This window comes from Blautia sp. MSK.18.38 (genome assembly GCF_024460535.1).
Taxonomy (GTDB): Bacteria; Bacillota; Clostridia; order Lachnospirales; family Lachnospiraceae; genus Blautia_A; species Blautia_A fusiformis.
Genome location: NZ_JANFYP010000023.1, coordinates 1 through 57,671, shown reverse-complemented (window position 1 = coordinate 57,671; position 57,671 = coordinate 1). Strand labels below are relative to the sequence as shown.

At 46.4% G+C, this 57,671-nt stretch carries 51 protein-coding genes, 1 tRNA gene and 1 pseudogene (1 of these 53 running past the window's edge); 47 read left to right on the top strand and 6 right to left on the bottom strand.

The window, feature by feature from the left end; genetic code table 11:
* Nucleotides 1-825 carry the 3' portion of a DUF362 domain-containing protein gene (locus NE638_RS13780; RefSeq protein ID WP_173746419.1) on the top strand. Its footprint begins 282 nt before the window's first position, so the window shows 825 of its 1,107 coding nt (coding positions 283-1,107); the start codon falls outside the window, past its left edge; its stop codon occupies nucleotides 823-825.
* Between the two features lie 587 nt (nucleotides 826-1,412).
* On the opposite strand, the gene NE638_RS13775 is transcribed toward NE638_RS13780, so the two are convergent.
* Nucleotides 1,413-2,000: a cytidylate kinase-like family protein gene (locus tag NE638_RS13775; RefSeq protein ID WP_059085584.1), complete on the bottom strand. Its 588-nt coding sequence runs from the start codon at nucleotides 1,998-2,000 to the stop codon at nucleotides 1,413-1,415.
* 311 nt (nucleotides 2,001-2,311) lie between these two features.
* Between NE638_RS13775 and NE638_RS13770 the strand changes: the two genes are divergently transcribed.
* The 11 genes from NE638_RS13770 to NE638_RS13720 all read left to right on the top strand — a co-directional run bounded on the left by NE638_RS13770 (nucleotide 2,312) and on the right by NE638_RS13720 (nucleotide 14,026).
* On the top strand, nucleotides 2,312-2,686 hold the full coding sequence (locus NE638_RS13770) for a hypothetical protein (RefSeq protein ID WP_173746417.1): 375 nt from the start codon (nucleotides 2,312-2,314) through the stop codon (nucleotides 2,684-2,686).
* A 69-nt stretch (nucleotides 2,687-2,755) separates the two neighbouring features.
* Entirely contained in the window at nucleotides 2,756-4,801 is a 2,046-nt protein-coding gene (locus NE638_RS13765) for a M28 family peptidase (protein ID WP_244094850.1), read from the top strand.
* Nucleotides 4,802-4,821: 20 nt separating this feature from the next.
* Nucleotides 4,822-5,457, top strand: a complete 636-nt coding sequence (locus tag NE638_RS13760) for a GNAT family N-acetyltransferase (protein ID WP_015524714.1) — start codon at nucleotides 4,822-4,824, stop codon at nucleotides 5,455-5,457.
* A gap of 11 nt (nucleotides 5,458-5,468) precedes the next feature.
* Nucleotides 5,469-7,145, top strand: coding sequence for an alpha-glucosidase (locus NE638_RS13755; protein WP_022426070.1), 1,677 nt, complete (start codon nucleotides 5,469-5,471; stop codon nucleotides 7,143-7,145).
* A gap of 122 nt (nucleotides 7,146-7,267) precedes the next feature.
* A complete protein-coding gene (locus NE638_RS13750) occupies nucleotides 7,268-8,080 on the top strand; it encodes an FAD binding domain-containing protein (RefSeq protein ID WP_022426069.1) in 813 nt (270 codons plus the stop codon).
* Complete coding sequence (locus tag NE638_RS13745; protein WP_015524717.1) at nucleotides 8,077-8,547, top strand: (2Fe-2S)-binding protein; 471 nt, start codon at nucleotides 8,077-8,079, stop codon at nucleotides 8,545-8,547. Before NE638_RS13750 ends, NE638_RS13745 begins: the two co-directional genes overlap by 4 nt.
* Nucleotides 8,544-10,838 (top strand): xanthine dehydrogenase family protein molybdopterin-binding subunit, encoded by a 2,295-nt coding sequence (locus NE638_RS13740; RefSeq protein WP_110102172.1) that lies wholly within the window; start codon nucleotides 8,544-8,546, stop codon nucleotides 10,836-10,838. Before NE638_RS13745 ends, NE638_RS13740 begins: the two co-directional genes overlap by 4 nt.
* 1 nt (nucleotide 10,839) lies before the next feature.
* Nucleotides 10,840-11,904: a DUF6077 domain-containing protein gene (locus tag NE638_RS13735; protein WP_173746415.1), complete on the top strand. Its 1,065-nt coding sequence runs from the start codon at nucleotides 10,840-10,842 to the stop codon at nucleotides 11,902-11,904.
* Between the two features lie 34 nt (nucleotides 11,905-11,938).
* Nucleotides 11,939-12,769: a hypothetical protein gene (locus tag NE638_RS13730; RefSeq protein ID WP_021650909.1), complete on the top strand. Its 831-nt coding sequence runs from the start codon at nucleotides 11,939-11,941 to the stop codon at nucleotides 12,767-12,769.
* Between the two features lie 207 nt (nucleotides 12,770-12,976).
* Nucleotides 12,977-13,048: transfer RNA gene (locus NE638_RS13725), tRNA-Arg, on the top strand.
* 57 nt (nucleotides 13,049-13,105) lie between these two features.
* Entirely contained in the window at nucleotides 13,106-14,026 is a 921-nt protein-coding gene (locus tag NE638_RS13720) for an SH3 domain-containing protein (RefSeq protein ID WP_022426066.1), read from the top strand.
* A gap of 65 nt (nucleotides 14,027-14,091) precedes the next feature.
* Here the strand turns inward: NE638_RS13720 and NE638_RS13715 are convergent, their stop codons facing one another.
* Complete coding sequence (locus tag NE638_RS13715; RefSeq protein WP_173740488.1) at nucleotides 14,092-14,628, bottom strand: N-acetylmuramoyl-L-alanine amidase family protein; 537 nt, start codon at nucleotides 14,626-14,628, stop codon at nucleotides 14,092-14,094.
* Between the two features lie 112 nt (nucleotides 14,629-14,740).
* Between NE638_RS13715 and NE638_RS13710 the strand changes: the two are divergent.
* The 8 genes and pseudogenes from NE638_RS13710 to NE638_RS13675 form a co-directional block, all read left to right on the top strand.
* Nucleotides 14,741-15,391: pseudogene (locus NE638_RS13710) on the top strand (pseudouridine synthase); the annotation flags it as partial.
* Nucleotides 15,392-15,476: 85 nt separating this feature from the next.
* Nucleotides 15,477-17,438 carry an NAD-dependent DNA ligase LigA gene (ligA, locus tag NE638_RS13705; protein WP_110102176.1) on the top strand — a complete coding sequence of 654 codons (1,962 nt, stop codon included), beginning with the start codon at nucleotides 15,477-15,479 and terminating at the stop codon, nucleotides 17,436-17,438.
* Between the two features lie 91 nt (nucleotides 17,439-17,529).
* On the top strand, nucleotides 17,530-18,462 hold the full coding sequence (gene metA, locus NE638_RS13700) for a homoserine O-acetyltransferase MetA (protein WP_118752962.1): 933 nt from the start codon (nucleotides 17,530-17,532) through the stop codon (nucleotides 18,460-18,462).
* A gap of 326 nt (nucleotides 18,463-18,788) precedes the next feature.
* A complete protein-coding gene (locus NE638_RS13695) occupies nucleotides 18,789-19,604 on the top strand; it encodes a methyltetrahydrofolate cobalamin methyltransferase (protein ID WP_021650848.1) in 816 nt (271 codons plus the stop codon).
* Nucleotides 19,605-19,651: 47 nt separating this feature from the next.
* Nucleotides 19,652-20,284 carry a corrinoid protein gene (locus NE638_RS13690; protein WP_015524728.1) on the top strand — a complete coding sequence of 211 codons (633 nt, stop codon included), beginning with the start codon at nucleotides 19,652-19,654 and terminating at the stop codon, nucleotides 20,282-20,284.
* Nucleotides 20,285-20,375: 91 nt separating this feature from the next.
* A complete protein-coding gene (locus NE638_RS13685; protein WP_237971280.1) occupies nucleotides 20,376-22,076 on the top strand; it encodes an ASKHA domain-containing protein in 1,701 nt (566 codons plus the stop codon).
* Nucleotides 22,077-22,092: 16 nt separating this feature from the next.
* Nucleotides 22,093-22,632, top strand: a complete 540-nt coding sequence (locus NE638_RS13680; RefSeq protein WP_049946982.1) for a DUF2284 domain-containing protein — start codon at nucleotides 22,093-22,095, stop codon at nucleotides 22,630-22,632.
* 15 nt (nucleotides 22,633-22,647) lie between these two features.
* The gene (locus NE638_RS13675; RefSeq protein ID WP_021650844.1) at nucleotides 22,648-23,430 is read left to right on the top strand and encodes an arylamine N-acetyltransferase family protein; all 783 of its coding nucleotides are present in this window, start codon (nucleotides 22,648-22,650) and stop codon (nucleotides 23,428-23,430) included.
* Between the two features lie 21 nt (nucleotides 23,431-23,451).
* On the opposite strand, the gene NE638_RS13670 is transcribed toward NE638_RS13675, so the two are convergent.
* Nucleotides 23,452-25,032, bottom strand: coding sequence for a PucR family transcriptional regulator (locus tag NE638_RS13670; protein WP_022426480.1), 1,581 nt, complete (start codon nucleotides 25,030-25,032; stop codon nucleotides 23,452-23,454).
* Between the two features lie 261 nt (nucleotides 25,033-25,293).
* Here NE638_RS13670 and NE638_RS13665 point away from each other — a divergent pair, with 261 nt between their 5' ends.
* From NE638_RS13665 to ybaK, 8 genes are all read left to right on the top strand, one after another.
* Nucleotides 25,294-26,694, top strand: coding sequence for an MFS transporter (locus NE638_RS13665; protein WP_022426479.1), 1,401 nt, complete (start codon nucleotides 25,294-25,296; stop codon nucleotides 26,692-26,694).
* Nucleotides 26,695-26,748: 54 nt separating this feature from the next.
* Nucleotides 26,749-27,759, top strand: a complete 1,011-nt coding sequence (locus tag NE638_RS13660; RefSeq protein WP_138277409.1) for a uroporphyrinogen decarboxylase family protein — start codon at nucleotides 26,749-26,751, stop codon at nucleotides 27,757-27,759.
* A 191-nt stretch (nucleotides 27,760-27,950) separates the two neighbouring features.
* Entirely contained in the window at nucleotides 27,951-28,265 is a 315-nt protein-coding gene (locus NE638_RS13655) for a hypothetical protein (RefSeq protein ID WP_173733748.1), read from the top strand.
* Between the two features lie 159 nt (nucleotides 28,266-28,424).
* Nucleotides 28,425-29,021, top strand: coding sequence for a zinc dependent phospholipase C family protein (locus NE638_RS13650; RefSeq protein WP_022426477.1), 597 nt, complete (start codon nucleotides 28,425-28,427; stop codon nucleotides 29,019-29,021).
* A 263-nt stretch (nucleotides 29,022-29,284) separates the two neighbouring features.
* Nucleotides 29,285-31,297 (top strand): NlpC/P60 family protein, encoded by a 2,013-nt coding sequence (locus NE638_RS13645; RefSeq protein WP_173746413.1) that lies wholly within the window; start codon nucleotides 29,285-29,287, stop codon nucleotides 31,295-31,297.
* Nucleotides 31,298-31,382: 85 nt separating this feature from the next.
* A complete protein-coding gene (locus tag NE638_RS13640) occupies nucleotides 31,383-32,591 on the top strand; it encodes a transglutaminase domain-containing protein (RefSeq protein ID WP_021650408.1) in 1,209 nt (402 codons plus the stop codon).
* A gap of 49 nt (nucleotides 32,592-32,640) precedes the next feature.
* Complete coding sequence (locus tag NE638_RS13635; RefSeq protein ID WP_059085598.1) at nucleotides 32,641-33,900, top strand: DUF4203 domain-containing protein; 1,260 nt, start codon at nucleotides 32,641-32,643, stop codon at nucleotides 33,898-33,900.
* Between the two features lie 23 nt (nucleotides 33,901-33,923).
* Nucleotides 33,924-34,403, top strand: coding sequence for a Cys-tRNA(Pro) deacylase (gene ybaK / locus NE638_RS13630; RefSeq protein ID WP_022426473.1), 480 nt, complete (start codon nucleotides 33,924-33,926; stop codon nucleotides 34,401-34,403).
* 85 nt (nucleotides 34,404-34,488) lie between these two features.
* Here the strand turns inward: ybaK and NE638_RS13625 are convergent, their stop codons facing one another.
* Nucleotides 34,489-36,129 carry an ABC-F family ATP-binding cassette domain-containing protein gene (locus tag NE638_RS13625; RefSeq protein WP_021650411.1) on the bottom strand — a complete coding sequence of 547 codons (1,641 nt, stop codon included), beginning with the start codon at nucleotides 36,127-36,129 and terminating at the stop codon, nucleotides 34,489-34,491.
* 341 nt (nucleotides 36,130-36,470) lie between these two features.
* Between NE638_RS13625 and NE638_RS13620 the strand changes: the two genes are divergently transcribed.
* The 14 genes from NE638_RS13620 (at nucleotide 36,471) to NE638_RS13555 (ending at nucleotide 51,441) form a co-directional block, all read left to right on the top strand.
* Nucleotides 36,471-36,884 (top strand): RrF2 family transcriptional regulator, encoded by a 414-nt coding sequence (locus NE638_RS13620; protein ID WP_015524747.1) that lies wholly within the window; start codon nucleotides 36,471-36,473, stop codon nucleotides 36,882-36,884.
* A 244-nt stretch (nucleotides 36,885-37,128) separates the two neighbouring features.
* Nucleotides 37,129-40,674: a pyruvate:ferredoxin (flavodoxin) oxidoreductase gene (nifJ, locus tag NE638_RS13615; protein WP_092069003.1), complete on the top strand. Its 3,546-nt coding sequence runs from the start codon at nucleotides 37,129-37,131 to the stop codon at nucleotides 40,672-40,674.
* A gap of 113 nt (nucleotides 40,675-40,787) precedes the next feature.
* Nucleotides 40,788-43,562, top strand: a complete 2,775-nt coding sequence (locus NE638_RS13610) for a YfhO family protein (protein ID WP_173746411.1) — start codon at nucleotides 40,788-40,790, stop codon at nucleotides 43,560-43,562.
* Nucleotides 43,559-44,506: a glycosyltransferase family 2 protein gene (locus NE638_RS13605; protein WP_173746409.1), complete on the top strand. Its 948-nt coding sequence runs from the start codon at nucleotides 43,559-43,561 to the stop codon at nucleotides 44,504-44,506. Before NE638_RS13610 ends, NE638_RS13605 begins: the two co-directional genes overlap by 4 nt.
* The gene (locus NE638_RS13600) at nucleotides 44,487-44,915 is read left to right on the top strand and encodes a GtrA family protein (protein ID WP_015524752.1); all 429 of its coding nucleotides are present in this window, start codon (nucleotides 44,487-44,489) and stop codon (nucleotides 44,913-44,915) included. The genes NE638_RS13605 and NE638_RS13600 overlap by 20 nt, the downstream gene beginning before the upstream one ends.
* Nucleotides 44,915-45,967: a nicotinate-nucleotide--dimethylbenzimidazole phosphoribosyltransferase gene (gene cobT / locus NE638_RS13595; RefSeq protein WP_173746423.1), complete on the top strand. Its 1,053-nt coding sequence runs from the start codon at nucleotides 44,915-44,917 to the stop codon at nucleotides 45,965-45,967. The genes NE638_RS13600 and cobT overlap by 1 nt, the downstream gene beginning before the upstream one ends.
* 1 nt (nucleotide 45,968) lies before the next feature.
* A complete protein-coding gene (locus NE638_RS13590) occupies nucleotides 45,969-46,496 on the top strand; it encodes a bifunctional adenosylcobinamide kinase/adenosylcobinamide-phosphate guanylyltransferase (protein WP_173746407.1) in 528 nt (175 codons plus the stop codon).
* The gene (gene cobS, locus NE638_RS13585; protein WP_118368371.1) at nucleotides 46,493-47,269 is read left to right on the top strand and encodes an adenosylcobinamide-GDP ribazoletransferase; all 777 of its coding nucleotides are present in this window, start codon (nucleotides 46,493-46,495) and stop codon (nucleotides 47,267-47,269) included. Before NE638_RS13590 ends, cobS begins: the two co-directional genes overlap by 4 nt.
* Nucleotides 47,270-47,296: 27 nt before the next feature.
* Nucleotides 47,297-47,677: a bifunctional adenosylcobinamide kinase/adenosylcobinamide-phosphate guanylyltransferase gene (locus tag NE638_RS13580; protein WP_161208472.1), complete on the top strand. Its 381-nt coding sequence runs from the start codon at nucleotides 47,297-47,299 to the stop codon at nucleotides 47,675-47,677.
* Complete coding sequence (locus NE638_RS13575) at nucleotides 47,670-48,269, top strand: histidine phosphatase family protein (RefSeq protein ID WP_147603031.1); 600 nt, start codon at nucleotides 47,670-47,672, stop codon at nucleotides 48,267-48,269. Before NE638_RS13580 ends, NE638_RS13575 begins: the two co-directional genes overlap by 8 nt.
* Nucleotides 48,270-48,272: 3 nt before the next feature.
* Entirely contained in the window at nucleotides 48,273-49,091 is an 819-nt protein-coding gene (locus tag NE638_RS13570) for a DUF975 family protein (protein ID WP_110102201.1), read from the top strand.
* Nucleotides 49,060-49,923, top strand: coding sequence for a selenium-dependent molybdenum cofactor biosynthesis protein YqeB (gene yqeB / locus NE638_RS13565; RefSeq protein WP_330382996.1), 864 nt, complete (start codon nucleotides 49,060-49,062; stop codon nucleotides 49,921-49,923). The genes NE638_RS13570 and yqeB overlap by 32 nt, the downstream gene beginning before the upstream one ends.
* A 54-nt stretch (nucleotides 49,924-49,977) precedes the next feature.
* Nucleotides 49,978-50,670 carry a selenium cofactor biosynthesis protein YqeC gene (gene yqeC / locus NE638_RS13560; protein ID WP_173746405.1) on the top strand — a complete coding sequence of 231 codons (693 nt, stop codon included), beginning with the start codon at nucleotides 49,978-49,980 and terminating at the stop codon, nucleotides 50,668-50,670.
* A gap of 78 nt (nucleotides 50,671-50,748) precedes the next feature.
* The gene (locus NE638_RS13555) at nucleotides 50,749-51,441 is read left to right on the top strand and encodes a nucleotidyltransferase family protein (RefSeq protein WP_202031306.1); all 693 of its coding nucleotides are present in this window, start codon (nucleotides 50,749-50,751) and stop codon (nucleotides 51,439-51,441) included.
* 561 nt (nucleotides 51,442-52,002) lie between these two features.
* Here NE638_RS13555 and NE638_RS13550 read toward each other — a convergent pair.
* Both NE638_RS13550 and NE638_RS13545 read right to left on the bottom strand, forming a co-directional pair.
* Nucleotides 52,003-52,293: a BMC domain-containing protein gene (locus NE638_RS13550; RefSeq protein WP_118608796.1), complete on the bottom strand. Its 291-nt coding sequence runs from the start codon at nucleotides 52,291-52,293 to the stop codon at nucleotides 52,003-52,005.
* Nucleotides 52,294-52,309: 16 nt separating this feature from the next.
* Nucleotides 52,310-52,609, bottom strand: a complete 300-nt coding sequence (locus tag NE638_RS13545; RefSeq protein ID WP_015524766.1) for a BMC domain-containing protein — start codon at nucleotides 52,607-52,609, stop codon at nucleotides 52,310-52,312.
* Nucleotides 52,610-52,995: 386 nt separating this feature from the next.
* On the opposite strand from NE638_RS13545, the gene NE638_RS13540 reads away from it, so the two are divergent.
* The 5 genes from NE638_RS13540 (at nucleotide 52,996) to yedF (ending at nucleotide 57,394) form a co-directional block, all read left to right on the top strand.
* Complete coding sequence (locus tag NE638_RS13540; protein ID WP_173746401.1) at nucleotides 52,996-54,357, top strand: MATE family efflux transporter; 1,362 nt, start codon at nucleotides 52,996-52,998, stop codon at nucleotides 54,355-54,357.
* Between the two features lie 130 nt (nucleotides 54,358-54,487).
* Nucleotides 54,488-55,735: a DUF1015 domain-containing protein gene (locus NE638_RS13535; RefSeq protein ID WP_173746399.1), complete on the top strand. Its 1,248-nt coding sequence runs from the start codon at nucleotides 54,488-54,490 to the stop codon at nucleotides 55,733-55,735.
* 124 nt (nucleotides 55,736-55,859) lie between these two features.
* Nucleotides 55,860-56,504 (top strand): GTP pyrophosphokinase, encoded by a 645-nt coding sequence (locus tag NE638_RS13530; protein ID WP_015524770.1) that lies wholly within the window; start codon nucleotides 55,860-55,862, stop codon nucleotides 56,502-56,504.
* A 2-nt stretch (nucleotides 56,505-56,506) separates the two neighbouring features.
* Entirely contained in the window at nucleotides 56,507-56,698 is a 192-nt protein-coding gene (locus NE638_RS13525) for a hypothetical protein (RefSeq protein ID WP_015524771.1), read from the top strand.
* Between the two features lie 84 nt (nucleotides 56,699-56,782).
* Nucleotides 56,783-57,394 carry a sulfurtransferase-like selenium metabolism protein YedF gene (gene yedF / locus NE638_RS13520; RefSeq protein WP_015524772.1) on the top strand — a complete coding sequence of 204 codons (612 nt, stop codon included), beginning with the start codon at nucleotides 56,783-56,785 and terminating at the stop codon, nucleotides 57,392-57,394.
* Nucleotides 57,395-57,671: the final 277 nt, after the last annotated feature.

The following is a 57,671-nucleotide window of genomic DNA, read 5'->3' as shown; positions in this document are numbered from 1 at the left end:
TGTGGCTTTGACAGGCTTGAGGAAGAGTATCAGGTGCCGTTCTGGGATATGCAGAAGGATAAGGGGATTTCTGTGGACTGCGGTGGAATGGAGCTGAATGTCTGTGAGCGGGTAAAGGAGATTGATTTTCTGATCAATGTGCCGGTTTTGAAAGGCCATTGTCAGACAAAGATCACCTGTGCCCTTAAGAATATGAAGGGGTTGATCCCAAATAAGGAAAAGAGACGGTTTCATTCTCTGGGGCTTCATAAACCCATTGCTCATCTGAATATGGGGATACAGCAGGACTTTATTGTTGTGGATAATATCTGCGGGGATCTGGATTTTGAGGATGGCGGAAATCCTGTTGTGATGAACCGGGTGATGGCTGCCTGTGATCCGGTTCTTGTGGATGCATATGTGTGTCAGATGATGCATTATGAGGTAGCTGAGGTTCCTTATGTGAAGCTGGCAGGTGAGCTTGGCGTGGGCTGCTCAGATATTTCCAAAGCAGATGTCAGATTTCTGGAGGATGGTGCGGATCAGAGGATGCCGATATCCAGAAAGGTTGTGGAGCTTGCGGATGCCGTAGAGGAAGTGGAATCCTGCAGTGCCTGCTACGGGTATCTGATCCCGGCATTGGAGATGCTGAAGGAAGAGGGGCTTTTTGAGAAGCTGGATGAGAAGATCTGCATCGGACAGGGGTATCGTGGTAAGAAGGGAGTGCTTGGTGTGGGACACTGTACCTGTAAGTTTCAGAATTATGTGGAGGGGTGTCCGCCGTTGGAGGGGGATATATATGAGTTTTTGAAGGGGTATATTGGCGAACGGACGCCGGGGAAGTGACAGTCCTCCGGGCCGGACTCCGTCGGGGGATGCTGCTAAGGTTCCGTGAGCCGGCTAAAACCATTGCGGAAGGGCCCAGAACTTGCCTTCGGCTCAAACAGCTGGGCCCTTCCGCAATAACGCCGTCTCCCGCAACCTAACCCATCATCACCCCTCCTCCGTAGCAGCCCGGAAGACTGTCACTTCCCCGGCTGACGTTTCAGCCGGAGAGGTAGAAGCGGACGCGTGGTGTCCTGTCCTTACGTTTTGATGAGTTGAGCGTCCGCAGTTGGAGGTGTGGGAAGGATAGCGTCTGGTCAATAAATGTTTTGGTGTTGCTCAATGTGTTGGAATGGTGGGAAGGGTACGTCTTCTTGTTGAAAGGTGTTATGCCGATGAGATCGGCACAGCCTGGCGTTTTAAACAAACGCAGAATCCATCGCCCTGTCAGTAACGTAACATGACCAAAACGTACGATTTCTAGCGGGGCCTGAGGGAAGGGGTGCAGGGGAGGGGAAACGGCCTTTCGCAACTACGAGTGCTTCCCCTCCCCTGCGGTTTCACTTACGCTTCCAAAGCGTAAAAACATTTTTCAGAAAAAAAGAATCCTAAAGACATCTCTTTACAATCTCAATAATCTGCTCCATAGAAAACCGGCTGCTGTCAATACAGAGATCATACTGTGTCATATCCAGCCATTTGCTGTCTGTAAAGTATTCATAGTAAGCCTTTCTCTCTTTATCCATTTTTTTGACCAGTTTCCGTGCGCTGGCTTCTTCTCTGCCGGTACGGCGTATCACATTCTGAATTCTTTCCTCAAAAGGTGCATGGATAAAAAGTTTAAGAGATTTATCCTTCAGGATATTGGTCGCACAGCGGCCGACAATTACGCAGTCCTCTCTCTGCGGAAGAGACAGGATGATCTTTCTCTGGAGATCATAGAGCACATCGTTCATTGGTACAAAAGAGAAATTATCTGTAAACTGCAGCTCACTGTCAACGGGAAATACCCACTGACTGGCTTTTTTCTCGTCTACCTTTGCCAGGGTGTCGAAGGGGATATTGTTTTTTTTGGCAGCCATGTCGATCAGTTCTTTATCATAAAAACCGATGTCCAGGTTTTCAGCCAGAGTCTTGCCGATAAGGCGTCCGTTGCTTCCAAACATACGATTGATGGTGATAATACGTTTTGCCATAAAGATACCTCCTTTATTTCGGACCGGAAGCAGGAATATCTGATTTCCGGTAGTTTTTCTTACTTCTTTTATAACATATTTCAGTAAAAAATACCAGAAAATAATATATAATTTTTAAAATAATATTTAATATATACAAAAAATAATGACAGCAGACAGAAAATATAATTAATTATTTGTATTTGTATATGAAAAACAGGATGCCTTTTTCACCGGGTTTTCACAGATCACACAAAGTCTTTATGCATTTTTCTTTTAAAGTATTTTTAAAACAGAGAGAACATACACAGCATATTTTGAGGTTAAGGAAAATGAAACGACGGCGTAAAAGGCTTATGGTGATCATCCCGGTGGCGGCTGTCTGTGTGGCAGGTGCGGGAACTGTGGGATATTTTAAAGTGGCGTATACGAAGCCGGCGCAGAAAACAGCAGCGAAAACACAATCGGCGGAGGCGAAAAAAGGGAACCTTTCCAAGACAATTGTGAGTACCGGTAATCTGGACCTGGCAGAAAATGCGCTTACAGAGCTCCTGATGGAACGCTTTGAGCAGGACGAAGACGCTTTTTCCATTGTGGATCAGTCAGAGATCATGGAAGCCATGTCCGGTGTCACCAACACCATGTCTCTGATGATCAGAACAAATCGCGTTTTTTTATCTGGAAATCCGCACATTGATAAGGTATAATCTATAACAGTTAGAGGAATATCTCTGCCGGGAGGACGGAACTGCCGGCAGGGAACTGCCGAGAAAGGGATGACAGTAAATTTGAACATCGTGGAGAAATGTGTTTCATGCCTGAATATAAAAGAATCTTATGATCTGGCCAGGCGCATGGAACAGGAAAAAACAAATCCGGTTCTGGGATACCGTACAGCAGGCTCCCTGGCAGAGCGAAAAACCGGAGAAATGCTTTTGGAAGAAATGAAAAAAGCCGGTCTCACACAGGTAGATAAAGACAAGATCCGTGTGGATGCATGGGAATTTAAAAAAGCTGTGATGCGCTGCCATGACAGAGAGGGAACCTGCCGGGAGATCCAGCTTGGCGCATATCAGACGGATTTTAAGACCAATGGCTTTCAGAGGTTTGATCTTGTATATCTTGGAAAGGGTACAGCTGACGAATATAAGGATATCGATGTGAAAGGAAAGCTGGTTCTTATCGAGATCAATCAGAGAGAAGAATGGTGGATCAACTACCCGGTGTATCAGGCACACCTGAAGGGTGCAGCAGCTCTGATCGCCGTACAGAGCAGAGGATACGCACAGATCGATGATACGGCTTTGAATGCACAGGATATCGCAGGACCTTCCTGTGCGCCTGCATTTTCCATGTCACGGGCAGACTTTCTTATGATCCGTCGGCTGATGGAGGAAAAAAATGAGAATGGGAATCGTGTTCCGGAGCTTTCCGTGGAATTTGATGCGGACACAGAGGTGATCAGAGACCAGTATACCTACAATATCGTTGGCAAAATCCCGGGAACCGATTCGGATTCCATGATCCTGTTAAGTGCTCACTATGATTCCTATTTTGAGGGATTTCAGGATGATAATGCGGCAGTGGCCATGATCATTGGAATTGCCAGGGCGCTGCTCCGTGGTGGCTATAAACCTCGCCATACTATTGTGGTATGTGCTCTTGCAGCAGAAGAATGGGGGATTTCCGACACAAAATATGACTGGTCCACAGGTGCTTACCGCCAGGTATTTGAGGCGAGACCGGAGTGGCAGGGGCACGTGATCGCAGATCTGAATTTTGAGCTTCCGGCTCATGCACACAGTACCAGAGATGCAGTACGATGTACCTATGAGTATGCGGATTTTGTGCGCAGCTTCGTGGATGCTGTGCAGATGCCGGAGGGGATTTATCCGGAGGGCATGACCACGTTGTATCCCATTGAAACCTGGTCTGATGATTTTACCATGGCTATTTCCGGGATCCCGTCCATGGTCAATGATTTCAGCGGTGGTCCCTTTATGGAAAATTATTATCATTCCCAATACGATAACCAGGATGTTTATGAGGAAGAGGTATACAGATTCCATCATGAATTTTATCTGAAACTTCTTCTGGCTATTGACAGCCTTGCTCTGCCGCCAATGGATTTCGGGCGGGTACTGGACCAAAGTATTAAGACCCTGGATACGGATCTGTGTATGCAGACCGGCGCCGACAGTACACTCCTTCTGAAAAAAACAGAAGAGGCAAAAAAAGCGGCTGCCATCCTTGCAGAGCAGGTACGGCGCTTCAACAGCCTTCCGGAAGAAAAACGTGACTGGAAAAAAGCCGATGCCATTACCGAAAAGCTTCTCGGTGTATTCCGAAAATCCCAGGATTATCTGGTACGTCTGGACTGGGATGACAATGTGATCTTTCCGCAGCAGGCAGTGCAGAACAATCTTTATGCACTGAAGAAAGCGATGGGATATCTGGAAAAAAGAGAGATCGCACCTGCGCTGGAGGCTTTTTACAGTATTGACAACAACTGTTATGCCTTTCAGTTTGAGCGGGAAGTCTTTTATCATTTTACGGAATATATCTTGAAGCAGTCCCCGGATCGCCTGATGTGGGGAAAGGGCAGGATCATCCACCATGAGAACCTTTATGATCTTGTGGAAAGCCTGAAGGAAAAGAAGCCGGGTGACAGCCTGGAGGCAGAAAAGCAGAGCCTCAAGGAAGCCTGGGAAAGACAGAAGCGTTATTATGCGGATGATATTGAATATCTGATCCGTGCAGTGGAAAAGCTCAGGAATCTGATCTGCGAGGTCAGTGATATGTTTGAAAAAGGAACAGAATAAAACCATACCTGGAGGAAAGAATGGAAAGCCATAATTTATACCGAGTGAAAGAAGAAGATCTGGATAAGCTGATCCGGATATTGACCGTATGTTTTTCGGAGGATCCTCTGTATCATGCACTGATCCCGGACAGGGATACCAGAGAACGGCTGATGCCGGAGCTTTTTACCTGTGATCTTACGGAGTTTTTTGAGACCTGCGAGATCTATGCAGACAGCAGTGAGCTGAACAGTATCCTGGTAGTATCCGACGGAACGGAGCATGAAGCAGCCTTACATAATCTGATGGTGGATTTTTTTGCCCTTCTGAAAACAGATGGCTATCTGATCAAAGAGGATCCAAGTCTTGCGACCCTGCGGAAATTCATCCAGGGAAAAGACTATCTGAATTCCAGCTGGACTTCCCAGCTTCATACAGCAGAAAGGCTTCATGTGATCTATCTGGCAGTGGCGCCGAAGATGCAGCATCACGGTCTTGCTGAAAAGCTGATGGATGAGGTGATCGATTATGCGGACAGGCATAAGCTGATGATCTCTCTGGAAACCCATAATCCGGCAAATGTTTCCATGTATGAGAAATTCGGATTTAAATTATACGGCATTGTACAGAAAAAAGGATTTGATCTGAAGCAGTACTGCATGATCAAACAGGCATAGGAGGAATTACGATGAAACGAAAATGGTGGCATGACAAAGTGGTATATCAGATATACCCCAAGAGCTTTTATGATTCCAACGGAGACGGAATCGGAGACATCCCAGGAATCATCAGCAAGCTTGATTATCTTAAGGAACTGGGAGCAGATATCCTCTGGCTTTCCCCAATCTATAAATCTCCCCTTGCAGACCAGGGATATGACATTGCAGATTATTATGCGATTGATCCGAGGTTTGGGACCATGGAGGATATGGATCGTCTGATCGCAGAAGCAAAAAAAAGAGAAATGTACATCCTTATGGATCTGGTGGTAAATCACTGCTCCGATGAGCATGAGTGGTTTCAGCAGGCCATTAAGGATCCGGACGGAAAGTATGGAAATTTCTTTTATATCCGGGACAAAAAGGATGATAAAGCTCCCTGCAACTGGAGAAGCTATTTCGGTGGTCCGGTATGGGAAGAGCTTCCGGGACATCCGGATAAACAGTATCTCCATGTATTCCACAAGAAGCAGCCGGATCTCAACTGGGAGAATCCTGAAGTAAGAGAGGAAGTCTACAAAAACATCCGCTGGTGGATGGAAAAAGGGCTTGGCGGATTCCGTATTGATGCCATTATCAATATCAAGAAGAAGCTTCCGTTTTCCGATTATCCTGCCGATCGTGCAGATGGGCTCTGCAGCGTCGGGAGGATGCTGGAGGAGGCAGAAGGGATTGGAGAATTTCTGGGAGAGATGGCTGAGAAGTGCTTTCATCCCTATGATGCTTTTACTGTAGGAGAGGTCTTCAATGAAAAGGAAGATGAGATCAAAGATTTTATCGGAGAAAACGGATATTTTTCATCCATGTTTGATTTTGAAGAAACCTGTTACGGAAAGAGCGAGGATGGCTGGTATGCATCCAAACCGTACCTGACTCCGGAAGAGTACAAGAAGTGTATTTTCCATACGCAGAAAAAGATTGGGGATACCGGCATGATCTCCAACATTATTGAGAATCATGATGAGCCAAGAGGTGTCTGTCACTATATTTCTCCGGAAGACCGCTGTCCGGATTCAAGGAAGCTCCTGGCAGGTGTTTATTTTCTGCTGAAGGGAATTCCGTTTATTTATCAGGGTCAGGAGATCGGTATGGAAAATATGGAGTTTACTTCTATGGATCAGATCGATGACATCAGTACCATCGATGAATACCAGGTAGCGCTCCGTGCCGGATGCAGTGAAAAAGAAGCGCTTGATGCTGCTTCCGCATTTTCCAGAGACAATGCCAGAACTCCGGTACAGTGGAGCGCAGAGAAAAATGCGGGATTTTCAGAAGGAGAGCCGTGGCTTGGGGTCAATCCCAATTATAAGGAGATCAATGTAAAGTCCCAGTTAACGGACAGTGATTCCCTCCTTTCTTTCTACAAAAAGCTGACTGCACTGAGAAAAGCTCCGGAATATAAAGAAACGCTTGTATACGGAACATTCGCTCCATATCAGGAAGAACAGAAGAATCTGATCGCATATACAAGAAACGGTGAGAAAAATCTTCTGATCCTGGGAAATATGCAGGCACAGTCACAGAAGGTATCTTTGCCGGGAGAAGTAAAAGAGGTGCTTCTGAATAATCAGAAAGCTGTGGAGATCACAGAAAAAGAGATCATTTTGAAACCGTATCAGTTTATCGTTCTGGAGACCGCTGTCTAATGCGGCGTCAGAACAGCAGAGAAAAAAACAATAGCTATTTAGCTGACAGTCTGTTAAAATAAATGTTCGGCTGAAAAAACAGCCGTAAAGAAAGAGAATGAGAATTCAGAAGGGAATAAAGTATGCTGAAGATAAAGAATTACGTAAAGGCAGAAAGCCTTGAACAGGCATATGAACTGAACCAGAAAAGAACAGCCTGTGTGCTGGGCGGTATGGTCTGGCTGAAAATGGGAAACCGGAACATCATGACAGCCATTGATCTGTCAGGTCTTGGGCTGGATACTATTACAGAAACAGAAGAAGCATTTGTGATCGGCTGTATGACACCACTTCATGCGCTGGAAACCCACAAAGAGCTGAATGCCTATACAAACAGTGCTATCCGTGAAAGTGTACGGCACATTGTGGGTGTGCAGTTTCGAAACTGTGCCACAGTGGGCGGAAGTATTTTCGGAAGATTCGGATTTTCCGATGTACTGACCATGTTTCTGGCACTGGATACCTGGGTGGAGCTGTACAATGGCGGAACCATTCCGCTGGCACAGTTTGCATCCATGGAAAAGGATAACGATATCCTGGTAAATATCATTGTAAAAAAACAGCCGCTGAACAGTGTGTACTTAAGTCAGCGGAACAATTCCACAGATTTTCCTGTGCTCACCTGTGCGGCCGCTCTTATTGACGGAAAAGCAAGAACTGTCATTGGGGCCAGACCCGGAAAAGCAATGATCGTGGAAGATGAAGAGGAAATCTTAAAAGATTTTGTACAGATGAATGCACAGCAGAAAAAGGATGCAGCAGCATCTTTTGCCGCATATGCAGCGGAACATGTTTCTACAGACAAGAACATGCGTGCTTCAAAAGAATACAGAAGTCTTCTTGTGAAAGTCCTTACAAGAAGAGCCTGGGAAGAGATCGGAGGGAGAGCAGAATGAATATCACTTTCTGGCTGAATGGTGTAAAACGGCAGGCAGAGGTACGTCCGGATGAACTGCTTCTGGATTTCCTGCGGAAAAACAGCTGTTACAGCGTAAAACGTGGCTGTGAGACTGCAAACTGTGGTCTCTGTACTGTGCTGATGGATGAACGTCCGGTACTGTCCTGCTCCATGCTGGCTGCCCGCGCAGACGGGAAACGGATCGTGACTCTGGAGGGAATGCAGGAGGAAGCAAAGGAATTCGGCGCTTTTATGGCAAATGAGGGAGCAGAGCAGTGCGGATTCTGCAATCCGGGATTTATCATGAATGTATTTGCCATGTTAAAGGAACTGGAAGATCCCACAGAAGAGGATATCCTGGAGTATCTTTCCGGAAATCTGTGCCGTTGTTCGGGATTTGTGGGACAGACCAGAAGTATCCTGAAATTTCTCGACTATAAAAAAGGACAGGAGGAAGGAAAATGAAATACGTAAACAAGCCGGTGCCAAAAACAGATGCAATGTCGCTGGTAACCGGAAAACCGGTCTATACCGATGATCTTGCACCTTCTGACTGTCTGATCGTCAAGCTCTTAAGAAGTCCTCATGCCAATGCCTGGGTGGAAGAGATCAAGACAGATGCTGCAAAGAAGATCGAGGGGATTGCCTGTGTTCTGACCTATGAGGATGTTTCCCACAAAAGATTTACCCTGGCCGGGCAGACAGCGCCGGAGATCAGTCCATGGGATCGCTATATCATAGATAAGCATGTGCGTTTTGTAGGGGATCCGGTTGCCATCGTAGCCGGTGAGACAGAAGAGGCAGTAGATAAAGCCCTGAAACGCATTAAGGTAAAATATCGTGTGGAGGAAGCAGTTCTGGATATCCACACAGCCAAGGATAATCCCATTCTGGTGCACCCGGAGGATGACTGGTATATGCCGATCCCGGCCGGCGGAGATAATAAGCGTAATCTCTGTTCCTCCAATGTAGAAGAAGTGGGTGATGTGGATGCCATGCTGGAAAAATGTGCGTATACAGTAGATCAGGTTTACCACACAAAGGCAAATCAGCAGACCATGATGGAGACCTTCCGTACCTACTGTTATATGGACCATTTTCAGAGACTGACGGTGGTTTCTTCCACTCAGATCCCGTTCCATATCCGAAGGATCGTAGGAAATGCGCTGAACATTCCGTCTTCCAAAGTTCGTGTGATCAAGCCTCGTATCGGCGGGGGCTTTGGTGCAAAACAGTCTTCTGTCAGTGAGGTTTTCCCGGCACTGGTAACATGGGTTACCGGGCGTCCGTCCAAGATCGTTTTTTCCAGAAAGGAATCTATGATCGCGTCTTCTCCGCGTCATGAGATGGAAGTCCATATCCGTATGGGTGCAGACGAAAACGGTATTGTAAAGGCAATCGATCTTTATACTCTTTCCAACACCGGTGCCTATGGAGAGCATGGGCCTACAACCGTAGGACTTTCAGGCCATAAATCCATTGCGCTGTATCGTCATACGGAAGCCTACCGTTTTGCCTATGATGTTGTTTACACCAATATGCAGGCAGCTGGCGCTTATCGTGGCTATGGTGCCACACAGGGTATTTTTGCTGTGGAGTCCGCAGCAGATGAGCTGGCTCATAAGATGGGGATGGATCCGGTAAAATTCCGCGAGCTGAACATGCCTATGGAGGGAGAGGCACTTCCGGGATATCCGGATGTACCGATCAACGGCAGCTGTACCATGGATAAATGCCTCGCCCGTGCAAAGGAAATGATCGGATGGGATGAGAAATATCCGTTCCGTGATATGGGTAACGGCAAAGTACGGGGTGTCGGTATCGCTATGGCCATGCAGGGCTCATCTATTGCAGGGATCGATGTCGGCGGAGCAGACATTAAATTAAATGAGGATGGTTCCTATACCCTGGCACTTGGATGTTCTGATATGGGAACCGGCTGTGATACCATTCTTGCTCAGATGGCAGCAGACTGTCTGGATACAGATATGAAAAATATCGTGGTATTCAGTGTGGATACAGATATTTCTCCCTATGATTCCGGTTCTTATGCATCTTCCACAACCTATGCAACTGGAAATGCCGTGATCCAGGCCTGCGGAGAACTCAGAAAGAGAATCCACGCTTTTGGCGCACAGATGCTTGGAGTATCTGCAGAGGATTCTGATTTTGACGGAGAAAAAGTCCGCACAGAAGACGGAAAAGAGGTAACGCTGCAGCAGATCGCAGGAAAAGCGACCTGTGGAGTCTGCAGTGAGCTTCAGGTTGTAAAAGAATATTCTTCTCCGATCTCTCCGCCACCGTTTATGGTAGGTGCCGCTGAAGTGGAGGTCGATAAAGAGACCGGACAGATCGATGTCATTGATTATGTGGGCGTGATCGACTGTGGAACTCCGATCAATCCAAATCTTGCCAGAGTGCAGGCAGAAGGCGGTATCGGTCAGGGAATCGGAATGGTTCTGTATGAGGATGTGCAGTATACAGATAAGGGAAAGATCCGTAACAATTCTTTTATGCAGTATAAGATCCCCAACCGTATGGATATTCCGAAGGTGCGGATCGAGTTTGAGAGCAGCTACGAGAAGACAGGTCCTTTCGGTGCAAAATCCATTGGTGAACTTGTGATCGATACACCTTGTCCGGCTATTGCCAATGCGGTTTATAATGCAACAGGTGTACGTGTCAGAGAGCTCCCGATCACTCCGGAGAAGGTTGCAATGGGAATCCTTGCCAGAGAAGCCGGAGAGAAGGTGTGAAATGCAGGAGCTGATACTGGCAATTGCCGGACTGATCCTGGAGCTGCTGGTATTTTTCTGTGCAGGAAGTCTGCTGACACGGATACTGAAAATGAAGACGGAAGTAACCATGGAACTGGTCTTGGGATATCTTTTGTATTTTGCGGTTTTTGAGATACTTGCAGTTCCTATGACACTGAAATGGGTAAAACTGAGTACCTTTTCGTATCTGTGGATGGTGATCATGGCAGCTTGTGTACTGGCAGCATGTCTGTTTTCGCATAAACTTTGGAAGGGACAGCTGGACCGGATAGGAGAAACATTTCGGAAGCATTCACTGCTGCTGCTTTTGACCGCTGCGGCAGTGATCCTGCAGTGTTTTCTGGTGGCTGCATATCAGGACGTTACTGCAGATGCAACACATTATATTGGTGCAGTAAGCACTTCCGTGTATACAGACACTCTTGCCCGATACAGTCCGCTTACCGGTGTTATCCAGAGAAATTTTAATCTCCGCTATGATCTTTCTGCATATCCGATGAACAATGCGGTGTGGTGTGTCCTTCTGGGCATCCACCCGATCGTTCAGTCCAAGGTCGTGATGTCTGTGATCAACATGCTGATGATCAATCTTCTGATCTACCAGATCGGAAAAAGCTTTTTTCGTGGAGATGAAAAAAAAGCAGACCTGATGGTTCTTTTTGTGTGTCTGATGCAATTGTTTTCTTTTTCTATCTATACAACAGGAACCTTTGCGTTTATGCGGGTTTATGAAGGGAAGGCCCTGCTGGCAAATATTTCTATTCCGGCAGCGCTTCTGGTAAGTATACGGCTCTGGCTCAACAAAGATGGCAGAAATAAAGAGAGCTGGGTGCTGCTTTTCATTGCTGCAGTCAGTGCGCTGACGTTTTCAGGATCCTCCCTTATTTATCCTGCGGTAGTCAGTACGGCGATCCTTCCGGTGATGGTGCTGAAGAAAAAGCTTTCCTACGCGATTCCCTATGTGCTTTGTATGCTGCCGGGATTTTTGTATGCCCTGGTTTATTTTTCGGCGAAGCTTGGATGGATCGCATTTCCGGCATCATAGGAAACTGGGAAGATACTATGGATAGGAGAAGAAAATGGCGGGAGTAACGATCGAAGAACTGGGACTGCGTTTTGTGCAGATCTGTATGGAAAATTACTGGAGTGGCTGTATGCTGCCTGTATTTTTTCTGGCAGGTATACTCTGGGATATTTTTTACCGCAGGAGAAAAGAATCTAGAGTATTCCTGTATTATCTAGTCTTTCTGGCACTTACGGTATATAATCCGGTTCTTGTAAAATATGTGATACCAAAGGTACATTTTGAAAGTGAATATTATCGCTTTATCTGGATCCTTCCGGTGATCCCGGGTGCTGCCTATTATGCTGTACGGATCGTAGAAGCGGTAAGGTTTCGATGGCTGAAGGCTGTAACAGCGCTGATCCTTGCGGCAGTGATCGTCACTACGGGGACACCTGTTCCCGGCATTGCAAAAGATTATGTGATGGCGGAAAACATCTATAAAGTCCCGAATGAGCTGCGCTCAGTATGCGATGTGATCCATCAGGACTGCGATAAAGAACAACCCAAGGTTGTTTTTGACAATGAGCTGAATCTGGTGGCTAGACAGTATGATCCGTCACTGATTCTTGTTCTGGATCGTAATTTTATCCTGTATCGTGCAGGAAGTACTGTGGTAGGAAACTACGAAAACAGCAAGGCCTACCAGATCCAGAAAGTGATCATGGATGTGATCAGTTATCAGATGGATGTAGGGATCGATAAGTTCCGGCAGGTATTGAAAAGAACGGAAACCGATTATCTCGTTCTTCCGGTAGATCTTACAAATCATGACTATATCCGTCAGGCAGGATGTACCCCTATTGCACAGACAGAAAAATATGTGGTATACAGGTTTGAAGGGTGAATGTGTTCGCCCTTCTGGCCTGGAAAAATGACTAAAGTGCGTAAAATGATACGGAGAACGGAGTGAACAGCAACCATAAAATGTGTGATGAATATGTACTGTTTAAAAAAATCTTTACAATTTCATGGATTTGTGTTAAAATCATAAACAGTGTAAACCTACTTTGATAATTTCATACCTGAATTTAGAAGTTATGTTTTTCATTATGCACCTGTAGCTCAGTGGATAGAGCAGTGGTTTCCGGTACCATGTGCGGGGGTTCGATTCCCTTCAGGTGTGTTACCCGGAACAGTGGGAATTGTTCCGGCGTGTTGTTATGATAAGGAGGACAAGAACTTGGATGATTTCAGAGAATGGTTATCAGATAACCTTCGCTATTTTATGTTAGGCGGAGCCATTCTGGTGATCGTGCTTGTTCTGATCTTTGGCGTCCGCGCCTGTGTTGGAGGTAAGAAGGGGAATTCCAATAAAGATCAGACAACAGCCCAAAGTAACCAGGAAAATGATCCTTCTTCTCCGGCAAATGATGGGGAGACAGACGAGAAGAAAGACGCCAGTTCCGCGGCAGATACGGATGCGGAGACAACCATGGAAAAAGCCAGCACGGAAGTAACCGAGCTGATTCAGAGCTATTATAAAGCTTTTGGGGAAAAAGACATTGCAACACTTAAGACGATTGAGGACGGATTTACGCCGGCTGACGAGTCGCAGATTAATTCAAGGGATTATATTGATGGGTATGAAGTACAGAATGTTTACGCTAAGAAGGGACTGACGGACGATTCGTATGTCGTTTATGTAGTCTTTAATTATATCTGTACTGGAATTGAGACTCCGGTTCCGGCACTGAGCCAGTTTTATGTGGAGACGGGCAGTGACGGCAATCTGAAGATCAAAGGTGGTGCTGATGACGATGCAGATATCAGTGCCTATGTGAAAAAACTGGAATCTGAGAAGGATGTGCAGGAGCTTATCACAAAGGTAAAGACGGACTATGAAGCTGCGCAGGAGAGTGATCCCTCTCTGGCAGAATTCCTTCAGGGCCTTGGTGAAGATGCCAGTGCTTCCGCAGATGCAGGAACAATGCTTACAGTTACAGAGGATTGTAATGTTCGTGCTTCCGCAGATTCAGAGGGTGAGGTTATCGGTGGTTTTTCTGCAGGAACGGAAGTTGAAAAGAAAGGGCAGGAAGGCGACTGGATACAGGTTGATTATGATGGACAGACCGGTTATGTCTATAGTGGTCTGTTAGAATAATAAGGGTTAATAAAATGCAGGTTCCGGAAGAACCTGCATTTTTGTTGCCCTGATATAACGAAAGATCATTTTTTGAGTGAACCGTCTGCTGCCAATGTATATTTTTTTCCATTTACGGTGATGGTTCCGGTCTGCATGATTCCGTCTTCGTCCAGATAATAACGTTTTTTGCCTAGGGTGATCCAGCCGGTCTGCATGATTCCGTCCTTATTGAAATAATATCGATGACTATCTGTGTCGGTAAGCCATCCGGTATAGGCGGTTCCGTCAACCATAAATTTCCAGTTGGTGCCATCCGGTGTCCAGACTCCGTTTTCTGCCTCCGGCGAAACCTTTTCTGTTTCGGGAATCTCTGTGGGAACAGGAGACGGTGTGGCGGAAGGTGAGGGAGCGCCGGAAAATATCGATGCATCTGTATGGTGATCGCGATCTGAACTTGGTTCAATAGTCGAAATATCGCTGGTATTTATGGAAACTACGGAAGTACTGCTGCTTTCAAAAGGACCGGCCGATGACTGGGTAAAGAGAATACCGCAGATCAGACACAGGAAAACAGCGACAAAGATCAGCAGCCGGTTCATACGTGGAGTATGCTCTGACATGATTTTCCTCCTGATATTTAAGTATATTTCTGTTTATCATACAATAATGAGCAAGAAAATACAAGAAAAATAACCGGTTGCGAACACGTGGGAAAAAATATATAATAGAACAATGGACGAAAAAATCAGAATCAATAAATATTTAAGCGATATAGGAGTCTGCTCAAGAAGAGAGGCAGACCGCCTGACAGAAGCGGGGAGGGTTACTGTCAATGGAGAACTGGTTTCCACAGGAATGAAGATCCTTCCGGATGCGGAGATCTGTATTGACGGAAAGCCTGTAAAAAAACAGGAAAAAAAGATCCTGCTTCTTTTTCATAAACCAAAAGGGATTGTCTGCAGTACCAAGCAGCAGCGGAATGAGATGACAGTAACAGAATATCTGGATTATCCGGTGCGGATCTATCCCATAGGACGGCTGGATAAAGATTCCGAAGGACTGCTTCTCCTTACCAATGAAGGAGATCTGGTGAACCGTATCATGAAGGCGGGGAACTACCATGAAAAGGAATATCAGGTGACCGTGAATAAACCGGTGACAGAAGAATTTATCCGTGGTATGGGCGGCGGAGTGCCGATCCTTGATACGGTCACACGTCCCTGCAAGGTTACAAAAACAGGGAAAAACAGTTTTCGTATCATCCTTACCCAGGGTCTGAACCGCCAGATCCGTCGTATGTGTGAATATTTCGGATATAAAGTCGTAACACTGAAACGTGTTCGGATCATGAATCTGTATATTGATGGCCTGGAAGAGGGGAAATATCGTGAGATCCGACCGGAAGAACGAAAAGAACTGGAGGAGATGCTTTCCTCCGAAAAATCAGAAAAAAGGACGGGAGGAAGCCATGAACGAATCATCCATAAAAAAAATGAAAGAGCTGGGAGAAAAGCTCCGGGAAGCGTCCAGGGCCTATTATCAGGAAGACAGGGAGATCATGTCCAACGTGGAGTACGACGCCCTGTACGACACTCTGAGCGCACTGGAGAAAGAAACAGGGATCGTTCTGGCAGACAGTCCAACCGTTAATGTAGGATATGAGGCAGTGGAGCAGCTCCCCAAGGAAGAACATGAGAGACCGATGCTGTCTCTGGATAAGACTAAAGAGAGAGAAGCTTTGAGAGAGTTTATCGGGGAACATCCTACACTTTTATCCTGGAAGCTGGATGGCTTAACGATCGTGCTTACCTATGAAAACGGAGAGCTTATAAAGGCAGTTACCAGAGGAAATGGTATTGTGGGAGAGGTTATTACCAATAATGCCAGAGTATTTAAGAACATACCTTTGAAAATTTCTTTTAAAGGGAGACTGGTACTTCGCGGAGAAGCCATCATTACCTATTCGGATTTTGAAAAGATCAACGAAACCATCGGAGATGCAGATGCCAAATACAAAAATCCCAGAAATCTCTGCAGTGGTTCTGTCCGCCAGCTGAATAACGAAATTACAGCGAAGAGAAACGTACGGTTTTATGCTTTTTCTTTAGTGAGTGCGGAAGGCGTGGATTTCCGGAATTCCAGGGAGGTGCAGTTTCGGTGGCTGAATGAACAGGGCTTTGAAGTTGTGGAATATCGAAAAGTCACAGCGGAAACTCTGGATGAAGCGATGGATTACTTTGCGGAAGCAGTTACGACCAATGATTTTCCGTCAGATGGGCTTGTGGCATTGTATGATGATATTGCTTACGGAGAATCTCTGGGAACTACGGCCAAGTTTCCAAGGAACGCCATGGCATTTAAATGGGCCGATGAGATGCGTGATACGAGACTTCTGGAGATTGAGTGGAGCCCGTCCAGGACCGGACTGATCAATCCGGTAGCAATTTTTGAGCCGGTGGAACTGGAAGGAACCACAGTGAGCAGGGCCAGTGTGCATAACATCAGTATCATGAAGGAACTGAAGCTGGGGATCGGAGATACCATTCGTGTATACAAAGCAAATATGATCATTCCTCAGATCGCGGAAAATCTGACCGGAAGCGGTAATGCACCGATCCCGCATACCTGCCCGGCCTGCGGACAGGAAACGGTAGTGAAGAAAGAAAACGATGTGGAATGTCTTTTCTGCGTCAATCCGGGGTGCCCGGCCAAGAAGATCAAATCCTTTGGGCTTTTTACAAGCAGGGATGCCATGAATATCGACGGACTTTCCGAGGCAACACTGGAGAAATTTATTGCCAGGGGATTTATCCATGATTTTGGCGATATTTTTGAGATCAGCCGGTATAAAGATGAGATCGTGGAAATGGAAGGCTTTGGGCAGAAATCCTATGATAATCTTATGGAAAGTCTGGAACGGGCGAAAGAGACTACACTTCCAAGGGTGATCTACAGTCTTGGGATCGCAAATATCGGTTTGGCTAATGCAAAGGTGATCTGCCGTCATTTTGACAATGATCTGGACAGGATACGTCATGCCAGTCTGGAAGAGGTCAGTGATATTGATACCATCGGGCCGGTCATTGCCGGAAATCTGGTAGCTTATTTTAGGGATGAGGATAATAATCGCCGCCTGGATCATCTGATGAGATTTCTTCATATTCAGGAGGACAGTCCCAAACAGGAACAGATCTTTGAAGGAATGAATTTTGTGATCACAGGAAGTCTGGTGCACTTTGGAAATCGAAGTGAGGCCAAAGAGCTGATCGAATCCCTGGGAGGCAAGGTTACCGGTTCAGTTACCAAAAAGACCAATTATCTGATCAATAACGACATCCAGTCCAATTCATCCAAAAACAAAAAGGCAAGAGAACTGGGGATTCCGATCCTTTCAGAAGAAGATTTTCGGAAACTTGCCGGAGTGCAGTAAAGGCCGTACAGACTGGAGATACTTTTTATCTGAAGAAAAAAGCCGAGCGGCTCCTTTATAAGAGACGCTTCATATATAAGGAGGGCAAACAATGCCAATCAAAACACAGGGGGATCTTCCGGTAAAGGAGATCCTGGAGAGAGAAAATATATTTGTAATGGACGAAAAACGTGCCATGCACCAGGATATCCGTCCGATCCAGATTCTGATCCTGAATCTGATGCCGCTGAAAGAAGAAACAGAGTTGCAGCTTCTGCGTTCTCTTTCCAATACACCGCTGCAGGTGGATGTGACATTTATGGCTGTGGAGAGCCATGAAGCCAAGAATACATCTCTCAGCCATCTGAACAAGTTTTATGAAACATTCACCGATATAAAGAAAAGTAAATTTGATGGAATGATCATCACAGGAGCACCGGTAGAGCAGATGCCTTTTGAGGAAGTGGATTACTGGAATGAGCTGACTGAGATCATGGATTGGACTGAGAAGCATGTGACTTCCACGATCTTTCTCTGTTGGGCAGCGCAGGCCAGTCTTTATCATTTTTATGGCCTGGAGAAAAAACCTCTGGATAAGAAAATGTTCGGACTTTTCCAGCACAGGGTACTGAACCGTAAGATCCCGCTGGTCCGGGGCTTTGATGATGTATTTCTTGCGCCGCATTCCAGACACACAGAAGTTCCTATTGCAGATATCCATGCATGCAAAGACCTTACGGTCCTGGCGGAAAGCGAAGAGGCTGGTCTGTTCCTTGCAATGGCAGAGGGAGGACGTAAAATCTTTGTTATGGGACATCCGGAATACGACCGCGTGACTTTGGATGGCGAATATAAGAGAGACCTTGCCAAGGGTCTGCCTATTGAAATCCCGAAGAACTATTACAAAGATGACGATCCAAACAACAAACCACTCCTCACCTGGAGGGCCCATGCCAACAACCTGTATACGAACTGGTTGAATTATTACGTATACCAGAGTACTCCGTATGATCTGTACGGGACACCGGATTTCAGGGAAATTTAAGGAATATGAAATAAGTGTTAGCATAAGCTCATAAATCGTAGACAAAGCTATGATTTATGGGCTTATTTTAGATTGCTGCTTACGAAGGTCTTTCCTAAAAAACATTCCTACAAAATGTAGGAATAAATGCAATGTTTATGGTATGAAATGCGGCTGGTTTTTTGCATTTATTTTGATACAATCATTATATAAAAGACATGGAACTGAAATAAGAATTCTTGGTTACTGTTCATTGGTAATATTCTGCGTAGCGTGTTACTGAGAACGGAATGGACAGTAACAATTCTTGATGCAGGCCAGAATATGTTAACGGGAGGATAAATAGTATGATAATCATAGGTGAAAAAATCAATGGATCCATCCCCTCTGTGGCGGAGGCGATCGCAAACAGAGATGCAGAATTCATCAAGCAGCGGGCACTTGCTCAGGCAAACTCAGGAGCAAGCTATATCGATTGTTGCGCATCTGTTCCGGAAGCAGAAGAAGTAGAAACCTTGAAATGGATGATCGACTGTATTCAGGAAGTGACAGATCTTCCGATTTCCGTAGACAGTCCCAGCGCAGATGTTCTTACAGAAGCTTACAAATTCTGCAGAAAACCGGGTATTTTTAACTCTGTATCCGGTGAAGGGGATAAGATCGATAAGATTTTTCCTCTTATGGCACAGCCTGAAAATAAAGGGTGGCAGGTTATCGCACTTCTAAGCGATGATACAGGTATCCCCAAAAGTGCGGAAGACAGGCTGAAGGTATTTGACAAGATCATGGCAAAAGCGAAAGAGTACGGAATTTCACCGGATCGTATCCATATTGATCCATTGGTTGAGATGCTCTGTACATCTGAAGATGGTATTGCGATGAACGTGGAAGTAATTTCAAGTGTCCGTAAACAGTATCCAATGATCCACATTACAGCGGCGATCAGCAACATTTCCTTCAATCTGCCGGTACGTAAGCTTATCAATTTCGGATTTGTGGTACTTGCAATGAATGCCGGCCTTGACAGTGCGATCATGGATCCTACAAACAGAGATATGCTTGGACTTGTATATGCAACAGAGGCATTGCTTGGTCTGGATGATTACTGTATGGAATACATCGGAGCATACAGAGAAGGTCTGATCGGACCTGTAAAAAAATAAATAAAACGCATATGCGGAATGCGGATAAAAAGCGGAGGTGTTTGATTATGTCAAAAATCACAGAAGTAGCAGAATTGGTAGAAAAAGGAAAAGCAAAACTTGTAGGTGCAGCTGTACAGTCAGCTCTTGATGAAGGCTGTGAGGCAACAGAGATTCTTAACAGCATGATCGATGCAATGGCTGTTGTAGGTGAAAGATTTAAGAACGGAGAAATCTTTGTTCCGGAAATGCTGGTAGCAGCCCGTGCAATGAAAAAGGGTGTTGAGGTTCTGAAACCACATCTTGCATCCGGCGCTACAGGAAGTATGGGAAAACTTATCATCGCTACTGTAGCAGGAGATCTTCATGATATCGGAAAGAATCTTGTTGCGATGATGATCGAAAGTGCCGGCTTTGAAGTTATTGATCTCGGTGTTGATGTACCTGCATCGAAGGTTATTGAATGTTACAAAGAAAATCCGGATGTTAAGGTAATTGCACTTTCAGCGCTGCTCACAACTACAATGCCGGCTCTGAAAGATACAGTTGCAGCACTTAATGCGGAAGATTTCAGAAGCAATGTTAAGATCATGGTTGGAGGAGCACCGATCACGAAGGAGTTTGCAGATGAGATCGGCGCAGATGGATATTCAGAAGATGCAGCAAGCGCAGCAGTTCTTGCAAAAGCTTTGGCAGCATAAGGGAAAATAAAACGGGCCGCTCTGTATTGTCTGTGCATGGCATAGACGGCAGAGCGGCTTTTGCTTTACAGTGACCATCGGAGGGATGAAAATGTACCGAATAAAATTTATCAGGGAGGAAAAGGAGATCCTGGTGGAACCGGGTACCAGGATCCTTGAGGCGGAAAGAAAAGCAAAGCTGGTTCCTGATGCACCCTGCGGAGGCCGGGGAAAGTGCGGGAAATGTCGTGTTAAAATAGAAGATCACATGGTGCTTGCATGTCAGACGGAAATCCATAGTGACCTTGAAGTAGATACATTGTCCGGATGCCAGGAAGAGGAGATCCTTACAGAAGGAATGCAGAGACCGGTTGCGTTCAGGCCTGATCTGAAACAGAAAAAAGTGATTCTTAAGAAACCGGAGACAGGAGACAACCGCTCTGAATGGGAGCGGCTGACAGAACAGCTGGATGTGGAAAAACCTGTTCTGCCTGATACTGAAATTGCATCGAAGCTTTACGGCTGCAGAAAAGAAGCAGAAGAATGGTATGTGATCTGTGCAGGAAATGAGATCCTGGATATCAGCAGAGAAGAGAAAAAAATCTGTTTTGCGGCTTTTGATATAGGTACCACGACGGTGGTCGGCTATCTTATGGATGCATTGACCGGGAAGCAGCTGGCTCTCAAGAGCAGAATGAACCCACAGACTCAGTATGGCGCAGATGTGATCATGCGGGCGGATCATGCTCTGGAGCATGGCGTAGAGCAGCTGACCGGCTGCATACGGAATGCGGTTGATGAAATGCTCCAGGAACTGGCAGAGGAAGCAGGAAGAAGCACATTAGATATCTGTCAGGTATCTGTGGTAGGAAATACCTGCATGCATCATCTTTTTCTTGGGATTTCTCCGGCATCGCTGGTCCATGCACCGTATAATCCGGCGATCAGTCAGGGGCTTACACTGAATGCAGAGCAATATGGGCTCCATATCCACAGAAAGGGGCAGCTGCTTATGCTGCCTGATATAGCCGGGTATGTAGGGGCAGATACCTGTGGCTGCATTTTGGCGCTCAGACAGGATCAGCAGAACGAGATCAGCCTTATGATCGATATTGGAACGAACGGGGAGATGGTCCTTGGAAATAAAACGAGATTAGCCTGCTGTTCAACAGCTGCCGGTCCGGCATTTGAAGGTGCAAAGATCGAGTGCGGGATGCGCGGAGGAGCAGGAGCAGTAGATCATGTAGTATACAAAGATGGAAAATGGGAATACACGACTATAGGAAATAAGGCTCCGGCAGGCTTATGCGGTTCAGGTCTGATCGATCTTGTGGCACAGCTGTACCTGGCTGGCTTTATTGATGAAAGTGGTCATCTGGAAAGCGGCCAGGAAAAGGCGGGAGTGTTTGTGCTGGTACCTCCGGAAAAGTCGGGAAATGACAGGGGCGTTTATCTGACACAGAAGGATATCGGAGAGGTGCAGCTGGCAAAAGCGGCTATCGCAGCAGGAATTTTTCTTCTTATGAAAAGACTGGAGATCACAGAAAAGGATATTAAACGGGTCTATCTTGCCGGTGCATTCGGCAATTACATGAATCCGGAAAGTGCGGCGGCGATCGGGATGTTCCCGGCTGAGCTGCTGCCCAGGATACAGCCGGTGGGAAATGCGGCAGGCGAAGGTGCCAGGATCGCACTCCTGAATGAAGAGGAAAGAAAAGAAATGGATCGAACTGTCAAAAATATGGATTTTGTGGAGCTGGCAGCTTCGCCGGAGTTCCAGGACTGTTTTGTGGATGGCTTATGCTTTCCGTAATGCGAGGAGAATGGATATGCTTAATATAAAAGAACTGGAAGAGATGGGAAAAAAGGCAGGATTTTCTCATGTAGCACTTCTGAAGAGCGATTCGATCCAGCTTATGCCGGAGGTAAGGGAAATGTGCAAAAATAATACCTGCCATATGTATGCAAAACGCTGGAGCTGTCCTCCCGGATGCGGAGATCTTGAAGTATGCAGAAAAAAGATAGAAAAGTACAGGGAAGGCATTATTGTCCAGACAGTGGGGAAACTGGAGGATCCTTTGGACGGAGAGACGATGATGGAGACCGAAGCGGTTCATAAACAGAATTTTTATGAATTTGAAAAAATGCTCAGAGAAAGATGGCCGGGCATGCTCCCCATAGGGGCCGGGTGCTGTACAAAATGTAAAACGTGTACATATCCGGATGCTCCATGCCGTTTCCCCGAACAGGCATTTTCTTCGATGGAAGCCTATGGAATGCTGGTAACACAGGTATGCCAGGCAAATGGTCTGGAATACTATTATGGTCCCTGTACGATCGCCTATACCAGCTGTTATCTTCTTGAATAGAACAGGAGTGAAAAAATGAATGACAGAGAACGGGAGGCATATCTGAACAGGATCGGATATGAGGGTGAATTAAGAACAGATAAAAAATGTCTGGAAAAGATAATGGACCTTCATCTTTGCAGTATTCCCTTTGAAAATCTGGAAGTTTTTGACGAGGGAAGGATTCCTTCTCTGAGGTCGGAAGATATTTATGAGAAGATCATTGTCAGAAAACGAGGCGGATATTGCTTCGAGCTGAATAAATTGTTTTATGAGCTTCTGAAAGCTTTGGATTTCCGTGTGATCCCTGTGGCGGTAAGGATATTGTGGAACCGGGAAGAGCTTCCGCCGGTCCTGCACCGGGCAACCCTTGTTATTTTTGAGGAAGGAAGCTATTACTGTGATGTAGGATACGGAGGTCCCGGACCCAAGAAGCCGGTTCTTATGAAGGATGGTATCCACAGAGAAAAAAACGGATGGTACCGTGTTAACATGAAGCCGGGAAATACAAACGGAGAGATACTTGTTGAACGAAGGAAAGAAGAAAAATATCTGCCAATACTCAGATTTTCACAGACTCCTACAGTAGAAGCAGATTTTGAACTGCTGAATTTCTATTGTGCAAAATCTCCAGATGTATTAATTACCAGAAAAAGAGTGGTGAGCATCTGCAGACCGGAAGGAAGTGTTGCGCTGACCGGGGATGTTCTTACAATCCAGAAGGAAGATGGATCCATTGAAACGAAAATAAGCGATTCGGAAGAAACCATCAGGCTATGGATGGAACATTATTTCGGATTGGAGTTTTTACAGATATAAGCAGAAAAAAGGACCAGGTTGTCAGGTGACAGTCTGGTCCTTTTCCTGCAGAAGAAAGCAGAGCTGCAGAAGAAGCCGGTCTTTCGGATTATCCAGATCAACCTTTGTGAGTTTCTGGATGCGCTCCAGACGGTAGGTCAGGGAACTTCTATGTATAAAAAGCTCACGGGCTGTCTGAAGAGAATTGCGTTCATGCTCCAGATAGACCTTGAGTGTGTGATACAGCTCAGTATTGTTTTTTCGGTCATAATTCTGCAGTGCATCCAGCCGTGAAGAGACCAGAAGCTCGGGACTGATCTGATGGCTGATCTGGGAAAGCATATATTCCAGAAGATAAGCATCAAAATGATAGCACCAGGCCATGCTCTGACTTTTTTTGCCCAGGCGCAAGGCGGAAACAGCCTGAATATATCCCTGAGGGATCAGGAGAAAATCACGAAATTCAGAGCTTACTCCCATTTTAAAAAGCCCTTCGCGCAGGATGATCGCAAGTGAACTGATAACATCGGAAGATACAGAGTGCTTAAAGGACAGATTAACGATCACAACGATTCCCTGCTGATAGGTAAAGGCCAGACCTTCCGGGATCTGGGCTTCAATGTGTCCCAGTGTGGCGATGGAAGAGTGCATACGGTCATCCTGCTGCTGGGTTTCCAGACGAAGTACAAGATACCGGTCATGGCGATTCCAGTTCAGATACTGGATCTGATCGGTAACTGCCTGTAGTTCTGTGAGCTTTCCGGAAAGATACTCCGTGAAAAACTGCCGGGAGTCATTTCCCATTGAAATTTGGAACAGATTGTGCCGACGGATGCACAGCTCGATAAAGGAGCCAAGATACTCAAGAGCAGAAAAATGTCCGGGCTGTATCTCCGTCTGGAGCTCATCCACACAAAGCCGGCCCTGATAATTGCCGCTGACCCAGAGATTCATGTAGAGGATACGGTAACCGCGGAGCTCTTCGGAATAAATATTGGCGCCGTGGGTGATAAGTGTGCGCTGGTATTCGGCGTCAAGCTTGAAATCCTGAATCAGGCTTAAAGGTGCGATGAGTCTTCCTGTACGCTGGTCATGGACCCATTCGGACATACCGGTTACGTGCCGGGGAGAAGAAAGGATATAAAAGTTGGTGTCGTGGGCAAAAACCGGATTATGAAATATATCCAGACTGGCTTCCAGCATCTCATTCAGCGGATCGATACTTCCAAGTGCAAGCTGGAGTTTACTGTCCCAGTCAGAATATCTGTCAAAGGTCTGCTGTATTTGGTTGAAGACCTCAGAAAAAGAAAGGGTTCCCTTAATGTGAAGGATCCTGCAGCTTTCGGAAAAGCATGAAAGATCACCGGAGCCCACCACTACAAATGCGATGTTCTGGTATCGCAGGAAGCTTTCGGAAAGAGAATTGCCGAAGACAAGATAAAGGTAGCATGGCTTCAGCAGGGCTCCTGCCTGATATATGCGAAGACCATCCAGCGTCAGGGGGTCTTCACGGCAGAGGATGGAAACATCCTCTTTTTTCTCCGCAAAATCGTCAGCAATGATCTGGAGATTAAGATGGAAGCCTGTATGCGGGCTATTCACGAAATGCTCTCTTTTGTTCAAAATATTTCCTCCAATTCATAAAAGCCTTGTATTTATAGGAAATTATAACATATTAGACGGAAAATAAAAAGAAAACGGAGAGGGAATTATTTGTGCATATTTACAATAATAACTGTACAAAAAGTATGAAGCATTGGAGAAAGAATGAAGAAGTGTGCGGATTTACGAACAAGAAAAAAACAACTATACTATAACCATCAAAGGTAACGTGAAGTTGTGGAAATGGCCGGTCCCACAAAAAACAGCGAAGGGGGAAAGAAAATGAGTAAAAATGAAATACCGAAACAAGATCCGAAACAGAAAAAGGGTCTTACAAATGCCCTGAAATATTTCTTTGGTGTTGGTGATGCCGGATTTGTTCTTATGAGTAATATCGAGACATTTTACTTTATGACATTTCTGACGGATCTGGCAGGCTTTGCAGCTGGTGTGGCTGGTGTGATCAATTCCGTATTTACCATTGTTGATGCCTGTCTGTCCTGGCTTTACGGAGGAATCATCAATGGCACAAAAGCAAAGAAATGGGGGCGTTATCGTTCCTGGCTGATCATGGTTCCGTGGATGGTGCCGTTTCTGTACGCATTCATGTTCATACGTGTCAGTGATAATGAATGGCTTTCGGCAGTGGTGATCATTGCCGCATCCATCGCATCTCATGTGGCATGGAATTTCAGCTATGTTGCCAATGCAACCCTGATCAGTATTGTTGGTAAAACACCGGAAGACAAAGCAACGCTTGCATCCTCCAGGGCAACCTGGAATAACATAGGCGGTCTGTTGTTTTCCTATATGGGTCTTCCATTTGCAACACTTCTTGCCGGATATGTCGGTGAGAAAAATAAATTTGCAGCAGCAGCTTTCTGCCTGGGTATTCTGATGGTCGTAACCTATTTCGCCCATTTCAAGATGACGGAAGGCTATGAAGAGATTGAAACGGAAACCGCAGGAAAGAAAAATGACAAAACAAAGATCACGATCAGAGAGATGTTTGCTTCCCTGTTTCAGAATCCGCCTCTTATGGTCCTGATGCTGGCAGACCTTGCAAAATGGTGTGTGAAATTTGTAACAGCAGCATCTGCTATTTACTATTTCAGGGATGCAATGGGAAATCCGGGACTGATGACCACTTATCTTCTCTGTGTTGCCATCGGTGCCATCATCGGAGCTTTTTCCATGAGATACATTGCAAAAGCAATATCGTCCCGTACAACTATGATCATTGCTTATGCAGGAATGGCAGTATCACTGTTCCTTGTATATATTTTCTATGGAAATGCAATGACAGTGATCGCCCTTATGACACTTGCCCAGTTCTTCTATGGTATGGCTTTTGCAGCTTCACCTGCACTTTATGCGGACACTGTAGTGTATGCAACATGGAAGAGCGGAAAAGATGCATCCGGATGGATTATGGGATTACAGAATCTTCCGCTGAAGATTGCCGTATTCTTAAGAGGAACGATCCTCAGCGCCTGTCTTGTGGCGGTAGGCTGGAAATCCGGAGTTGTTCTTGAGGGAACGGCCCGTCAGGGAATGACGATTTCCTTTGCACTTGTTCCGGCTATTTTCTGTCTGGCAGGTCTTCTACTTCTGGTGTTTGGATTTAAGATCACAAAGGAAAAGGTTCTTCAGTATCAGGCTGAGATTGACGCAAGATCATAAAGATAAGTGATCGGGTATTTTGAAAGATCACAGGATAATAAAGGAGGAAGCATTATGTTGAAAGCATCGGAGATTTTACTTGAAACGATAAAAAAGGACGGCAGGCCAGAACGACTTCTGAGACAGTATGAGGGTGCGACCTTTTACCCGCCGAACCCGGCAAATAATTATGTGCGTGGAAACCGTCACCGTGGTATGGAGCCTATGAAGGATCTTTTCGGAACTGAGATCCTCTGGCCCCAGGAACAGCTGGCTGCAATGCCACATGTAACAGAGGACAACAAGGTCATTGATGATATCACAGAATGGAAAGAGCAGCTGGTGATTCCGGATATTGTCGGTCAGTGCTCGGATCCGGCTTTATGGGAACCATTTAAACAGAAGGCACAGGAGATAAAGGATTCAGGAAGCCTTTTCATGGCATTTATGCCTACAGGTGTTTTTGAGAGGCTTCACTTCCTGATGGGATTTGAGGATATGCTGGTGAACTTCCTTCTTGAGCCGGAGGATATGATGGATCTCTGCAATGCCATTGGGGAGTACCGTTTCCAGCTTACAAAGCTGATCGTTGATAATCTCCACCCGGATATCATCCTTTCCCATGATGACTGGGGTTCCAAGCAGTCCCTGTTCATCAGTCCGGACACATGGAGAGAATTTATCAAACCACAGTATGAAAGATCCTATAAATATATGAAAGACCATGGAGTGATCATCATGCATCACGCAGATTCCTTCATGGAACCGATCATAGAGGATATGGTTGATCTTGGGATTGACATCTGGCAGGGAACACTTCCGCAGAATGATATTCCGAAGCTCCAGAAACAGCTGAACGGAAGAATGACACTTATGGGCGGAATCGATGCTTCGATCGTAGACCGAGTGGATTCCACAGAAGAAGAGATCCGCAAGGAGGTCAGAAGAGCATGTGAGGAGTATGCACCACACGGACATTTCATTCCATGTATTACCTATGGAGGTCCCGGTTGTCTGTTCCCTCATGTAGATTCAATTATTGATGACGAGATTGAAAAATATAATAAAGAGGTGTATGGAATTTAACTGAATACGGATCGCGCGTGTTCGCTTGAACTGATAAAAACTGTTCTGCAATTCAACACAGGATTGCAGAACAGTTTTTTGCTTGTATATTCTGATGTTTTTTGATAAAATTTGCTACATGTGTTATTTTATGTAAAAAACAAATAATTGCGCTGATTGTGTTGAATGTGTACGAATTAAGCGAAAATAGGGTGGACGTTAGGTTTGCCCTGCATGCCACAGAAAAAATCGGAAGCCTGATCCCCTATGGGAAAGAGAATGAGCCGTTATATTGCAGTGCAGATGGAAAATTCCATAATGTTCAGAACACTGCCTACAGTCTTACAGTTCCGGGGATCGAGACATATCTGAGAAAGACGGAGGAGGACGGTACACAGGATTACCGCAAAAGCTGCAAAGTCTGGGCTCAGGTTTCCAGCACGGTTTATCTTTACGGAGAACCGAAGACAAGTACCGTCTGGGCATCTATTGATCTGAAGCAGCGGCAGCTTTTTGATCTGGATTAAATTTACATAATCTTTATTTGATTATTTGAAAAAACAGTGCTATAGTAAAGTTGGTTCCGGTAAACGGATGATTTATGGATCCCAGAAGAGGACCGGGCGGAACCAAATTACTGTTGACCGGTCAGGATCTGGATCAGGAAAGAAGGAAGAGGGAAAAAATTGCGTAAAAAATCACATATACTGTTAGGCAGATACCTGGCTGACCAGATGTCTGAGGTGTACAGTCTCCAGCAGCACAGAAAAGCGTTTTGCCTGGGCAATATCATGCCTGATCTGAAACCATCGTTTCTCACCACCAGACATGAGTTTTTCGGAACATTCGATCACCTCCAGAATAAGATGAGGGCGCTTGTCGAGAAGAACCCGGAGGAAGAGAATGCCAGAGTATACTGGAGAAGATTCGGTGAGGTCATGCATTATATGGCTGATTATTTTACTTTTCCTCATAACAAAACATACAAAGGAAATCTTGCAGCACATAATTCTTATGAAGCTGAGCTGAAGAACCGCCTGAGAGAATGTATCCTCAGCGGCGCAGCAGACAGCCAGCTGGAAGAAGCGAAGCAGTTTGAAAGCTTTGAGGAACTTGTGGAATATATCCGTGAGCGTCATGCATATTATCTGGAAAGCCCGCGGTGCATTGCCGATGACATCCGTTTTATCCTTCGGGTGTGCTATCAGGTTGTACAGGGGATTTTTCAGCTCTGTGTCAGAAAACAGTTTCATATGGGTGGACAGCCGGCAGTGACTGTCTGACAGTATATAAAAAGCCGCAGTGTGTGAGAGCACTGTGGCTTTTTCACGTTATGGTAAACTCTAAAAAATCTTACAAAAATGTGAATAAAAAGTGAAAAATAGATGAATTGAAGGAGATATCCTACCAGAACAGTTGATTTCACGATTTTCGTATGCTAAAATAAATTGAATTAAACTTTAAGTTATCAAACGGTTTAAGGCAGACCTTTATTATAGGGGAAGTAAAGGGATGTTCAAGGAAAGAAGGGAGCATCTTAATAAATATGAAGAACAAGTACCTGAATAAGTTTTTTTGCATCACGATGTTATCAGCTATGGTACTGGCAATTCCAACCGGAGTAAAAGCCGCCGAGGAAGCAGATAATGTTGTTGCTGAGGAAGGTGTTTCAGGAGACGGGAGCGAGGTAAGTGAACCGGAACCAGAAGTTCCGGCAGAACCGGTGCCGACAGCTGCACCGGAACCGGAAATAACTGCTGCACCGGAACCGGAACCAACTACAGCGCCGGAGCCAACAGATACACCGGCACCTGCGCCGACGGAAACACCGGAGCCAACTGCAACACCTGCGCCGACGGGAACACCGGAGCCGACAGCGACACCTGCACCAACGGCAACACCGGAACCGACAGCGACACCTGCACCAACGGCAACGCCGGAGCCAACCGCAACACCTGCACCGACGGCAACACCGGCCAGGGATGACTCTGCAAAGGTACAGGCGGTGATCCGGAAGATCAAAGCACTGGCAGGCAGAACGATCACAGCAGCAGATAAAGCGGAGATAGATAGCGTACGTGCAGCTTATGAGGCACTGTCTAATACAGAAAAGGCCAAGGTTACGAATTATAAGATCCTGACTGAGGCAGAAGCCAAGCTTGCAGCTGTCGACAAGAACGACAGTGATAACAAAAAAGATAACAAAAAAGATGATAGCAGCACGGAAGATAACAAGAATACAGAGATCACAGATGGAAATAACGCCACAGCAACACAGATCGGAGATCCTGTTTATGTGACAAATATGGTATCCAATCTCCATGCGGGCAAGGATTTTTATCTGGATAGTCTTAAGAGCAATTATCATCTGTCCTTCTCTGATGATTTTGCTTCTGTAATGGAAGAGATCGAAAGAGAATATAAAGAGAAGAACAAGCTTACCGATACGGAGAATACACTTCTGGTAAGAAACTGGCAGGATATCCTTGCTGTTTATATTTACGAAAAGAGCAAAGCAGGAGCAACGTCATTTACATTGGATGCATCCTGCAAGGATGATCTGGCAAGGATCTTTGCGGAGATGAACCCCATCGTCAGGGACAAGCAGGATATTACCAAGATATCCTACGGAAATCGCAAGATCAACTACTACATCAAGAAGAACAATATTGCAAAGAAAGACAGAAGCGTCCTTAAGAAATATGTGGAAACAGACTGTAAGCTTCTCTGTGCGGTAGTTACCGCATCCAAAGGCTTTGTCCGTGAAAGCGTGGGAGACAATGTTTCTGAGGATCGTGTAGATGTTATCACCGCAGCGTATTCACTGGTTGGCAAGGTCGGATATTTCTGGGGCGGCAAATCTACGGTGATCGGAGAAGATCCAAGTTGGGGCTCCGTTGAGAAGGTATCAGCAGACGGTAGCAGAAGCTCCGGTACGCTCCGTGCATATGGTCTGGACTGCAGCGGCTTTGTTACCTGGGCAGTGATCAATGGATATAAGGATCAGGGAATGCAGGCAGCAGTTGGAGACGGAACCTCTGACCAATGGGAGAAGGCCGGTGTTGTCAGCGAAGCAGATGCACAGCCAGGAGATCTGGTATTCCAGAGAGGACCGGAAGCAGGAAGCAACAACCACGTTGGTATCCTGTGCGGAAAGACGGATTCCGGCGACTGGATTGCAGTACATTGTTCCTCAAGCAAGAATGGTGTAACGGTTGGTGAGGCATACAGTGCAAGCTTCCGTTATATCAGAAAGCCATCCTTCTATCAGGATACAACAGCGGAGGAAAATAAGACCACAGCTACAGAGAATGATGTTCTGACAGAGGAGAGTGCAGAAAAGCTCCTCACGGATGTGGTTAGATCTGATGCACTGAAGGATGCACTGGCATCCGGTGATACTGTTTCCAGTGACCTTCTTGCAGATTTTAAGAATAAGGCTTTGCAGGAGGATGAGGAAGAAGATGAAGTTGAGACGCTGACTCTGGATCAGGAGACCATGGACGATGCAGTGGATACATTTGATGATGATGTAGAAACACTGGAAATGGAAAACTAAGGGACAGCGATTGAAGATAAGGGCAGTCTCCCACGGGAGGCTGCCCTTTCTTACAATCGCTGCTTCAGACATAGGACATGATATTATGAAAAAAAGAAATTTCTGCCCCATGGCAGCCGCAGTGCTTACAGCTGCAGTGATCCTTCAGCCCTTTAGCACTTCGGCAGGGGCACTGGGTCAGATCCGCTCCATAGCAAAGAGCATTATTTCAGGCGAACCAAAGGAAGTAGAGGAACTGCGTCAGATGGAGGTTGCCCAGAGCGAAGAAGGGCATCAGGAATATTATTTCAAACAGCTTACGGAAGAAGAGCAGAGAGTATATCGGGAGCTGCTGAAAGGAATCCGTGCCCGGGAAAAGGAGTTTTATCTGACGATCTCCGATGATGACAGTATTGACAGAAGCTATCATGCAGTATTGAAAGACCACCCGGAGATATTCTGGGTCCACAATCGTGAAAAAATCTACAAAACTACGTATTCAGACAGTGATTACTGCGTTTTTACTCCGGGCTATACTTATACAGACAGCGAGATCGATGAGATACAGACGGCCATGGAGCAGAGCTTTCAGGAGGTCAGAGCCCTGATCCCGGAGGATGCCGGTGATTACGAGAAGGTACGCATTGTTTATACGTATGTTATTGACCATACCCAGTATCAGACTGGGGAGGATGATCAGAGCATAGCAGGTGTTTTCTGGAAAAAATCTGCAGTCTGTGCCGGATATGCAGGAGCTGTCCAGTATCTTCTGGAAAGGCTGGATATTCCCTGTATTTATGTGGACGGAAGCACAAAAGGAAGTACAGAGGGTCATGCATGGGATATTGTAAAAATAGGCCAGGAGTATTATTATGTAGATGCTACCAATGGGGATCAGCCGGATTTTTTAAATGGAGATGCTGCACAGCTGGAAGAACATAAGACGATCATTTACGATTATCTCTGCCCTTTCCCGGAAGAATATGAAAAAACCTATACACCATCGGAAGAACTGACAGTTCCGGCATGTACTGCGAAGGATCTGGATTTTTATGTGCTGAACCAGGGGTACTTTGAAGATTACAGCTGGCAGGACATATATGATTATTGTAAGATGAGACTGGATAATGGTGCGGCTGTAGTGCGTTTCAAGTTTGGCAGTCAGGAAGCTTTTTCCGAAGCCTGTCAGGAACTGCTGGATGATGGCGTGGTACAGAATGTGGCACAGTATTATATGAAACTTCACGGACTTGGTCAGGTGGAGTATCATTATGGAGTGATGGATAATTTTTATACCATATATTTTATTTTCTGAAACATCTTCGGGAAGATTTCCGGAGGTTTTGGAAAGAGAGGAGTAAGTTATGAATATGGATATGTTGTCAAGAGGATTTGACATACTGCAGAGAGCAGGAGGTATGGAACAGATCAGCCAGCTGATGGTGATCGTATATGGAGTGCTCTGCGTTTTCGGGCTTTTGAACTGTATCCTGGGATATCGTATCCTCCGGTTCTGGATGATGATCTTTGGATTTATCATCGGAGCAGGCGCCGGCTTTGGTGTAACCTATATGTCCGGTGTTCAGGATAAAATGGTGATCGCAGGTGCCATGGCGGGACTGGGGATCGTACTGGCTGTTGTTTCGTTTCTGATCTACAGGGCAGGAATCTTTGTACTGGGATTTGGTATCGGAATAACATTGAGTATCTATCTGGTCCATCCGACCAGTTCTTTTTCTTTTTTCCTGTGCATCCTTATCGGCGTGGGACTGGGAGTACTTGCTATGCGTTATGCGAAAGGAGTGATCATTGTCGGAACCAGTATACTGGGTGGTGTTCTGGCAGGATTATCCATTGCAAAGATCGCAGGGCTGGCGCAGTTTCCATATGGCGTCGGTATGGCAGCGGGAATTGCGATCCTTGGTATGCTGATCCAGTTCGCCATCAACAAAGACCGATACGATGAGGAAGATGACGAAGAAGAGGATGACGACGATGGAACTCTGCCGGAGGAGACCAGGAAGCCGGCAGGAAGGGACCGTAGAGGAAACAGTCGTGAATACACCTCTGACCGTAACAGGGACGATCACAGATATACATACGAAAACCGGGCAAACGATGACCGGGAAAGCCGGGGTGAAAGACGTTCCCGCAGACCATCTGACAGAGAAGGACGCAACTCTGACAGACGAGAAAGAAATTATGCAGACAGCCGAAAAAGATCCGGAAGCGAAAGAAACAGCAAAGGCAGTTCCACTGAAAGAAGAAGCACTTCCGGAACCTCCGGCAGAAACAGAACCTCCGACAGAAATTATGCTTCGGATGACAGAAGAGGCCGCAGATACAGCCAGAGCAGCAGCACCAGGGAACGAAGGAATGCAGGAACGGGAAGCAGATCCCGCTATGCAGATCCGGAGGATCATGAAGACTATGATCGTTTTGATGAGTCGGAAAACAGGGATAGCTATGAAGATTTTGAAAAACTGCAGCAGAAAAGACGCCGGATGGATATTGAAAATATGGCGGATTTTGATGAGCAGGAAGAATATGGAAATTACAGGAATGACCCGGATCTGATGAATGATGAGGATCTGGATGAGCTTGATGAGTGGAAAGACAACTGAGAAAAATCCGAGGAGTGACAGAAATGGGAAAAGAAGCCAAAACAAACGCGATGAGAATGCTGGATCGAAAAAAAGTAAAATATGAAGCAATCGCATATGACTGTGGAGAGTTCATAGATGGGATCCACTGTGCAGACATCACAGGAGCCCCTCATGATCAGTCCTTTAAGACCCTGGTCATGGAAGGGAAAAGCGGCGGCTACTATGTGTTTGTAGTTCCGATCGAGAAAGAGGTGGACCGTAAGGCAGCCGCAAAGTCTGTAGGCGAAAAAACAGTAGATATGATCCATGTAAAGGATCTTACAAAGATCACGGGCTATATCCGCGGAGGCTGCAGCCCTCTTGGAATGAAAAAAAATTATCCGGTGGTGTTTGACCAGTCTGCCGAAAACTTTGATGAGATCTATGTAAGTGGTGGAAGAGTAGGCCTTACCCTGAAGGTACCGCTTAAAGATCTTCTGGATGTAACACAGGGCAAGCTTGCTCCGATCACCATGGAGTAAGCGCATATAAAACAGATAAAAAAACTCCCCTGACTGCCTGTAAAGGCGGAAGCAGGGGAGATTTTTTGTTACAGAAGCATGGGATTTAGTTATCCTGTGCGTCCTCTTCGTTAACCTGGAATACGTGACGCTTCTTGGCCATTTCGTCGCTGGCAAGATACTCGTCGTAAGTGGTGATCTTGTCTACCAGCTTGCCGTTAGGAAGGATCTCCATGATGCGGTTTGCAGTTGTCTGTACAAACTGGTGATCGTGTGAGGTGAAAAGGATCACTCCCGGGAATTTGATCAGTCCGTTGTTCAGTGCTGTGATAGACTCCATATCCAGATGGTTGGTTGGCTCATCCAGGATCAGGATATTGGCACCGGAGATCATCATCTTGGAAAGAAGACAGCGAACTTTTTCACCACCGGAAAGAACACGGACACGTTTTACACCATCCTCACCAGGGAAAAGCATACGGCCAAGGAATCCACGGACGTAGGTTGCGTCCTTGATCTCGGAGTACTGTGTCAGCCAGTCGGTGATAGTAAGGTCGTTATCGAATTCCTGTGTGTTATCCTTCGGGAAATATGCCTGGGAAGTGGTAACGCCCCATTTGTAATTTCCTTCATCCGGCTCCATTTCACCTGTAAGGATCTTGAAGAAGGTTGTGATGGCCTGCTCGTTGGCGCCCACAAAGGCAACCTTATCTTCACGACCAAGAGTGAAGGAAATGTTGTCCAGAACCTTTACTCCATCAATGGTCTTGGACAGATTTTCCACCATGAGGACCTCGTTTCCGATCTCACGGTTCGGGCGGAAGTCGATGTATGGATATTTACGGCTGGAAGGACGCATGTCATCCAGCTGGATCTTTTCCAGGGCACGCTTTCTGGAAGTCGCCTGCTTGGATTTGGAAGCATTGGCGCTGAAACGGGAGATGAACTCCTGGAGCTCTTTGATCTTCTCCTCTTTCTTTTTGTTGGCCTCTTTCATCTGCTTGATCAGAAGCTGGCTGGATTCAAACCAGAAGTCGTAGTTTCCGGCATAAAGCTGGATCTTGCCATAATCGATATCAGCAGTATGTGTGCAGACCTTGTTCAGAAAATAACGGTCATGGGATACTACGATAACTGTATTGTCAAAATTGATCAGGAACTCCTCCAGCCATTCGATAGCAGGAAGATCCAGGTGGTTGGTCGGCTCATCAAGAAGAAGGATATCAGGATTTCCGAAAAGAGCCTGTGCAAGAAGAACCTTGACCTTCATACTACCGGTAAGGTCTGCCATCTGTGTATAGTGGAACTCGGTGTCGACGCCGAGACCGTTGAGAAGAGTAGCAGCATCGGACTCTGCTTCCCATCCGTTCATTTCTGCAAACTCACCCTCAAGCTCACTGGCACGGATGCCATCTTCGTCTGTGAAATCTTCCTTTGCGTAAATGGCTTCTTTCTCTTTCATGATCTGATAGAGTCTTTCATTACCCATGATGACAGTATCCAGAACCGGATAAGCATCATATTTGAAGTGATCCTGCTGCAGGAAAGAAAGTCTCTGACCGGGGGTGATCACAATGTCGCCCTTGGTAGGCTCGAGCTGACCGGAAAGGATTTTGAGGAATGTAGATTTTCCTGCGCCGTTGGCGCCGATCAATCCATAACAGTTACCCTCTGTAAATTTGATGTTAACGTCTTCAAACAGCGCTTTTTTTCCAACGCGCAGTGTGATGTTATTTGCTGAAATCATATCATACCTCTTTTTTCATTAAATAAATATCGTTTCAATTACATACGAAAGCATTACAATCGTTTCCTATTGTACCGTAAACTGAAAAATTTGCAAGCTGTATTTTCCTTTTTTCGGCTAAATAAAGGAAAAACAGGGGATTACTATGAATCACAGGAAAATAATAACCTTTTATTATATAAAAAAATGGGTTATACTGTCGTATGTGGTAATGAAGTATTCCGGGGATATGGATATCCGGCTCTCTGGCACATCAGAAACACCCAGGAACGTGGCAGATCGGATGGAATGCGGAAACTATCATAAATCAGCAGCTTAGTTGAACAGAAGAGAGGTTAAAAATGTTTATCACCAGAGAAAGCGATTATGCGATGCGGGTTATCCGCGCATTGATGTGGGAGCCGCGTTTGAGCGTCAGCGAGATCTGTGAGAGGGAATCGATCACAGCACCCTTTGCATACAAGATACTGAAGAAGCTTCAGAATGCAGGGCTCGTGGAAGGATACCGCGGAGTTCATGGCGGTTACGCGCTGAAGAGAGATCCGGAAGAACTGTCATTATATGAGATATACAGTGCGATCGATCCGGATATGTCCATCATTGAGTGCCTGAACGGCACATATCAGTGTCCAAGGAACGGACAGGACGGAGTTCCCTGCCATGCACATGATGAGCTTCAGGAGATCCAGGATCAGCTGTGGACAATGCTCCGTCGGAAATCCATGAAGGATCTTTTCGGAAAAGAGGAGAAGTGATTCCCGGATGTGAGTTGGGATAAGCGTATGAGATGATAAGGAGAGCAGTTTGGAGAGGAAAAATTCCGAACAGCTCTTTTTTATTTGTGAAAAAGATAACGGCGTTTGTACAGGATAATATACAAAAAACAATGAAAGAAAATGGACATAACTGGGAATCTATGATATAATAACCAATGGAATTTTAGGCCTTCATAAGCCTAAATAATATATTTTTTAACAAACCTTTAAGGAGGAAAAAACAATGGCAAGAAAGATGAAAACCATGGATGGTAACCATGCAGCCGCTCATGCATCATACGCTTTTTCTGATGTAGCTGCTATTTACCCGATTACCCCTTCATCTGTAATGGCTGAGGCTACAGACGAGTGGGCAACTCAGGGAAGAAAGAACATCTTTGGACAGGAAGTACAGGTTACAGAGATGCAGTCTGAGGCAGGTGCAGCAGGTGCCGTTCACGGTTCTCTGGCAGCAGGTGCCCTGACTACAACTTATACAGCTTCCCAGGGTCTTCTGCTTATGATCCCGAACCTTTACAAGATCGCCGGTGAGCAGCTTCCGGGAGTTATCAACGTATCTGCCCGTGCACTTGCTTCCCACGCACTTTGTATTTTCGGTGACCATTCCGACGTTATGGCCTGTCGTCAGACTGGATGTGCAATGCTTTGTGAGTCTTCTGTACAGGAGGTTATGGACCTTACACCGGTTGCTCATCTTGCAGCAATCAAAGGAAAAGTTCCATTCATCAACTTCTTCGACGGATTCCGTACATCTCATGAGATCCAGAAGATCGAGACATGGGATTATGAAGATCTGAAAGATATGGCAGATATGGACGCAATCGCAGAGTTCCGTAACCGTGCTCTGAACCCGAACCATCCATGTCAGAGAGGTTCCGCTCAGAACCCGGATATCTTCTTCCAGGCAAGAGAGGCATGTAATCCATATTATGACGCTCTTCCGGCAGTTGTTCAGGAGTACATGGACAAAGTTAACGAGAAGATCGGAACAGACTACAAACTGTTCAACTACTACGGAGCTGCTGACGCTGAGCACATCATCGTAGCTATGGGTTCCGTAAACGATACCATCGAGGAGACCATCGATTACCTTATGGCAGCTGGCAAGAAAGTCGGTGTTGTTAAAGTTCGTCTTTACAGACCATTCTGTGCACAGGCTCTTATCGATGCAATCCCGGATACAGTTAAGCAGATCTCTGTTCTTGACAGAACAAAAGAGCCAGGAGCTCTTGGCGAGCCTCTGTATCTTGATGTTGTTGCAGCTCTTCGCGACAGCAAGTTCAGCGATGTTAAGATCTTTACAGGACGTTATGGACTTGGTTCCAAAGATACAACACCTGCACAGATCGTAGCAGTATATGAGAACACTGAGAAAGAGAAATTCACAATCGGTATCGTGGATGATGTTACAAACCTTTCTCTTGAGACAGGCGCACCACTTGTTACAACACCAGAGGGAACAACAAACTGCAAGTTCTGGGGACTTGGAGCTGATGGTACTGTAGGTGCTAACAAGAACTCCATCAAGATCATCGGTGATAACACAGACATGTACGCTCAGGCTTACTTCGATTATGACTCCAAGAAGTCCGGCGGTGTTACAATGTCTCACCTTCGTTTCGGTAAGAAACCGATCAAATCCACATACCTGATCCACAAAGCAAACTTCGTTGCATGTCATAATCCGTCCTATGTTAACAAATATAACATGGTACAGGAGCTTGTTGACGGAGGTACATTCCTTCTGAACTGTGCTTGGGATATGGAAGGACTTGAGAAACATCTTCCAGGACAGGTTAAAGCTTTCATCGCTAACCACAATATCAAATTCTACACCATCGATGGTGTTAAGATCGGTATTGAGACTGGCATGGGACCAACACGTATCAACACAATCCTTCAGTCCGCATTTTTCAAACTTACAGGAATCATTCCTGAGGAGCAGGCTATCGAGCTTATGAAAGCTGCTGCTAAAGCTACTTACGGACGTAAAGGTGATGACGTTGTTAAGAAGAACTGGGCAGCTATCGATGCCGGTGCTAAACAGATCGTAGAGGTTCAGGTTCCGGAGAGCTGGAAGAACGCTGAGGACGAGGGACTCTTCATGTCTCACGCATCCCACGGTGCTCAGGAAGCTCAGGACTTCGTAAACAACATCCAGTGCAAGATCAATGCTCAGGAAGGTAACAGCCTCCCAGTATCTGCATTCAAGGATTATGTAGATGGTACAACACCATCCGGAACAGCTGCATATGAGAAACGTGGTATCGCAGTTAACGTTCCTGTATGGGTTCCGGACAACTGTATCCAGTGTAACCGCTGTGCATACGTCTGCCCGCATGCTGCAATCCGTCCGGTTGCTATGACAGCAGATGAGACAGCTAACGCTCCAGAGGGAATCAAGACACTTCCACTTACAGGAATGAAAGACTATACATTCACAATGACTGTATCCGCTCTTGACTGTACAGGATGTGGTTCCTGCGCAAATGTCTGCCCAGGAAAGAAAGGCAACAAAGCTCTTGAGATGGCTCCGCTTGAAGCTAACACAGAAGAGCAGAAATTCTTCGATTACGGTGTAACACTTCCTCAGAAGGAAGACGTTATCGCTAAATATAAAGAGACAACTGTAAAAGGCAGCCAGTTCAAACAGCCGCTCCTTGAGTTCTCCGGCGCTTGTGCAGGTTGTGGTGAGACACCATACGCTAAGCTGATCACACAGCTCTTTGGTGACAGAATGTACATTGCAAATGCTACAGGATGTTCCTCTATCTGGGGTAACTCTTCACCATCTACACCATACACAACAAACGCTAAGGGACAGGGACCTGCATGGTCAAACTCTCTGTTCGAGGATAACGCAGAGTTCGGTTATGGTATGCTTCTTGCACAGCGTGCGATCCGTGGCGGTCTGAAAGAGAAGATCGAAGACCTTGTAGCTAACGGAACAAACGAGGATGTTAAGACAGCTGGTCAGGAATGGCTGGATACTTATGCTGTAGGCGCAACAAATGGTGCAGCTACAGAGAAACTCGTTGCAGCTCTTGAGGCTTGCGGATGTGACAAGGCTAACGAGATCCTTGCACAGAAAGACTTCCTCTCCAAGAAATCCCAGTGGATCTTTGGTGGTGACGGATGGGCTTACGATATCGGATTCGGTGGTGTTGACCACGTTCTTGCAAGCGGACGTGACATCAACGTTATGGTATTCGATACAGAGGTTTACTCCAACACAGGCGGACAGTCTTCCAAATCTACACCGACAGGTGCGATCGCTCAGTTCGCAGCAGGCGGAAAAGAGACTAAGAAGAAAGATATGGCATCTATCGCAATGAGCTATGGCTATGTATATGTAGCACAGATTTCCATGGGTGCTGACTTCAACCAGACTGTAAAAGCAATCGCAGAGGCAGAGGCATATCCGGGACCATCCCTGATCATCGCTTACGCTCCATGTATCAACCATGGTATCAAGAAAGGTATGAGCAAAGCTCAGACAGAGGAAGAGCTGGCAGTTAAGTGCGGATACTGGCACAACTTCAGATTCAACCCGGCTGCTGAGAACAAGTTCAGCCTTGATTCCAAGACACCGGATATGGAGAACTATATGGACTTCCTGAACGGTGAGGTTCGTTACAATTCTCTGCAGCGTCAGAATCCTGAGAAAGCTGCAAGACTGTTTGCTAAGAACGAGTCTGAGGCTCAGGCTAGATATGAGTATCTGCAGAAACTTATCACTCTTTACGGAGCAGATAAGAAAGAAGACTAATTATTGATCAATAGTTACTGTTTATACAGTGTGCTTGCTGATTAAGCATTAGGTGACAGGCCTGCGGTGTTTAGCGCACCGCAGGCCTTTTTTCATATACAGGAGAGACATATATGAAGAGAATTTTTTCGAAGGAGAAATCCCGGAAAGAGAAAAAAGCAGATTTTTATATTCTGTATACGATTGTTTTTGCGGCGATCTCGCTGTTTATTTACAGTTGTTTTTATTTCAATGGAAAATCCCTGATCTGGAGTCATGACGGTGTTCCGCAGCACATCAATGCATTGGCCTATTATGGAAAATATCTGCGGAATGTTCTGCAGACGCTGGTGACGGAGCATAAGCTTTCCCTTCCTATGTGGGATATGCATATCGGATACGGTTCCGATATCCTTACAACACTTCATTATTATGCGATCGGTGATCCGCTGACCTTACTGTCCGTTTTTGTACCGGAAAAAGACACAGAGATCTTATATGAGATTCTGATCTTTCTCCGCATTTATCTGGCGGGTATCACATTCAGCATTTACTGCTTTTACCGCAAGAATCCCAAACAGGCCACATTTCTTGGAAGCCTTGTTTATATTTTTGCAGGATGGACCATTTATGCGTCTATGAAGCATCCATATTTTTCCAATCCCATGATCTATCTGCCGCTGGTCCTTATGGGAATTGAAAAGATTTACAAAAAAGAAAAGCCATACCTTTTTATCTGTGCGACGGCTGTAGCGGCAATGTCTAATTTTTATTTCTTTTATATGATCAGTATCTTTATGGTGCTGTATGCAGCTTTCCGGTATTTTGGAATATTCCGCAAGCGTTCAGTAAAAGATGTATTTCAGTGGTTCCTGAAATTTGCTGGCTTTTATCTGGTCGCACTTATGATCGCTGCACTGATCTTTTTACCTGTGGTCATGACTCTGTTTGGAACAGAGCGCTTTCAGGCGCAGAATTATGTGCCGCTGTTATATGACCGCATTTACTACGAAAAATATCTCGGCTGTCTGATCGGCGAAAATATGATCCAGTGGGGAGTTGCTGGATATTCCGCAGTCGCAATGGCAGGCGTGTTTGTGATCTTTTCCAAAAAGAAAAAATATACGGGACTGAAGCTGGGATTTGTGCTTCTGAATCTGTTTTTGCTGATCCCCTTTGCAGGTCATGTACTGAATGGATTTTCATACGTGTCCAACCGATGGATCTGGGCGTATGGAATGCTGATCGCATATATCCTGGTACAGGCATATCCGGAACTGTTTACGCTGGGCATCAGGGAAAAACGACGGATATTTGTGATGCTGCTGATATATGGCGTGCTGGCACTGTTTTCAGAATCCGCCCGTACGGAACGCAATATCATGGCACTGATGATGCTGGTCCTGGCTGTGTTTACAGTGGTTTCCTACGGAAACGTATTTACACAGGGAAAATATCTCTGTGGAATGATCGTGGCCGTGCTTGTGACAAGCATCCTTCTGAATGTTTCATACCAGTATTCTTACGAAAAAGATTATCTGTCAGAATTTGAGGAAAAGGATCAGGCACTGGAGAAGCTTCAGTCCGGACCGGACAAAGCAATCCGGTCAATGGACGATTCAGCGGTTACCAGATATGACCAGTACAAAACGGGCTCTTATGTAAACACTGCCATGTATATGGGAACCAACAGTACTTCCTATTATTTCAGTGTGGCCAATGGAAATATCAGCCGTTTCTTTGATGAGATGTATCTGAATACCCCCTGGGATTATCATTACAGCAGCCTGGACGGACGGAGTATCCTGGATCGTCTTGCCTCGGTGAAATATTTTGCCATCAAAAAAAGCGGATATGGGTATCTGCCATACGGCTATGACAGTGAAGCAGAAGTCACAAAAAAATACAGGATCTACGAAGACGAGGATTCCCTTCCTCTTGGTTATACCTATGATTCCTGGATCCCCAGAGAAAAGTATGAAAAGCTTTCTGTGACCGAAAAGCAGCAGGCGCTCCTGCAGGGGGCAGTCCTTGAGGACAGCAGTCTTCCTGAGACAGACCTCACCTTTGACGATAAGAAAGCAGATTTTACACTGGAAGCAGGAAAAGGCTGTAAGATCAAAGACGGAAAGATCATTGTGGCCAAAGAAGGAGCAACCGTACAGATCGGATATCAGGGAGAGCCGGAGGCAGAGGTTTATCTTGTGGCAAAAAATCTGGATTTTAATGCCTATTCTCCACGTGCAGTGGTCAGTGATAAAAAATGGGATTCCATGACAGAATATGAGAAGAATACCGTGCGTTATGAAGACAATAACTGGCGCTACTGGAAAGAAAGCAAGGAATCAGCAGTGGATGTTTCGCTGGGCTCTGTGGACAAGACTATCCGGATCTTTACAGATAAATACAACGGCTACAGCGGAAGACATAATTTTCTTCTGAATATGGGATATAAAAACTATTCTGCAGGAACTATGACACTGACATTCTCCATGCCGGGAGAATATACCTTTGATGATCTGTATGTGGTATGTCAGCCCATGGCTTCTGTTGAAGAACAGACAGAGGAGCTTGGAAAAGAAAGTCTTCAGAATATCAAAACGGAGACAAATTGCATTCGTGGAGATATCACAACCACTTCCGATAAGATCCTGGTATTTTCCATTCCATACAGCGCAGGCTTTACCGCCTATGTAGATGGAGAAAAAACAAAACTTGTGCAGGCAAACAGTATGTATATGGGGCTGGAATTAAAAAAAGGTAAGCATACGATCGCACTCAGATATTGTACACCGTATATTATGCCCGGAATGATACTGACGGTGCTTGGCCTGATCCTGTTTGCTGGGATCGTAATATCTTACCGGCGCCAGAGAAAACAAAAAGAAAGGGGAAAACAGGAGAAATGAGCCGATTATCGGTAGTTTTGCCTGCCTGTAACGAGGAACCGATGCTGGAGAAAACCTGCCGGACTCTCAGAGAGCTCCTGGGGCAGGCCGGGATCCGTTATGAACTGGTCCTGGTAGATGACGGTTCCTCTGACGGGACCTGGGCAGCCATAGAAAAAGTATCAGGAGAAGATAAAAATGTGACAGGTGTGCATTTTTCCAGAAATTTCGGAAAAGAAGCAGCAATTGTGGCCGGCCTTGCACAGGCATGCGGAGATGCGGTGGCTGTGATGGACTGTGACCTGCAGCATCCGCCGGAAATCCTCTTGGAAATGTACCGGCTCTGGAAGCAGGGCTACGAGGTTGTGGAGGGCATCAAGAAAAACCGGGGAAAAGAAACTCTTTTTCACAGAAAAAGTGCCGGATTTTTCTATCGAATCATGTCCCGTGCCACCGGCTTTGATATGGAAAATGCTTCCGACTTCAAGCTGCTGGACAGGAAAGCGGTGGAGAGTGTTCTCGCCATGCCTGAGCGTAGCATGTTTTTCCGGGCGGCATCATCCTGGATAGGCTTCAAAAGCATCTCCGTACCTTTTGAGGTGCAGGAGCGTGAGGCCGGAGAATCCAAATGGTCTGCAGGAACGCTGATCAGCTATGCGTTTCGGAATATCGTGGCATTTACAACACTTCCGCTGCAGTTTGTAACAGCCGGTGCCGTGGGCTGCCTTGGGTGCTCCCTGCTCCTTCTGGTCTATTCTCTGGTCCGGTATTTTTCCGGGCATGCGGTGGAAGGCTATACCACACTTCTGATCGTGATGCTCTTTATTGGAAGTGCTGTGATGATGAGCCTTGGGATCATCGGATATTATATCGCCAGGATTTATGAGGAAGTAAAACGTCGTCCAAGATATATCGTATCAAAGATCATACGAGGAGGAGATACCAATGAAAAAGTGGATCCTTAAATTCTATGAAAATGATGTGATCCGTTATATTTTCTGGGGTGGTTGTACGACTCTCGTAAATCTGTTAAGCTTTTATATCATGAGGGCAATGGGAATCCCACTGATGAGTGCCAACATCATATCGATCATCCTGGCGATCCTGTTTGCCTATGTTGTGAATTCCAGATTTGTATTTCATGACCGCTGTGAAACATGGAGGGATCATATACGGCCCTTTCTGAAATTTATAAGTGCCCGTCTGGTGACCATGGTCATTGAGGTAGGTGGCGTATGGCTTCTGGCGGAGATCCTGGGATTCCGGGATATGTTTGCAAAATTCTGCACACAATTTATCGTGCTGGCGTTGAATTATATCTTTAGTAAATTTATTATTTTTACCACAGGTAAAAGGATTGGAGGTAGCAAATGATGACTTTGGATGAGGCAGTGAAGAAAGTCCGCCCTCTGGATGAAAAGGCTATGGAGGGGGCGAGAAAGAGATGGGACAGTATTGCAAAGCCCCTGCATTCTCTGGGAGAGCTGGAGAATATGCTGACACAGATCGCCGGTATCACAGGTACACCGGAGGTACGTGTGGAAAAAAAAGCAGTGGTTGCCATGTGTGCGGATAACGGAGTTGTAGAAGAGGGGGTGACCCAGACCGGACAGGAAGTGACGGCTGTTGTGGCTGAGAATTTTCTGGAAGGGACTACTACCTGCTGTGTGATGTGCCGTCAGTGTGGAGCAGAGCTTTTTCCTGTAGATGTGGGAATGGTCACAGATACAAAGGTCCGTACAGATCTTAAGGTTGCCTATGGGACCAGAAATATGACCAGAGAGCCGGCAATGACAAGAGGTCAGGCGATCCGTGGCATCGAAGCCGGAATTGCCATGGCAGAGGAGCTGAAGGAAAAAGGCTATCAGGTTCTTGCAACCGGCGAGATGGGCATCGGAAATACCACCACCAGCAGTGCGGTAGCAGCTGTGCTTCTCGGAAAACCGGTGGAAGATATGACCGGACGTGGTGCCGGATTGACCAGTGAAGGGCTTGTCCGGAAGATCAATGCGATCAAAAAGGCGATCGCCCTGAATAATCCGGATCGTTCAGATGCCATTGACGTCCTGGCAAAGGTAGGTGGACTGGATATTGCAGGAATGGCAGGAGTATTCATTGGAGGAGCAGCACTTGGAATGCCGGTTGTCATGGACGGATTTATTTCCTGCGTATCTGCACTGATCGCAGTAAAGATCTGCCCGCAGGTAAGTGATCATATCATTGCGTCTCATGTATCCAAAGAGCCTGCAGCACAGCTGCTCCTGAAGGAGCTTGGCAAGGAAGCGATCATCCACGCCGGCATGTGCCTGGGCGAGGGAACCGGAGCTGTGGCACTGTTTCCGATGATGGATCTGTCCTGTGCAGTATATAATTCCATGAGTACCTTTGGTGATATCAATGTAGAACAGTACGAGGAGCTGAAATAATATGCTGGTTGTTGTAACAGGAGGCAGCGGAAGCGGAAAATCTGCTTTTGCGGAAGAAACCGTACTTTCCCTTGGCGAAGCCAGAAGGATCTATATCGCCACCATGCAGGCTTTTGACGAAGAAAGCTACAGGCGCATCCGCAGACACCGGCACATGCGTGCAGGAAAAGGCTTCGAGACAATTGAAAGATATACAGAGCTGGATGAGCTGCTCATCCCGAAGGACTGCGTGGTCCTTCTGGAGTGCATGTCCAATCTGGTTGCAAATGAGATGTTCCGGGAAGGCGGCTTCCACCCGGAGGTGGCAGAAAAGATCACAGAAGGAGTGAAAAATCTTCTTTCCCAGGCAAAGCATGTGGTGATCGTCACCAACGAGATCTTTTCAGACGGGATCCTCTACGAGGAAGAATCAGAACAGTATAAAAAAGAACTGGGACAGATCAACCAGAAGCTGGCAGAGATGGCAGAAGAGGTTGTGGAAGTCGTATACGGGATCCCTGTATGGCATAAAGGAGGAAAGGAAACATGAAAAGCTTATGGAACAGTTTTAAGGCAGCCTTTGCCATGTTTTCAAAGATCCCCATGCCCATGGTGGACTGGAAGAAGGAAAACATAAAATATATGATGTGCTTTTTTCCCTTTGTGGGTACTGCCATCGGCATCCTGACCTGGCTTGCAGGAGGGATCCTCGGAGTGCATGCAGCTCTGGAGCCATTTTTTCTCGCTGTGATCCTTACTGTGATCCCGGTATTTGTTACCGGCGGCATTCATGTAGACGGGCTTCTGGACACGTCAGATGCATTAAGCTCCTGGCAGGAACGCACAAGGAGGCTGGAGATCCTGAAGGATTCCCATGCAGGTGCATTTGCCATTATCACAGCCTGTGTATATTTTATCCTCTGGCTGGGAGCCTGGGATCAGCTCCTTGGAAATTATAACGGGATCTGTATCATGAGCCTGGGCTTTATGATGTCCAGATGTCTTTCCGGGATCGGTGTGATTACATTTCCCAAGGCAAGGACAGACGGGACTGTGGCAGAATTTTCCAGAAATGCGTCAGAGATCGCAGTGCGAAATGTTCTTATCACGATGTTTGTGATCCTTGCAGCGCTGATGATATGGGTAGATCCGGTCCTGGGTGTTCTGGCAGCTGTCAGCGCACTTCTGGTATTCTGGTGGTATCACCATATGGCTTTGAAATATTTTGGAGGGACCACAGGTGATCTTTCCGGATTTTTCCTTTGCATCTGCGAGGTCGTGATGGCACTGGTGCTTGCTTTTGGTGGCACGTTTAATCTGTAATGAAGATTTGGATGAGGTAAAAATATTATGGAAATGATAATCGGAGGTGCATATCAGGGAAAAGCTGACTATGCAAAAGCACAGTTCCCGGATGTGGACTGGAAATTCGGAGGAGAGATCACAGAAGAGGAGCTTCTGAAGGCAGCGGGTGTTCTGGGATTTCAGGAATACATAAGAAAAGCTCTGAAGGCAGGAGAAGATCTCACCGGCCTGGCAGAAAAGCTGGCACAGCAGGATCCGGATGTGATCCTTGTCAGTGAGGAGGTAGGCTACGGGATCGTTCCGGCGGATGCTTTTGAACGGCAGTACCGAGAAGCTGTTGGCCGGGTGTGCACTGCACTGGCTGCAAAAAGCAGAAGGGTCACAAGAGTGGTATGCGGGATCGGGACGGTGCTGAAGGATGATTAGATTATATCTGATACGACACGGACAGACACCCGGAAATAAGCTTCAGCGTTATATCGGAACAACGGATGAACCGCTGAGCACGGAGGGAAAGGAATTTCTGGAAAAGCTGACCTATCCCATGCCGGAGGCCCTTTATGTAAGTCCGCTCTGCCGTTGTGTGGAAACTGCGGGGATCCTTTTTCCAGGAAAAAGCTTTCATATTATCGAAGAGCTTTCCGAGTGTGATTTTGGAGAGTTTGAGAATAAAAATTATAAAGAGCTTTCCGGAAATCAGGATTATCAGAGGTGGATCGACAGCAATGGAACGCTTCCTTTTCCGGGAGGAGAAAGTCGAGAAGCGTTTAAGTACCGGAGCCTTACAGGATTTCAGAAGGCTGTCACACAGTGTATCCGCAACAACATAAAGACAGCGGCTCTTGTGATACATGGCGGTACGATCATGAACATTATGGAAGAATATGCGGACAGACCCAGGGCTTTTTATGAATGGCATGTAAAAAACGGCGGCGGTTATCTGGCAGAGCTGGAGCCTGCGCTGTGGCAGAAGGGACGGAGAGAGCTCTGTGTCCGTGAAGCATATATGGAGGGTTAAGTTATGAATGAGCAGAAGATCAGTTGGAAACGCAGCGACTTGAAATGGCGTGGAAAACAGGCATTCAAAAAAAATTACTGGTCAGCAGTGCTGGTAAGTCTGGTGCTGGCTATTGTGATGGCAACCGGCGGAAGCGGTGCGGCCACTGGCAGTGCCGGAAATGTGGTAAGTCCGGACTACGGTGTTACAACGTATCGTTTGGGTACGGATATCAATGGTGTTACTTCTTATGTCAGCCATGTATTTCGCTCCCCACTGGCAGTGCTTTTTGCACTTCTGAGTGCCAGTGCCGTGGTAGCTGTGGCTCTGATCGGAATTCTTTTTCATTTCTTTGTGGGAAATGTTTTGGAGGTAGGCGGAAGAGATTTTTACATTGAGAACCTTTATTCTGTACCCGGGCCCGGAAAGCTCCTCAGTGTATTTCGTTCCGGGAATTACGGTAATATCGTAAAAACCATGTTTTTACGGGACCTGTATCTTGTATTGTGGACGCTGCTTTTTATTATTCCCGGAGTGGTAAAATCCTACGAATATAAGATGATTCCTTATCTTCTTGCGGAATATCCGGATATGAGCACAAAGGAAGTATTTGCAAAAAGCCGTGAGATGATGAACGGACAGAAGATGGATACCTTTATCCTGGATCTTTCCTTTATTCCCTGGTCTGTCCTTTCGGCAATTACGGCCGGGATCGCGGGACTCTTTTATGTATCCCCGTATAAGGATGCAACCTATGCGGAGCTTTATGATACTCTTGCGGCAGGAATGCCGGGAAACGGACAGCAGGTGTATGAAGATGAAAACAGCGGCATATACGGATAAAATGATCCTTGTGAGAGGTGGCGGAGATCTGGCCACAGGAGTGATCCACAAGCTTCATCAGAGTGGCTATCAGGTCCTGATCCTGGAATGTGACCGTCCAAGTGCCATCCGCCGTCATGTGGCCTTCTGTGAAGCTGTTTATGACGGAACTGCAGAGGTAGAAGGCGTTGTGTGCAGGAGGATCACGGAGAACGATATCCGGACCCAGTGCAGGAAATGCTGGGCACAGGGAGAGATCCCCCTTCTGACAGATACCCATGGAAAACATATCCGCGAACTGGAGCCAGAGGCAGTGATCGATGCCATCCTTGCAAAAAAGAATCTTGGGACCAGCAGGGATATGGCACCACTGACTGTGGGACTTGGCCCGGGCTTTACCGCAGGGGAGGATGTGGATTACGTGATCGAGACCATGCGCGGCCATAACCTGGGAAGGATCATAAAAAAAGGCAGTGCCCTGCCGAATACCGGAGTGCCGGGACTGATCGCAGGGATCGGAAAGGAACGTGTGATCCATTCACCGGCAGCCGGTAACATGAAAAACATCTGTCAGATTGCAGATCTTGTTGAAAAAGACCAGGTGATCGCCATGGTAGGTGATACGCCGGTGAAGGCTACCATTTCCGGCGTGATCCGGGGGCTGATCCGGGACGGTTACCCTGTTTTTGAGGGAATGAAGATCGCGGACATCGACCCAAGGGCAGAACAGAAGAAAAACTGTTTTACGATCTCAGACAAGGCAAGGTGTATCGCAGGGGGAGTTCTGGAGGTGCTGCTTTCCTGCGGAGTGCTTCCGGGAACAGAGAAAGCTGTGAGGAATGAGAATCTGTGATCGATACAGAGTCTGGTGTCCCTGAAAGAAGTTAGAAGATAAATGGAGTGTGTCATGAAGAAAAATGAAAAAGCGCTTACTGTGGCATTCACAGGAGGCGGCGGAAAGACCAGTCTGATCCTTGGACTGGCAGAAATATTTTCCGGACAGGGAAAACGTGTGATCGTGACCACAACCACGCATATGGCATGGGAACCGGAATGTCCTTTTGCGGAGGCAGAGGACATTCCGGGAGCATGCCGGCTTATAGAACAATACGGATACGTCATCGCGGCTCATCACAAGGCCGGGCAGCCAAAGATTTCCGGCCCCGAAAAGGAGATCCTGGAAAAGCTGCCCGGCTTTTGTGATCTTCTTCTTGTGGAAGCTGACGGATCCAGGCGCCGACCCCTTAAAGTGCCGGCTGTTCATGAGCCGGTGATCCCTTCTTTTGCAGATGTGGTAGTAGGAGTGATCGGTCTTGACTGCATCGGCAAAAGGATCTGTGATACGGCACACCGTCCGGATGATGTGGCGGGATTTCTGGGAAAGCGTACAGATGAGCCTGTGACATGGATGGATGTGTGGAAGATCATCCGGTCTGAAGACGGATTGCAAAAAGGCGTGGACGGGCGAAGATTTCTTGCGTATCTGAACAAGGCAGATACTCTGGAGGATCCTTGTGTGGCGGAGAAGCTTATGGCACAAGGTCAGGAGTCTGGGATCATGGTGATCTGCGGAAGCCTGCAGAGAAGTGTAAACAGCTAGTACAGCGAAAATTAAGTTTCTGCTATATTGACGCAGGATGATTTCTTCATCTGCAAGGCGGAGGAATGAGGCGTAGCGGTGGCTACGACGATTGACGACAACGCAGCAGATGAAAAATCAGGCAAGTCAATATGGCGGTTACTTAATATTCGCTGTACTAGAATCGAAAGGAAGTGGAGCGGTGATATGAAACTGGGACTGATCATGCTGGCAGCAGGAAACAGCCGGCGGTTTGGAAGCAATAAGTTGCTGTACGGGATAGACGGAATGCCGATGTACAGGCATATTCTCCTGGAACTGAAAAAAGTGAAAGCAGCACTGGAGGAACAGGGGCACAGGTGTGAGATCACAGTTGTCACACAGTATGAGGAGATCGCGCAGGAAGCAGAGAAGCTTGGCGCGTGGTTTCTTTATAATCTGCATCCGGATGAGGGGATATCTTCCTCACTGAAGATCGGACTTGGGGTCAACCGGGAGATGGATGCTTGTTTGTTTACGGTGGCAGATCAGCCGTGGTTGCGATGGGAGACGGTTTTTGGACTGGTGGATGTGTTTTTGAGAGATGGGAAAGGAATCGCCTGTGTGGAGCATGATGGGAAGACCGGGAATCCCTGTGTTTTTTCGAAGAAGTATTATGGGGAGCTGATGAAGCTTTCCGGTGATGTCGGGGGGAAGAGGGTGGTTGTGGCACATCGGGGGGATGTGGCTGTGATGAAGGTTGAGGATGGAAGGGAGCTGGTGGATGTGGATTTTGCGGACGGACGCCGGTGAGGTACCGTCTGGTTTGGGCTGGGGCTTCGTCGGGGGCTGGCTTCTAAGGCGCTGGAAATCTGCTAAAACCGCTGAAAAAAATCCAGAACTCGCTCCTGCGTCGCTCAAACAGCTGGATTTTTTCCAGCAACGCAGATTCCCACCGCCTAAGAAGCGCACCCCTCCTGCAGAGCCAGCCCAAACCAGACGCTACCTCGCCGGCTGACGTGCGAAAGGGGAGATAGGCTAGAGTGAAAGTGTGAAGTTTGTAGAAGCAGAGCATCAATGACGAAAGCACCGTGTCTGAGGCAATTTCACGCATACAAAAGCCAGCAGGGAACCGCCCTGGCGTGGCGGGATGCTCTGCAGGAGTCCTGCTGATTCTTAGGTGGTGTGGTTTCTGCGTTATTCCAAAAAGTTCTGCTGTTTGAGCGGCTTGACGCGAGTTCAGAACTTTTTGGAATGGTTTTAGCAGAAGCCGCAGCACCTTAGAAGTCAGCGGACGACGAAGCCCTTCCCGCTACGCCAGGGCGGTTCCCTGCGTACGTTCGTTATAATTTATAATTATAAGGTAGACAAATCTCAAATAAAATGATTCTTAGCCGCTTCTTCCTCAGCCAGACGAACCGTCTCACCGGAAGGATTGGAGATCACTGCTGAAGCTACGATCTCACAAGGCGGGTTTCCCTTTACACTGTCAATGGCAGCTGTAACGGCAGAAACATCACCGGTCAGAAAAACAGTGGCATGTCCACCACACTTTGTCTGCCAGGTAAGAAAAGAAACATCAGAAGTCTTCAGCATCTGGTCGATCACCAGGATCGCATTACTGCTGCCAACAACCTCAACTAAACCAAAAGCACCATAATTCATAAATCCGTCGCCCCCTTTATTTATTGATCGTCATCTTCAGTGCAATCTCAGTATCCTCAGAAGGAGAAGCGATCACAGTATGAGAAACAACCTTACCAAGAGGTTTGGCTGCCTCCAGCGCAACCTCCATAGCTGCATTAACGTCAGAAACAGAACCACGCATCTTGACACAGGCGCCACTCTTCAGACGGTTACGCTCAACACTTTGGATCCTGACATTGGCTGCTTTGGAAGCAGCATCAAGAGCAACAAAACAGGCAACCAGGTTATCAAGCTCAAAAACACCTACAGCCATGCCCTTATAATTATTATCCATAAAAATACCTCCATGCGGAACAGATTCCCAGTGATGTGGTTTTTTGACCGATTTTACGTGGAATCATTACCGTTTTTATGGCTTTATTATAACTTTTTTAGACAAAAATAGCAAGAAATAAATACACGGATAATCAGATAGTTACTGTCCATTCCGTTTTCAGCAACATGCTTCGCGATGTACAGAATTTATGCTGATCGCATAAGTTCGCGCGGTATGTCTCGGGTTTTCTGTGATCTTCGCTCACAAAAAACAGTTTGCGGGATATTACAGTGAACAAACAGTAACGTCTGATATTTCCACAGCAGCCTTACAGGGAAATATTTACTTTGCATATCAGATATAGTATTATTTACAATAGTAAAAAAGCAGGAAGGTGTAAAGAAATGCAGATACATCAGACAGACTTTTCAACAGGAAATGTCTATCGTAACATTATGGAAGTGGCTGTGCCGATGATCATTGCACAGATCCTGAACCTCCTTTACAACATTGTAGACCGGATCTATATCGGAAGGATTCCTGAGATCGGAGCCACTGCACTGACAGGAGTGGGACTGTGTTTTCCTATTATCACCCTGATCACCGCATTTACCTATCTTTTTGGAAATGGAGGAGCACCGCTTTGCTCCATGGAACGGGGAAGAGGAAACCGGGAAGAAGCAGAAATGCTCATGGGAAACACCTTTGTGATGCTGATCGGCACAGGAGTGATCCTGACAGCCATTGGCCTTATCTTTTACAGACCGATCCTATATGCCTTTGGCGCCAGTGATGTAACCTTTTCCTATGCGTCAGACTACATAAGGATCTATCTTCTGGGAACCCTGTTTGTGATGATCACTCTGGGAATGAACCCGTTTATCAACAGCCAGGGCTTTGGAAACACAGGAATGCTCACGATACTGATCGGTGCTGTACTGAACATTCTTCTGGATCCCCTGTTTATCTTTGGAATGCACATGGGAGTCCGGGGAGCGGCTTTGGCAACTATCATTTCCCAGCTCTGTTCCGCCATCTGGGTCTTACGCTTCCTTACAGGAAAAAAGGCGATCCTGAACCTGAAAAAAAGCGCCATGAGGATCTCCTGGAAAAGAGTGGGCAGTATCGTAAGCCTGGGTATGTCCGGTTTTTTTATGGCATTTACAAACAGTCTTGTGCAGGTGGTATGCAATGCCACACTCCAGACCTGGGGTGGTGATATCTACGTTGGTGTCATGACAGTTTTAAATTCTGTCCGTGACATTTTCACCATGCCGGTCCATGGGCTTACTACAGGTGCTTCTCCGGTCATGAGCTTCAATTATGGAGAAAAAGCATACGACAGAGTCAAAAAAGCAATTAAATTTATTACAGCTGTCTGTGTGATCTATACCCTGGCAGGCTGGGGAATCCTGAAGCTGCTTCCGGAATTTTTCATCCGGATCTTTAACAGCGATCCCGGGCTTCTGGAAAAGGGAGTTCCCGCCCTTCATATTTACTTTTTCGGCTTCTGCTTTATGGCATTGCAGTTTACCGGACAAAGCGTGTTCGTGGCACTGGGAAAGGCAAAAAAGGCCACCTTTTTTTCTCTGCTCCGAAAGGTAGTGATCGTAGTACCGCTGACGCTCCTGCTGCCTTCTGTGAATGGCCTGGGAACAGACGGCGTGTTCTGGGCGGAACCGGTTTCCAACCTTGTAGGCGGCTGTGCATGCTTTTTCACCATGCTGGCGACGGTACTGCCGGAGCTGAACAAACGTAAGGCATAAGACGGGCCGGATAAAGGTTTGCGGGAAATTTTGATATGTGTTAGAATGGACAGGATGATTTTTCTGCAAACTAAGCAGAAATCTTAAGAAAGTCCGGCGTATAGCCGGACAGGAATGAGAGGAAAACATAATGGCTTTATTTCAGGCATTTCGGGCAGTAAGACCTGCTTCAGAAAAAGCAGAAAAGGTGGCTGCACTTCCCTATGACGTAGTCAGCAGAGAGGAAGCGCGAGAGATCGGGAAAAAAAATCCGGAATCTTTTCTACATATAGACCGTGCAGAGATGGATCTGGATCCGGAAACCAATCTTTATGATCCGAAGGTTTATCAGAAGGCAAGGGAAAATCTGGATCGTTTCCAGAAAGAAGGGATCCTGATCCAGGATGAGAAACCGAACTATTATCTGTATGAACTGATCCGTAAGGGAAGATCCCAGACCGGGATCGTAGGTGTCAGCTCCATTGATGATTACATGAATGGTGTGATCAAAAAGCATGAGCTTACAAGAGAGGATAAGGAGCAGGACCGCATCCGTCATGTGGATGTCTGTGATGCCAACACAGGCCCTATTTTTCTGGCGTGCAGATATCCGGCAGAGCTTCTTACTCTTATGGAAGAATGGAAAAATGCACATGCTCCTGTGTATGATTTTACTTCCGATGACGAGATCACACATCGTGTATGGGTCGTAGATGAGGAAGAAAAGATCCGGACTATACATAGTCTTTTTGGCGGAATCTCCTCTATCTATATTGCTGATGGTCACCACAGAGCAGCCTCCGCAGTAAAGGTTGGACAGAAGAGAAGAGCGGAGCATCCGGACTACACCGGAAAAGAAGAATTTAACTTTTTCCTGTCAGTGGTATTTCCGTATGACCAGCTGACCATCCTTCCGTATCACAGGATCGTAAAGGATATCAAGGGTATGGAACCCAAAGCCTTTATCGGAAGCATGAAATTTAATTTTGAGCTGATGGCAATGCCGGGCTTTCCATGTAAACCGGTGGAGAAACACTGCTTTGGGCTGTATGTAGACGGAGAATGGTTCCATCTGAAGGCATATCCGGATATCTATGCGGGTAAAGACAGCGTAGGTCAGCTGGATGTATCTATTCTTCAGGATAAGGTCCTGGGTCCGGTTCTGGGGATCAGTGACCCGCGTACCGATGAGAGGATCCGCTTTATGGGAGGAAACCACCGGCTGAAGGATCTGGCAGCAGCTGCAGATGAGACAGGAGGAGCTGCCTTTGCCATGTATCCTACATCCATGGAGGAGCTGATGACGATCGCAGACGAGGGTAAGCTTATGCCGCCAAAGAGCACCTGGTTTGAACCGAAGCTCCGCAGTGGTCTTTTTATCCATAAGCTTTCAGACTGATGCCGGAGGCTTTATGGATTTTTTATAAAATGGTCAGGAAAATCTTAGGAAATCACTACAGATTGCTCACATTTGTCCGGTAAGATACAAGTATATGCTGAGCAAACGCGAAAGAGGGGTTTTCATGACAAACGAACAGTATTACGATTGTATCCAGCCATATCAGAACGCATGTCAGATCATGCGCGCCAAGCTTGAGGTGCTCAACGGAAGCCTGTATCAGAAGTCTTCCGTATCTCCAATCCACAATATCCAGGAACGGATCAAATCCAAGAAGAGCATCGAAAAGAAGCTGGAGAAGCTGGGACATTCGGACAGTGTGCAGAACGCCAAGGATCATCTTCGGGATATCGCCGGGATCCGTGTGATCTGCTACTTTATTGATGATATATACAATCTTGTAAATGCGCTGAAGCGGCAGAGTGAGCTGATCTTTATCAGGGAAAAGGATTACATACAGAATCCCAAGCCTAACGGATACCGCAGCTTTCACGTGATCATTGCAGTTCCGGTGTATTATCTGGATACCATGGAGTATTTTCCGGTGGAGATCCAGCTGAGGACGATGACCATGGATCTCTGGGCAAGCATGGAGCACCGTGTCTGTTACAAGAAGCTTCCGGAACACAGGGATGAGCTGGCGGAGGCCTTCTGTCAGTATGCAGATATCCTTGGAAAGATCGAGGAACAGTTTGAAGCCTACAATGAAACAGGAATGCTGGAGGAGATCACACCTGCCCAGATTACTGAGAATCCGACGGAGGGATAGGAATGGAGATCGAAGAGGAATTTATATCCGGTTTCTGCCGTACCATGAACGGGGGCGAAACCGTCTGCTGTGAGTATACACGGCAGGAGGACAGCAGCAGGAAGCTGACCTTTATGGACTGCGCGCATGAAAGATGTGTAAACACAGGCGCCTGTGAGATCTTCAAACAGGCCCATGAGCTGGAGCAGAAATAAAAGATCAAAGAAAAGAAAACAGCGAAAAAGCAATAATGATAAAACAGCAATTATAAAAAATCACAGAATACAGGAGGAGTGAGTATGAAGCACACAGTAGATGCAATGGGGAAACAGTGTCCGATCCCGGTTGTAATGACCAAGAAGATCCTTGACAAGGCAGAGCAGGGAGACGAGATCTTGATCCTGGTAGACAACGAAACAGCAGTAAACAATTTGAGCAGACTTGCCGGAAGTACCGGATGCAGTTTCGTATCCAGAAAAACAGAAGGTGGTTACGAGATCAATATGACAGTAAAATCTGATCCTGCTGCAAGAAGCCAGGCAGAGCCTGAGATCGTCTGCACACCGGCTGTTCCGCAGGGAGATTATACCGTTGCCATCACTTCCGATAAGATGGGAGATGGAGATCCGGAGCTTGGCGGGATCCTGATCAAGGGATTTGTGTATGCGCTGACACAGCTGGAGACACCGCCGTCAGTTATGCTGTTTTATAATGGCGGAGCCAGACTTACTGCACAGGATTCACCATGTATCGAAGACCTTAAGACCTTACAGGAGCAGGGAACCGAGATTCTGACCTGCGGAACCTGCGTGAACTTCTACGGACTGAAGGAACCGGCAGTGGGAACCGTAACAAATATGTATACCATAGCGGAAAAGCTCACAAAAGCAGGAAAAGTGATCCGCCCGTAAACAGAAAAACATATAGAAACAACAAAAGCATATAGAAACTTACAGAAGCAGACAGAAACAAATAGAAATATACAGAAATGCCGCAGAGCCATTTTGAAGCCTGCGGCATTTCTGACATCCAGTTGGTATCTGGTTGATATCCGGTTATGAGCAAGCAACGAAGCGGATCGGGAATATCCGCCTGACTTAGCTCCGAACTTACAATTCCACATCAAGCTGCTGCTGCCACTCAAAATGTGATTAAACATACTCACATCGAGATAATGCGGATTCTCAC

Bases quoted from the DNA above. Each gene is read 5' to 3' on its own strand.
- NE638_RS13775 (WP_059085584.1), bottom strand. From the start codon at position 2,000: ATGGCAAAACGTATTATCACCATCAATCGTATGTTTGGAAGCAACGGA.
- NE638_RS13770 (WP_173746417.1), top strand. From the start codon at position 2,312: ATGAAACGACGGCGTAAAAGGCTTATGGTGATCATCCCGGTGGCGGCT.
- NE638_RS13765 (WP_244094850.1), top strand. From the start codon at position 2,756: ATGACAGTAAATTTGAACATCGTGGAGAAATGTGTTTCATGCCTGAAT.
- NE638_RS13760 (WP_015524714.1), top strand. From the start codon at position 4,822: ATGGAAAGCCATAATTTATACCGAGTGAAAGAAGAAGATCTGGATAAG.
- NE638_RS13755 (WP_022426070.1), top strand. From the start codon at position 5,469: ATGAAACGAAAATGGTGGCATGACAAAGTGGTATATCAGATATACCCC.
- NE638_RS13750 (WP_022426069.1), top strand. From the start codon at position 7,268: ATGCTGAAGATAAAGAATTACGTAAAGGCAGAAAGCCTTGAACAGGCA.
- NE638_RS13745 (WP_015524717.1), top strand. From the start codon at position 8,077: ATGAATATCACTTTCTGGCTGAATGGTGTAAAACGGCAGGCAGAGGTA.
- NE638_RS13740 (WP_110102172.1), top strand. From the start codon at position 8,544: ATGAAATACGTAAACAAGCCGGTGCCAAAAACAGATGCAATGTCGCTG.
- NE638_RS13735 (WP_173746415.1), top strand. From the start codon at position 10,840: ATGCAGGAGCTGATACTGGCAATTGCCGGACTGATCCTGGAGCTGCTG.
- NE638_RS13730 (WP_021650909.1), top strand. From the start codon at position 11,939: ATGGCGGGAGTAACGATCGAAGAACTGGGACTGCGTTTTGTGCAGATC.
- NE638_RS13715 (WP_173740488.1), bottom strand. From the start codon at position 14,628: ATGTCAGAGCATACTCCACGTATGAACCGGCTGCTGATCTTTGTCGCT.
- ligA (WP_110102176.1), top strand. From the start codon at position 15,477: ATGAACGAATCATCCATAAAAAAAATGAAAGAGCTGGGAGAAAAGCTC.
- metA (WP_118752962.1), top strand. From the start codon at position 17,530: ATGCCAATCAAAACACAGGGGGATCTTCCGGTAAAGGAGATCCTGGAG.
- NE638_RS13695 (WP_021650848.1), top strand. From the start codon at position 18,789: ATGATAATCATAGGTGAAAAAATCAATGGATCCATCCCCTCTGTGGCG.
- NE638_RS13690 (WP_015524728.1), top strand. From the start codon at position 19,652: ATGTCAAAAATCACAGAAGTAGCAGAATTGGTAGAAAAAGGAAAAGCA.
- NE638_RS13685 (WP_237971280.1), top strand. From the start codon at position 20,376: ATGTACCGAATAAAATTTATCAGGGAGGAAAAGGAGATCCTGGTGGAA.
- NE638_RS13680 (WP_049946982.1), top strand. From the start codon at position 22,093: ATGCTTAATATAAAAGAACTGGAAGAGATGGGAAAAAAGGCAGGATTT.
- NE638_RS13675 (WP_021650844.1), top strand. From the start codon at position 22,648: ATGAATGACAGAGAACGGGAGGCATATCTGAACAGGATCGGATATGAG.
- NE638_RS13665 (WP_022426479.1), top strand. From the start codon at position 25,294: ATGAGTAAAAATGAAATACCGAAACAAGATCCGAAACAGAAAAAGGGT.
- NE638_RS13660 (WP_138277409.1), top strand. From the start codon at position 26,749: ATGTTGAAAGCATCGGAGATTTTACTTGAAACGATAAAAAAGGACGGC.
- NE638_RS13645 (WP_173746413.1), top strand. From the start codon at position 29,285: ATGAAGAACAAGTACCTGAATAAGTTTTTTTGCATCACGATGTTATCA.
- NE638_RS13640 (WP_021650408.1), top strand. From the start codon at position 31,383: ATGAAAAAAAGAAATTTCTGCCCCATGGCAGCCGCAGTGCTTACAGCT.
- NE638_RS13635 (WP_059085598.1), top strand. From the start codon at position 32,641: ATGAATATGGATATGTTGTCAAGAGGATTTGACATACTGCAGAGAGCA.
- ybaK (WP_022426473.1), top strand. From the start codon at position 33,924: ATGGGAAAAGAAGCCAAAACAAACGCGATGAGAATGCTGGATCGAAAA.
- NE638_RS13625 (WP_021650411.1), bottom strand. From the start codon at position 36,129: ATGATTTCAGCAAATAACATCACACTGCGCGTTGGAAAAAAAGCGCTG.
- NE638_RS13620 (WP_015524747.1), top strand. From the start codon at position 36,471: ATGTTTATCACCAGAGAAAGCGATTATGCGATGCGGGTTATCCGCGCA.
- nifJ (WP_092069003.1), top strand. From the start codon at position 37,129: ATGGCAAGAAAGATGAAAACCATGGATGGTAACCATGCAGCCGCTCAT.
- NE638_RS13610 (WP_173746411.1), top strand. From the start codon at position 40,788: ATGAAGAGAATTTTTTCGAAGGAGAAATCCCGGAAAGAGAAAAAAGCA.
- NE638_RS13605 (WP_173746409.1), top strand. From the start codon at position 43,559: ATGAGCCGATTATCGGTAGTTTTGCCTGCCTGTAACGAGGAACCGATG.
- NE638_RS13600 (WP_015524752.1), top strand. From the start codon at position 44,487: ATGAAAAAGTGGATCCTTAAATTCTATGAAAATGATGTGATCCGTTAT.
- cobT (WP_173746423.1), top strand. From the start codon at position 44,915: ATGACTTTGGATGAGGCAGTGAAGAAAGTCCGCCCTCTGGATGAAAAG.
- NE638_RS13590 (WP_173746407.1), top strand. From the start codon at position 45,969: ATGCTGGTTGTTGTAACAGGAGGCAGCGGAAGCGGAAAATCTGCTTTT.
- cobS (WP_118368371.1), top strand. From the start codon at position 46,493: ATGAAAAGCTTATGGAACAGTTTTAAGGCAGCCTTTGCCATGTTTTCA.
- NE638_RS13580 (WP_161208472.1), top strand. From the start codon at position 47,297: ATGGAAATGATAATCGGAGGTGCATATCAGGGAAAAGCTGACTATGCA.
- NE638_RS13575 (WP_147603031.1), top strand. From the start codon at position 47,670: ATGATTAGATTATATCTGATACGACACGGACAGACACCCGGAAATAAG.
- NE638_RS13570 (WP_110102201.1), top strand. From the start codon at position 48,273: ATGAATGAGCAGAAGATCAGTTGGAAACGCAGCGACTTGAAATGGCGT.
- yqeB (WP_330382996.1), top strand. From the start codon at position 49,060: ATGAAGATGAAAACAGCGGCATATACGGATAAAATGATCCTTGTGAGA.
- yqeC (WP_173746405.1), top strand. From the start codon at position 49,978: ATGAAGAAAAATGAAAAAGCGCTTACTGTGGCATTCACAGGAGGCGGC.
- NE638_RS13550 (WP_118608796.1), bottom strand. From the start codon at position 52,293: ATGAATTATGGTGCTTTTGGTTTAGTTGAGGTTGTTGGCAGCAGTAAT.
- NE638_RS13545 (WP_015524766.1), bottom strand. From the start codon at position 52,609: ATGGATAATAATTATAAGGGCATGGCTGTAGGTGTTTTTGAGCTTGAT.
- NE638_RS13540 (WP_173746401.1), top strand. From the start codon at position 52,996: ATGCAGATACATCAGACAGACTTTTCAACAGGAAATGTCTATCGTAAC.
- NE638_RS13535 (WP_173746399.1), top strand. From the start codon at position 54,488: ATGGCTTTATTTCAGGCATTTCGGGCAGTAAGACCTGCTTCAGAAAAA.
- NE638_RS13530 (WP_015524770.1), top strand. From the start codon at position 55,860: ATGACAAACGAACAGTATTACGATTGTATCCAGCCATATCAGAACGCA.
- NE638_RS13525 (WP_015524771.1), top strand. From the start codon at position 56,507: ATGGAGATCGAAGAGGAATTTATATCCGGTTTCTGCCGTACCATGAAC.
- yedF (WP_015524772.1), top strand. From the start codon at position 56,783: ATGAAGCACACAGTAGATGCAATGGGGAAACAGTGTCCGATCCCGGTT.